The 57,671-nt window shown below is 59.2% G+C and carries 49 protein-coding genes and 7 pseudogenes; 25 read left to right on the top strand and 31 right to left on the bottom strand.

Annotated features, from left to right (window positions below; genetic code table 11):
• Positions 1-270: 270 nt before the first annotated feature.
• From ACVIYL_RS23055 to ACVIYL_RS23000, 12 genes are all read right to left on the bottom strand, one after another.
• Complete coding sequence (locus ACVIYL_RS23055) at positions 271-1,248, bottom strand: LysR substrate-binding domain-containing protein (RefSeq protein WP_456779897.1); 978 nt, start codon at positions 1,246-1,248, stop codon at positions 271-273.
• A gap of 23 nt (positions 1,249-1,271) precedes the next feature.
• Positions 1,272-1,490 carry an EscF/YscF/HrpA family type III secretion system needle major subunit gene (locus ACVIYL_RS23050; protein ID WP_456779896.1) on the bottom strand — a complete coding sequence of 73 codons (219 nt, stop codon included), beginning with the start codon at positions 1,488-1,490 and terminating at the stop codon, positions 1,272-1,274.
• A gap of 1 nt (position 1,491) precedes the next feature.
• Positions 1,492-1,746: a hypothetical protein gene (locus ACVIYL_RS23045; RefSeq protein ID WP_456779895.1), complete on the bottom strand. Its 255-nt coding sequence runs from the start codon at positions 1,744-1,746 to the stop codon at positions 1,492-1,494.
• Between the two features lie 2 nt (positions 1,747-1,748).
• Positions 1,749-3,125 (bottom strand): FHA domain-containing protein, encoded by a 1,377-nt coding sequence (locus ACVIYL_RS23040; RefSeq protein ID WP_456779894.1) that lies wholly within the window; start codon positions 3,123-3,125, stop codon positions 1,749-1,751.
• Positions 3,122-5,215, bottom strand: coding sequence for a type III secretion system export apparatus subunit SctV (gene sctV / locus ACVIYL_RS23035; protein WP_456779893.1), 2,094 nt, complete (start codon positions 5,213-5,215; stop codon positions 3,122-3,124). Before sctV ends, ACVIYL_RS23040 begins: the two co-directional genes overlap by 4 nt.
• A gap of 1,187 nt (positions 5,216-6,402) precedes the next feature.
• Positions 6,403-6,840, bottom strand: a complete 438-nt coding sequence (gene sctO, locus ACVIYL_RS23030) for a type III secretion system stalk subunit SctO (RefSeq protein ID WP_456779892.1) — start codon at positions 6,838-6,840, stop codon at positions 6,403-6,405.
• Positions 6,828-8,093 carry a type III secretion system ATPase SctN gene (sctN, locus tag ACVIYL_RS23025; RefSeq protein WP_456781873.1) on the bottom strand — a complete coding sequence of 422 codons (1,266 nt, stop codon included), beginning with the start codon at positions 8,091-8,093 and terminating at the stop codon, positions 6,828-6,830. Before sctN ends, sctO begins: the two co-directional genes overlap by 13 nt.
• A gap of 110 nt (positions 8,094-8,203) precedes the next feature.
• Entirely contained in the window at positions 8,204-8,830 is a 627-nt protein-coding gene (locus tag ACVIYL_RS23020) for a FliH/SctL family protein (RefSeq protein WP_456779891.1), read from the bottom strand.
• Entirely contained in the window at positions 8,809-9,534 is a 726-nt protein-coding gene (locus tag ACVIYL_RS23015) for a hypothetical protein (RefSeq protein WP_456779890.1), read from the bottom strand. The genes ACVIYL_RS23020 and ACVIYL_RS23015 overlap by 22 nt, the downstream gene beginning before the upstream one ends.
• On the bottom strand, positions 9,531-10,295 hold the full coding sequence (gene sctJ, locus ACVIYL_RS23010; protein ID WP_456779889.1) for a type III secretion system inner membrane ring lipoprotein SctJ: 765 nt from the start codon (positions 10,293-10,295) through the stop codon (positions 9,531-9,533). Before sctJ ends, ACVIYL_RS23015 begins: the two co-directional genes overlap by 4 nt.
• Positions 10,296-10,312: 17 nt before the next feature.
• Positions 10,313-10,690, bottom strand: coding sequence for a type III secretion system inner rod subunit SctI (sctI, locus tag ACVIYL_RS23005; protein ID WP_456779888.1), 378 nt, complete (start codon positions 10,688-10,690; stop codon positions 10,313-10,315).
• 50 nt (positions 10,691-10,740) lie between these two features.
• On the bottom strand, positions 10,741-11,202 hold the full coding sequence (locus ACVIYL_RS23000) for a hypothetical protein (protein ID WP_456779887.1): 462 nt from the start codon (positions 11,200-11,202) through the stop codon (positions 10,741-10,743).
• A gap of 784 nt (positions 11,203-11,986) precedes the next feature.
• Here ACVIYL_RS23000 and ACVIYL_RS22995 point away from each other — a divergent pair.
• The 16 genes from ACVIYL_RS22995 (at position 11,987) to ACVIYL_RS22920 (ending at position 30,811) form a co-directional block, all read left to right on the top strand.
• Positions 11,987-12,259 carry a hypothetical protein gene (locus tag ACVIYL_RS22995; RefSeq protein WP_456779886.1) on the top strand — a complete coding sequence of 91 codons (273 nt, stop codon included), beginning with the start codon at positions 11,987-11,989 and terminating at the stop codon, positions 12,257-12,259.
• The gene (locus ACVIYL_RS22990; RefSeq protein ID WP_456779885.1) at positions 12,222-12,779 is read left to right on the top strand and encodes a SycD/LcrH family type III secretion system chaperone; all 558 of its coding nucleotides are present in this window, start codon (positions 12,222-12,224) and stop codon (positions 12,777-12,779) included. Before ACVIYL_RS22995 ends, ACVIYL_RS22990 begins: the two co-directional genes overlap by 38 nt.
• On the top strand, positions 12,772-13,770 hold the full coding sequence (locus ACVIYL_RS22985; RefSeq protein WP_456779884.1) for a hypothetical protein: 999 nt from the start codon (positions 12,772-12,774) through the stop codon (positions 13,768-13,770). The genes ACVIYL_RS22990 and ACVIYL_RS22985 overlap by 8 nt, the downstream gene beginning before the upstream one ends.
• A gap of 42 nt (positions 13,771-13,812) precedes the next feature.
• A complete protein-coding gene (locus tag ACVIYL_RS22980) occupies positions 13,813-14,916 on the top strand; it encodes a hypothetical protein (protein WP_456779883.1) in 1,104 nt (367 codons plus the stop codon).
• Positions 14,917-14,962: 46 nt separating this feature from the next.
• Positions 14,963-15,583, top strand: coding sequence for a hypothetical protein (locus tag ACVIYL_RS22975; RefSeq protein ID WP_456779882.1), 621 nt, complete (start codon positions 14,963-14,965; stop codon positions 15,581-15,583).
• A gap of 144 nt (positions 15,584-15,727) precedes the next feature.
• On the top strand, positions 15,728-17,797 hold the full coding sequence (locus ACVIYL_RS22970; RefSeq protein WP_456779881.1) for a secretin N-terminal domain-containing protein: 2,070 nt from the start codon (positions 15,728-15,730) through the stop codon (positions 17,795-17,797).
• An 884-nt stretch (positions 17,798-18,681) separates the two neighbouring features.
• Entirely contained in the window at positions 18,682-20,598 is a 1,917-nt protein-coding gene (locus ACVIYL_RS22965) for an F-box protein (RefSeq protein WP_456779880.1), read from the top strand.
• Between the two features lie 1,125 nt (positions 20,599-21,723).
• Positions 21,724-22,269, top strand: coding sequence for a hypothetical protein (locus ACVIYL_RS22960; protein WP_456779879.1), 546 nt, complete (start codon positions 21,724-21,726; stop codon positions 22,267-22,269).
• Entirely contained in the window at positions 22,266-23,252 is a 987-nt protein-coding gene (locus ACVIYL_RS22955; RefSeq protein ID WP_456779878.1) for a FliM/FliN family flagellar motor switch protein, read from the top strand. The genes ACVIYL_RS22960 and ACVIYL_RS22955 overlap by 4 nt, the downstream gene beginning before the upstream one ends.
• Positions 23,249-23,911 carry a type III secretion system export apparatus subunit SctR gene (gene sctR, locus ACVIYL_RS22950; protein ID WP_456779877.1) on the top strand — a complete coding sequence of 221 codons (663 nt, stop codon included), beginning with the start codon at positions 23,249-23,251 and terminating at the stop codon, positions 23,909-23,911. Before ACVIYL_RS22955 ends, sctR begins: the two co-directional genes overlap by 4 nt.
• Positions 23,908-24,168: a type III secretion system export apparatus subunit SctS gene (sctS, locus tag ACVIYL_RS22945; protein ID WP_456779876.1), complete on the top strand. Its 261-nt coding sequence runs from the start codon at positions 23,908-23,910 to the stop codon at positions 24,166-24,168. Before sctR ends, sctS begins: the two co-directional genes overlap by 4 nt.
• A gap of 104 nt (positions 24,169-24,272) precedes the next feature.
• Positions 24,273-25,061 carry a type III secretion system export apparatus subunit SctT gene (gene sctT, locus ACVIYL_RS22940; RefSeq protein WP_456779875.1) on the top strand — a complete coding sequence of 263 codons (789 nt, stop codon included), beginning with the start codon at positions 24,273-24,275 and terminating at the stop codon, positions 25,059-25,061.
• 5 nt (positions 25,062-25,066) lie between these two features.
• The gene (locus ACVIYL_RS22935; protein WP_456779874.1) at positions 25,067-26,134 is read left to right on the top strand and encodes an EscU/YscU/HrcU family type III secretion system export apparatus switch protein; all 1,068 of its coding nucleotides are present in this window, start codon (positions 25,067-25,069) and stop codon (positions 26,132-26,134) included.
• 590 nt (positions 26,135-26,724) lie between these two features.
• A complete protein-coding gene (locus tag ACVIYL_RS22930) occupies positions 26,725-28,845 on the top strand; it encodes a hypothetical protein (protein WP_456779873.1) in 2,121 nt (706 codons plus the stop codon).
• Between the two features lie 533 nt (positions 28,846-29,378).
• A complete protein-coding gene (locus tag ACVIYL_RS22925; RefSeq protein WP_456779872.1) occupies positions 29,379-30,275 on the top strand; it encodes an IS4/Tn5 family transposase DNA-binding protein in 897 nt (298 codons plus the stop codon).
• Positions 30,206-30,811 (top strand): IS4 family transposase, encoded by a 606-nt coding sequence (locus ACVIYL_RS22920; protein ID WP_456781872.1) that lies wholly within the window; start codon positions 30,206-30,208, stop codon positions 30,809-30,811. The genes ACVIYL_RS22925 and ACVIYL_RS22920 overlap by 70 nt, the downstream gene beginning before the upstream one ends.
• Before the next feature lie 104 nt (positions 30,812-30,915).
• Here the strand turns inward: ACVIYL_RS22920 and ACVIYL_RS22915 are convergent.
• A pseudogene (locus tag ACVIYL_RS22915) lies at positions 30,916-31,327 on the bottom strand (IS66 family transposase); the annotation flags it as partial.
• Between the two features lie 84 nt (positions 31,328-31,411).
• Here ACVIYL_RS22915 and tnpA (ACVIYL_RS22910) point away from each other — a divergent pair.
• From tnpA (ACVIYL_RS22910) to tnpC (ACVIYL_RS22900), 3 genes and pseudogenes are all read left to right on the top strand, one after another.
• On the top strand, positions 31,412-31,858 hold the full coding sequence (tnpA, locus tag ACVIYL_RS22910; protein ID WP_456779871.1) for an IS66-like element accessory protein TnpA: 447 nt from the start codon (positions 31,412-31,414) through the stop codon (positions 31,856-31,858).
• Positions 31,855-32,204: pseudogene (tnpB, locus tag ACVIYL_RS22905) on the top strand (IS66 family insertion sequence element accessory protein TnpB). The gene tnpA (ACVIYL_RS22910) and the pseudogene tnpB (ACVIYL_RS22905) overlap by 4 nt, the downstream one beginning before the upstream one ends.
• 100 nt (positions 32,205-32,304) lie before the next feature.
• Positions 32,305-33,888, top strand: coding sequence for an IS66 family transposase (gene tnpC, locus ACVIYL_RS22900; RefSeq protein ID WP_456781871.1), 1,584 nt, complete (start codon positions 32,305-32,307; stop codon positions 33,886-33,888).
• Here tnpC (ACVIYL_RS22900) and ACVIYL_RS22895 read toward each other — a convergent pair whose 3' ends face one another.
• The 8 genes and pseudogenes from ACVIYL_RS22895 to ACVIYL_RS22860 all read right to left on the bottom strand — a co-directional run bounded on the left by ACVIYL_RS22895 (position 33,889) and on the right by ACVIYL_RS22860 (position 41,598).
• Positions 33,889-34,326, bottom strand: coding sequence for a hypothetical protein (locus ACVIYL_RS22895; protein ID WP_456779870.1), 438 nt, complete (start codon positions 34,324-34,326; stop codon positions 33,889-33,891).
• Positions 34,327-34,462: 136 nt separating this feature from the next.
• Positions 34,463-35,659 (bottom strand): annotated as a pseudogene (gene tnpC / locus ACVIYL_RS22890) (IS66 family transposase); the annotation flags it as partial.
• 84 nt (positions 35,660-35,743) lie between these two features.
• The gene (gene tnpB / locus ACVIYL_RS22885) at positions 35,744-36,097 is read right to left on the bottom strand and encodes an IS66 family insertion sequence element accessory protein TnpB (protein ID WP_456779869.1); all 354 of its coding nucleotides are present in this window, start codon (positions 36,095-36,097) and stop codon (positions 35,744-35,746) included.
• A complete protein-coding gene (tnpA, locus tag ACVIYL_RS22880) occupies positions 36,078-36,524 on the bottom strand; it encodes an IS66-like element accessory protein TnpA (protein WP_456779868.1) in 447 nt (148 codons plus the stop codon). The genes tnpB (ACVIYL_RS22885) and tnpA (ACVIYL_RS22880) overlap by 20 nt, the downstream gene beginning before the upstream one ends.
• A gap of 521 nt (positions 36,525-37,045) precedes the next feature.
• Positions 37,046-38,518: a XopAG/AvrGf1 family type III secretion system effector gene (gene xopAG / locus ACVIYL_RS22875; RefSeq protein ID WP_456779867.1), complete on the bottom strand. Its 1,473-nt coding sequence runs from the start codon at positions 38,516-38,518 to the stop codon at positions 37,046-37,048.
• A 742-nt stretch (positions 38,519-39,260) separates the two neighbouring features.
• Complete coding sequence (locus ACVIYL_RS22870; RefSeq protein WP_456779866.1) at positions 39,261-40,229, bottom strand: hypothetical protein; 969 nt, start codon at positions 40,227-40,229, stop codon at positions 39,261-39,263.
• Positions 40,226-40,606: an FHA domain-containing protein gene (locus ACVIYL_RS22865; protein WP_456779865.1), complete on the bottom strand. Its 381-nt coding sequence runs from the start codon at positions 40,604-40,606 to the stop codon at positions 40,226-40,228. The genes ACVIYL_RS22870 and ACVIYL_RS22865 overlap by 4 nt, the downstream gene beginning before the upstream one ends.
• Before the next feature lie 620 nt (positions 40,607-41,226).
• Positions 41,227-41,598, bottom strand: coding sequence for a hypothetical protein (locus ACVIYL_RS22860; protein WP_456779864.1), 372 nt, complete (start codon positions 41,596-41,598; stop codon positions 41,227-41,229).
• 27 nt (positions 41,599-41,625) lie between these two features.
• On the opposite strand from ACVIYL_RS22860, the pseudogene ACVIYL_RS22855 reads away from it, so the two are divergent.
• A pseudogene (locus ACVIYL_RS22855) lies at positions 41,626-42,237 on the top strand (ABC transporter permease subunit); the annotation flags it as partial.
• 20 nt (positions 42,238-42,257) lie between these two features.
• Here ACVIYL_RS22855 and ACVIYL_RS22850 read toward each other — a convergent pair.
• The gene (locus ACVIYL_RS22850; RefSeq protein WP_456779677.1) at positions 42,258-43,691 is read right to left on the bottom strand and encodes an IS4 family transposase; all 1,434 of its coding nucleotides are present in this window, start codon (positions 43,689-43,691) and stop codon (positions 42,258-42,260) included.
• 138 nt (positions 43,692-43,829) lie between these two features.
• Here ACVIYL_RS22850 and ACVIYL_RS22845 point away from each other — a divergent pair.
• Positions 43,830-44,482, top strand: a pseudogene (locus ACVIYL_RS22845) (glycine betaine ABC transporter substrate-binding protein); the annotation flags it as partial.
• 586 nt (positions 44,483-45,068) lie between these two features.
• Here the strand turns inward: ACVIYL_RS22845 and ACVIYL_RS22840 are convergent.
• On the bottom strand, positions 45,069-45,299 hold the full coding sequence (locus tag ACVIYL_RS22840) for a hypothetical protein (protein WP_456779863.1): 231 nt from the start codon (positions 45,297-45,299) through the stop codon (positions 45,069-45,071).
• 228 nt (positions 45,300-45,527) lie between these two features.
• Here ACVIYL_RS22840 and ACVIYL_RS22835 point away from each other — a divergent pair, with 228 nt between their 5' ends.
• The gene (locus ACVIYL_RS22835) at positions 45,528-45,812 is read left to right on the top strand and encodes a helix-turn-helix domain-containing protein (protein ID WP_456779862.1); all 285 of its coding nucleotides are present in this window, start codon (positions 45,528-45,530) and stop codon (positions 45,810-45,812) included.
• Between the two features lie 227 nt (positions 45,813-46,039).
• Positions 46,040-46,428, top strand: a pseudogene (locus ACVIYL_RS22830) (transposase); the annotation flags it as partial.
• A 179-nt stretch (positions 46,429-46,607) separates the two neighbouring features.
• On the opposite strand, the gene ACVIYL_RS22825 reads toward ACVIYL_RS22830, so the two are convergent.
• The 4 genes from ACVIYL_RS22825 to ACVIYL_RS22810 form a co-directional block, all read right to left on the bottom strand.
• Entirely contained in the window at positions 46,608-47,405 is a 798-nt protein-coding gene (locus ACVIYL_RS22825) for a hypothetical protein (RefSeq protein WP_456779861.1), read from the bottom strand.
• Between the two features lie 595 nt (positions 47,406-48,000).
• On the bottom strand, positions 48,001-48,186 hold the full coding sequence (locus ACVIYL_RS22820) for a hypothetical protein (protein ID WP_456779860.1): 186 nt from the start codon (positions 48,184-48,186) through the stop codon (positions 48,001-48,003).
• The gene (locus ACVIYL_RS22815; protein WP_456779859.1) at positions 48,183-48,407 is read right to left on the bottom strand and encodes a hypothetical protein; all 225 of its coding nucleotides are present in this window, start codon (positions 48,405-48,407) and stop codon (positions 48,183-48,185) included. The genes ACVIYL_RS22820 and ACVIYL_RS22815 overlap by 4 nt, the downstream gene beginning before the upstream one ends.
• 1,231 nt (positions 48,408-49,638) lie before the next feature.
• Positions 49,639-49,902, bottom strand: a complete 264-nt coding sequence (locus ACVIYL_RS22810; RefSeq protein WP_456779858.1) for a reverse transcriptase domain-containing protein — start codon at positions 49,900-49,902, stop codon at positions 49,639-49,641.
• Positions 49,903-50,451: 549 nt separating this feature from the next.
• Here ACVIYL_RS22810 and ACVIYL_RS22805 point away from each other — a divergent pair.
• Together ACVIYL_RS22805 and ACVIYL_RS22800 are read left to right on the top strand one after the other, a co-directional pair.
• Positions 50,452-50,619, top strand: a complete 168-nt coding sequence (locus ACVIYL_RS22805) for a hypothetical protein (protein WP_456779857.1) — start codon at positions 50,452-50,454, stop codon at positions 50,617-50,619.
• Positions 50,612-52,819, top strand: a complete 2,208-nt coding sequence (locus ACVIYL_RS22800; protein WP_456779856.1) for a recombinase family protein — start codon at positions 50,612-50,614, stop codon at positions 52,817-52,819. Before ACVIYL_RS22805 ends, ACVIYL_RS22800 begins: the two co-directional genes overlap by 8 nt.
• A gap of 23 nt (positions 52,820-52,842) precedes the next feature.
• Here ACVIYL_RS22800 and ACVIYL_RS22795 read toward each other — a convergent pair.
• From ACVIYL_RS22795 to ACVIYL_RS22780, 4 genes and pseudogenes are all read right to left on the bottom strand, one after another.
• A pseudogene (locus tag ACVIYL_RS22795) lies at positions 52,843-53,288 on the bottom strand (reverse transcriptase domain-containing protein); the annotation flags it as partial.
• Positions 53,289-54,585: 1,297 nt separating this feature from the next.
• Positions 54,586-55,668: an Acg family FMN-binding oxidoreductase gene (locus tag ACVIYL_RS22790; protein ID WP_456779855.1), complete on the bottom strand. Its 1,083-nt coding sequence runs from the start codon at positions 55,666-55,668 to the stop codon at positions 54,586-54,588.
• 852 nt (positions 55,669-56,520) lie between these two features.
• Complete coding sequence (locus ACVIYL_RS22785; RefSeq protein WP_456781870.1) at positions 56,521-56,994, bottom strand: cupin domain-containing protein; 474 nt, start codon at positions 56,992-56,994, stop codon at positions 56,521-56,523.
• Positions 56,995-57,301: 307 nt separating this feature from the next.
• The gene (locus ACVIYL_RS22780) at positions 57,302-57,601 is read right to left on the bottom strand and encodes a hypothetical protein (protein ID WP_456779854.1); all 300 of its coding nucleotides are present in this window, start codon (positions 57,599-57,601) and stop codon (positions 57,302-57,304) included.
• Positions 57,602-57,671 lie beyond the last annotated feature (70 nt).

Below are 57,671 nucleotides of genomic sequence, written 5' to 3'. Positions count from 1 at the left end.
CAAGCCGGGCGAGTTGCCGCTTCCGCGTGCTTGCTGTCCCCCACTGCATTTCGAGCGTTGATTTGACCCGCGAAGACCAGAAGTGACCTCTGGAGTGGCCAGACACTTGGTCGATGGGGTCGGCTTCGACTTGGCCCTGTGCGGCGTAACCATCAAGCTCTGTGATGCGATCCCGGTGCGTTGCGCCGCCTGAATCACCGTTCCCAATTGACTATTTGTGATACGCACTTCCTATCACCTCTAGTAGGTGAACCGCCTGCCACTGAATTGTCACTCGGCCGCCGTAAGGGCCTCGGGTTTTGAAGCGAGATCAGATATCGCAATCAGCTCGCATCCGGCATGAGGTCGTATTTGAAGCACTTTTCTCACCTGCGCAATCAACAAGGCGCTCACGGCTTCGGCGGCTGAGGCGAGGTCGCCAGAGGAGATGAGGCAGGCTGTCATATGGATCGGTGGATCTATCAAGAGCGGCCTCAAGTCTTCGTGCCCTGGAACATCGAGAATATCGCCCTTGGGCAGGATCGCATTCGCGAGACCGGCCCTGACAAAGGAGAGCGCACTGGCGAACGTGTCGACTTCAGCGATGCAGTTCGGCATCACGCCGGCCACTTCAAACGTCCGATCTAATGCGTCGCGAATTGTGTTTGGGCGCGTCGGCAGTACAAGAGGGAGTTCGGCCAATTCCTCAAGCGAAATGGCGGGAGCGACTTCTCCTGTATCGGGAGGACGTACCAGGTGGAGTCGCTGTTGAAAGAGTGGCTGGCGAGTAACACCTGAGGTGGGTTCATCCTCAAGCACAGCGCAGATATCAAGCGCTCGTGATGCGATGAGCGGTTTCATCTGAAGAGAGTCACCCGTAACAAGATGGAGGCGTACTTTTGGGAGCACTGTCCGGCTGGCTTCCATCAAGGCGCAGGCGAACGAAGCGGCGAGCGCTGAGGACATGCCGAGCCTTACAGCACCTTCCGGCTCTCCTGCCGTAGAGCGGATGATGCTGCGCAGTTGGTCAACCTGCTGAAGGATGGACGTGGCCTCACGATAAAAGACCTTGCCCTCGCGAGTCGGGCGAACGCCACGTACGCTACGGTGCAGCAGCACGACGCCAAGCTCGGCTTCCAAGGCAGCCATCTGCTGACTCAGGGCCGGCTGCGCCACGTGGATTGTCGCCGCTGCTTGGCAAAAACTACCAGCATCCACGATGCCCGTGAAATATCGGAGATGACGCAGTTGCATAAAGCTGGAAGACATAGCACCCCAGACTCGTCCGTAGTTCAGGCGATGTTCCGGATAATACCATTGAGCGCTTCGTGAACCGCTTTGATAACGGTCGAACTCAAGCTCAAGAGTGTAGTGTGTGTGTTCATTGAAATCTGAAGCTTGAGCTGATCCATGGTGTCGTCCGGATTCATCGTCGCCATGTGACTTCTCAAGCTGCGCTGCGATGCCTCAACAGATCTGCCAAGCGAGCCACTTATAGTCCTGATATCCACCTCACCTCTCCAAGCCTGAGGATAGTGCGCTGTGGTGGCGCATCCATGTTGCACTGACAACTTCTGTTGCGGCACCTATTGCGTCGATTAATGTGCACAATGCGTCGAAATGACGCCTCGTGACGCCGTGATCCATGTCACGTTTCAACGATTGTCGCCAACTCTCGAACTCTCTCTCCAGGGCAGATAACTCTGCGCCATCGATGTCGTTTACCAGCCGCTTCTGCAGCTCAAGCACGACCAGATGCTCGCTCACAGTTACCCCTCCTCTGCTATCCATTCCGGCTTGCTAGGATAGGGAACGTGCACGTCGGCCTCACCGATATGCACAAGCATTCCGTCGCGTTCGATGACAACGATCTTGCCGAAATGATCGATATTGTCGCCGACTTTTAGGCGCGTTCCGTTCTGAACGACGATAAATGGAGACCGGCCGAGGTGTACACCTCTCGCTAGCGGCAATACCCCGGGCGAACAGTGTGCCTCGAGCCGGATGTGGGGCGCGAACTTCTCCTCAAAGCGGGAAGCAACGGTCTGCCATTCGCTATAGGCGGTTGGGGTAAGCGCCCCCGAAACGAGGACGACGTCTGGCTTCACCACGATACGAATCATGCGACGGAGTTCGGTCGTCGTCGCTGTCTCTAGAAAGGTTCGCGCGCGGTCCGGCGTTGCGACCGTATCATCAATTGTGCGGACCCCGGGAATATCCTGCTGCAGGTGGCGAAGGGCCGCTTTGACGATTGCATCGCTCGGGCCATATCCCGCTACTGATATCCCTCCGGGGCTCCCCACGCGAATGCTCCCCTCGATGCCGAATGCCCGCATGACAGTCGCGGACAGGTCGATGACCTTTGCATCAGACAGAACGGTGGCAGTCGCCGATTTGGGTGTTATCTCTGCTGTTAGCCCGGCGTCACGTAGGGCTGCTTTAATCTTTGTCGCCTCTCCAGGTCCCAAGTCGCCGTCGACGATCAGCTTATCATCGGAGAGCGCGATGCTGAGCCCGCTTCCGACGTTCAAATCGCGAAGGACGTTCCTGGCAATTTTGATCGGATCGGTACCCGGAACGGGGGCCGAGGTGAACGAGGAAACAACACTTGCTATCCCGGCGCAAGTTCCGTAGACGATGATCAGAAGGCCGCAAGCGGCCGCGCCAAGCCGAAATGGCCGAGGTATCGAGTTCACCCCAAGACTAGCTTCTCGACCCCGGGTCGCCTGTTCTCCGGGAGCTGAGGGGGCATGCTCTGCATGCGGCCTTCTGCACTCGACCACGGCGTCGATCTCGGGAAAGCTGCCACCGGTCGGGCCAATACTGAAAATCGTCCGCCCAACCTGAACCGGAGTGAGTGGATCGAGGATCGTCGGGCACTCTGTGAGACAATCACCACCGCCGATGAGCACACCCGGTGCGAGTGCGGTGATCTGGATTTGCCCGGCCTCGATGACAATGCGAAGATGTGAGTCAACCAGTTCCGGATCTGCGAAGGTAAGGTCGTCAGCGTCATGACTACCGACTAGCCACGCTCCATCGCCGAGCGATGTCTCGGCCCCCTTGTTAGGGCCAGATAGCACATGCAAGGACAGCCGGGTCTGATCGACCGTGAGAACATCTTGTTCAATGTTCGCATTTCTCATTGCAGCGATATCCGTCCCAATGGCTGTATGGAGATATCGGGGGGAAGCTCCTGATAGGACAGCACTGGAAGTTCGTAGAGGTCGGTTTCGATGATCTTGCGCACGTATCGACGTATATCCATCGAAATCAGCAGCACCGGCTTGTGCGGCTGCTGGTTGAGGTCGCCGATAGCCTCTCGTATCGCGTCAATGATCTGACCTGTGATTCGAGCGTCGAGGGCGAGATAGCTGCCGGCGGAAGTCTGCCGAATGGCATTGCGCACTGTATCTTCCACGTCTGGCGTGAGAAGGTAGGCTGGCAACAGGTTCATGCCGATACAATACGGGGCGCACAGTTGCCTCTTCAGCGCACAGCGCACATGCTCGGTCAGCAAGACAATGTCTTTTTCGTTCTGTGCCCGTTCGACCAGTGCGGCGAGGATGGTGCGCATGTTACGCAACGAAACCTCTTCCGAGATCAGTCGCTGAAAAACCTCTGAAATCTTCTGCAGAGGTGCCGAGCGCAGTACCTCCTTTACGAGTTCTGGGAGTCGCACCTCAATGTGGTTCAAAAGAGCTTTCGTCTCCTGGATTCCGACAAACTCAGCAGCATGCCTGCGCAGGATTTGAGCCGTGTGGTAGCTAAGAATCTGAATCGATTCCAGGAACGGGATGTCGGCAGCGCGCAACGATTCGCGATGTATGACATTCACCCAGACCGTCTCGATCCGAGGAAGGAAAGATTGATCCAGAACATATGGAATGCCCACGAGATCGAGGTTCTCGGGAGTATCGCGCGCCAAAAGATGTTGCGACCGCAGCCGTCCTTCACCGCACGGTATCTCATTTACCATGATGACATAGGCTCCATCCTTGCAGCTGTCATTGACCCGCACATTGATCGCTGGAAGAGGGACACCGAGTTCAAGGAGGAGGGTTTGCCGTTCTGCATCCAATGCTTTCTTGAGCAGATCGGGAGGGATGACCGCCTGAACGTCGCGACCGACGTCGATCATCAGGGGCACGGTGAACGTGATGCCATTGTCGGCCGCTCCGTCACCGTCGGCCGGCTCATCCGATGCCGTTAAGCGCGCCCCCCCTGTCATCGAGTAGCGACGCATTGGCGGTGCGGCCAGCCGCCGATTACGCTGCAGTTGCCAGCCACCGCCTCCGACCACCAGTGCCAGGATCATGAAGATCCCCATTGGAAAGCCAGGGATGAACGAAAAGAGGAGGAGAATGAATGATCCGACAATAAGCGCACGCGGTTGTGCGCTGATCTCGTCGCCGATCTCATTGCCGAGATCTGCACCGCTATTTTCGTCACTAACCCTCGTGACGATAAACCCCGCAGTAATCGCGTTGAAGAGCGCCGGTATCTGACCGACCAGCCCGTCTCCGATAGTCAGGATCGCATAAACCTCGAGCGCCTCGTACAATTCCATTCCCTTTTGAAGCGAACCAATCGCGATCCCGCCGATGATGTTCACGGCAACGCTGATCAAGCCCGCGATAGCGTCGCCCTTGAGAAACTTCATGGCGCCGTCCAGGGCACCGTAGAGCTGGCTCTCGCGCTCAATCGCAACGCGGCGCCGACTTGCCTCTCGGATATCAATACTGCCGGCACGCAAGTCGCCGTCGACGCTCATCTGCTTGCCTGGCATCGAATCCAGAGAAAATCGTGCGGCAACCTCGGCCACACGCTCAGATCCTTTGGTGATGACGACGAACTGGACAATTGTCATGATCAAAAAGGTGACCGCGCCGACCACGAGATTGCCGGCCACTACGAAGTCCCCGAAGGTCTTGATGATCTGGCCGGCGTCTGCATGAAGCAAGATTGTGCGTGTCGCGGCGATGCCAAGCGACAACCGAAAGAGCGTCGTCACCAGAAGCACCGATGGAAAGGAGACGAATGCAAGGGGGGATCTAATATAGACCGCCACCATCAGAAGGAGTGCCGAGAGTCCCAGGTTGACTGCCTGTAGTACATCCATGAGGACCGGCGGCAGTGGAACGATCATCATGAAGATGATCGTGATCAGCAGCGCCACCAGAACAATATCATTACGACCGGTCGCGACCGTTCGGACTTTGTCGAGAAACGTCACACTAGCCACCCGCGCTGCATCCTGTAGGTGCGTGTCCGGCATGATCGATGCGACGAACCGCAGACAGGTTCTCGCCTCGGCGCTGATCCTTGCAAAAGGCCTTGACTAATACCCGTGATCTTCGAAATTGGCCTTCGCCGTCTCATGACAATGGTGGAAACCTGCCTTGCATGGGCAGCGGCCTTCCCGCAATGTCCAGCGTTCGACGGGGGCGACGCGCCCGGTGGTGTTGAGATCGATTTGTCGGTCGCAGCTGCCAACCTCAGCACGCGTTTAAGCAACGATTCCCGCCGCCGCATTGTTCTTGAGAAATTTTCCGAGCTTACGAAGTATGGTGACGCAACGTATGCAGGTGGGTTGCTTAGGCTTCGTGGCGGTTCCAAGCATCGCTCCGAATCGGCGCTTTCAATCTCCCGACGGTCGTCTTCGAGACTTTGTCGTGGTGAGAAGCGATCAATAGTGTTCGTACCCTCGGAACGATTGGAGGTGCGCGGACGCTGCCGTGGGACAGCCACCGTCGATCCCGTCGCTGCCCCCGAGCAAGTACGGATTCTCCAACTGATATCATCGTTTTGCCGAAACATGCCGCCATCTCCTAGTCTTGATTGATCCCGTCACGGTTCGATAAACCGCAGCGGCGGTTTGGAACCTCGTTCAAGATCAGTTCGACCTCGTCCCTAGGGAGCAACTATCGTGCCGACTCAGTTCTCGAACCAGGAGACCTATCTTCAGCGGGAATGCGAGCGTGGCCGGCGTTTAATGAGCGGAATTTAGGTGCAGTTCGTTGGTCACCGACCTGGGTCACGTTACTATGCCGACGTCGATCAACCATGACCACGCAAAGACAATTTACCACTGTGCGCGTGGTGGATGATTGAGAATGCGCGCAAATGCGACGAAGCGGCCTGCGCAGGGCCCGCGGGTGGCGTGGCCAAGTATGAAGTTGTTGTGACGCGGGCAGTGCCACCCATCCAAACTGCGCAACTTTATCACCTTCATGGGCGCGACCGACCGTTTGCGATCCAGTTCGGCGAGCCTTTTTGCAAGCTCAGCGGACGGCTCTCCCATGGCGTCTGTTCGCTGATCCCTGCTAACTTCTCACAGAGGCGCTGCTACATGGAACTTCTGCCCCTCCCCATAACGGCTGCACCCGCATTGTTAGATGGTCCGCTCATGAGATCCATGATTTAGAGATCCGTCTCCTTCAGCGGGCCGGCGGTCAAGGCACGCACCAAATTGTCGCATTTCTCGAGCTCCCGATATACCTTACGTGCAGCGTTGCAAGCTTCCTGACGCGCCTGACGCGCTTGTTCGGCTTCCGACAGCGCCTCCTCAAGGCGCCGTTCGAGCAGCCGTTCGTGATCGCGCAGTGAGGCCATCTTCGCTTTCGCCTCCTCCAGATCGTTGAGAGCGACGGTTTTGCCAATCAGCAAATCGTATATCTCGCGCTCCAGTCGAGGTCGGTCTTGCCGCCATGTGCGAAGGACTGCCCGTGCCGCTTCAATAGCCGCACCGGATTTGTCGATGGCTGACTGCCGCACTCGTAGAGTCTCGTCGGCCCGGCGACGCCGCAACTCCCTCAACTCAAGCAATTGATGCACGGCCTTGGGAGTTACGCCAGGCACGTGGCAAGCTCCTGAAGCATTGCGTCGAAGCCAATTTGTTCACATCTTGGCTGTCGCAGGAACGTCCGTATGCTCTCAATCTTGGCGATAGCCGTCTCGGCGTGCGGATCGGCTCCTTTCTTGTACTCGCCGACCCGTATCAATAGTTCCACCTCCTGGTATTTAGCTATCAGCGACCGCAACTCACCCGCTAACTTCTCATGCCGCGACGACACGATAGCACTCATAGCACGGCTGACGCTTGCCAGAATATCGATAGCGGGATAGTGGTTCGACATCGCCAAGGTGCGTGAGAGCACAATATGGCCATCCAGGATGGAACGGGTTTCATCGGCCAGAGGTTCGGTGACGTCATCGCCTTCGACAAGCACGGTGTAAAACGCGGTTATCGATCCACGATCGTTGTTGCCGGCACGTTCCACGAGCTGCGGCAAGGCTGCAAAGACCGAGGGCGGGAACCCACGCAGAGTGGCCGGTTCGCCGGCCGCCAGACCAATCTGCCTCTGTGCGCGCGCAAAGCGCGTTACCGAATCCATGAGAAACAACACACGCTGTCCCCGATCTCGATACCATTCTGCGATTGCCGTCGCCACATAGGCCGCCTTCACCCGTTCCATCGCGGAACGATCCGAGGTGGCAACGACAAGAACTGATCTTCGTCGCGCCTCTGAGCCGAGATCACGTTCGATGAACTCCTTCACCTCTCGGCCACGCTCTCCAATCAGCGCTATCACCGTTACGTCAACCGCCGCGCTGCGCACCAACATCGACAGCAGTGTGCTCTTGCCGCCGCCCGCCGCGGCAAAGATTCCCATTCGCTGTCCCTCGCCGCACGTCAAAAGACCGTCGATCGCGCGTATGCCGACTGGAAGAGCGCGATCAATGAAGCGCCTAGTCAAGGGACCGGGTGCCTCGCTTTGGACTGGAACTCGGGCGTCTGGAAGCAGAGGCCCTCGAATGGATGTGTCGAGAGGGCGACCGAGACCGTCAAGCACCCGGCCAAGCAAGTTCCAGCCCGCTGGCACTGTCAGAGGCTCTCCCATCGGGATCACCTCCGTGAGGTTAGAAAGCCCCTGTATTTCGCCAAGCGGCGTTAGAATGGCGATGTCGTGCTGAAATCCGATAACTTCCGCCGACAATTCGCACTTGTTCTCGGGATTGCGGAGCATGCACAGGTCGCCTATGCGGGCGCCCGGCGCCGTTGCACGGATGATTGTCCCGACGATTTGAAGGACTCGGCCGCAGAGACGCATTGTCGACGTCTGCGCCACCACTTGGCGAGCGAGCTGAAACAAGCGATCGATGTCGTCGTGCGAAGAATGAATGGCAGCGACTGCCGTTGGCAACTCGGGTCGCTCGGTAATCACGTTGCAGAGGCCTTTAGGCTGCTGCGCAGGCCGGATTCGATCGCCGCCAATTGGCTTTCGATCGTGGCGTCGACCAGTCCAGCATCGGTCTCAAGGATGCATCCGGCATCTTTGACCCGCGGATCAGAAACTATTTCGACGACGGCGCGCGACGTCGCCGTCGAGAGCAGTTCGTTCAATCGTCTGCGAACCGTTTCAACATGCGCCGGTGCCAGGCGTAAGCGGACGAGGGAGCTATGGCCCGTGAATCTCAGACTGTGCAAAGCGATCTGCACTGCAGCGTCATCCGGCGCGACGGTATCGATTACCCGACGTGCGATCTGCAGACCCATGTCGACAATCCGCTCTTGATTCTCCTCCATGATCCGCAGCGACGCAACGGCGATAGCGGTTAAACGTTGTTCGATGATCGCCTGCGCGGCCGTCAGCGCGGCTTCCTTGGCGGCCGTCTCGATCATTCCTGCAGTTTCGCGCGCCCCATCCACGAGCGCGTCCGCATCGCGTCGCGCTCGAGTGAGCAATTGCTCAGCGTCCACGATCGTCTGTGCGCTGGCGGCCGGCAAAACTCGCCCTGGGCCGAGGATGCTGACCCCGCCCGCCGTCAGTTGAACCAGTGCGACCATGTCGGCATCTCTTTGCGGATCAGGCGTCGCATCGCCCGAAAGGCGTCCTCGCCGACAGTGTCGTCACGGCAGGCGTCCGCCACCACCATCCAGATCGCTGCGGGGCGACGCAATCGTAGTCGGGCGCCCAGTCCATGCGGGATTGCGCCTATCGCAAGGCCGAACATCGCCGCACCGCGGTCGAGAAATGCACGAGGCGCAGTCGGCATCTCGGAAGCGCTGATCGCGGACATCAGCTCGACGGTCGGTCTCGGTAGCAGTGCAGCATGCGATGCGAATGCGAAGGCCTCTTCTCCGAGAACGGCGCGTGCCGCCACAACATCGGCCGTCCGAACGAGACCGATGAGGCTGGACGCGCCGATCCAGGCTCCGGCCAGGCAGATCAGGCGTGTAGCGTCTGGTGCAGGCAGAAATGCGAGCCGAATTCGTGGTGCGTTGCCAGCCAAAATAATCGCGGACGCTTCACTGCTTTGACCGCGAAGCAGCCAGCGTCCAAGCTTGATGCGGATGAATGGGTCGGACTGAGCGAAGTCTATAGGTATCCACTCGGGCCAGCTAGTCGCCAGTGCGTCATCGAGATCAGCCGCAGGATCGGCGATGCAGCGCATCATCGCTCCCGCCCACGGCGTATCAAGCCATTCATCCGGGGTTTTTGCTGAGCTCATTGGCAACATAGCCGGATTGTTCGCTTCGGCGAAGCTCATGACGCTGCAGTACCGTCGCTACGGCCAAAGCGCCACCGCCATAGGAGAACGACGAGCACTGCATTGCCGATCAGCGACGCCGCTATTGCGCCGACGAGACCGATCAAGAGGTGCGACGGGGCACTACGTTCCGACGCACCGGCGGTGAATTCCGTTCGACCAAGCGTCATATTGTCCTGATTTGCCTCTACAAGAACAACTGAGACCCGATCGTAGGATAGGCCCCTTAAGCTATTTGCGACCAGTTCCTTGATCTTAGGCACGATCTGATCGATCGGAGCACCGGGCTTGTAACGGACGAGCACAGCAGCAGTTGACGAGGCGGGTGGATTACGATCGTCACTCGCGGTTTCAGGCAAGACCGCGTGGACCCGGGCATTAAGCACGCCGTCGATACTGGACAAAGTCTGCGAAAGCTCCTGTGTGACCCCATAAATGTAGCGCACACGCTCCTCTGTGTCCGATGAGATCATCCGATCCTTCTTGAAGAGAGTGCCCATATCGGCGAAATGATCGCGAGGCCAGCCGGCGCTGTCTAACACATTCATAGCCTGCGGCACGTCTTCTGTTGGCACCACTAGCGAGGTTGTGCCGCCGGTGTCTGTCGTGCGTTCCGCGCGGATACCTTGTCGCATAAGCAACGCAAGCATTTCGTTCGCCTCGCGCGCTGAGAGGTTGCGATAGAGCTCGATCCTCGATCCGCAGCCCACCAGGGTGGACAGCACCAGAAGTGCCACTGCCCGTTTCAATACAAGCGCCACGCCCACGTCATCGTAGCTTATTGGCTATTCAGGAGAGTGTCGAGCGTGTGGGTCGCCTTCCCAACCACCTTGGTCACAAGGTCGTACTGCAGGCTCATAGCTGATAGCTCGATCTGCGCATCGAGCCACTCAGCTGAGCGGATGTTCCCCACGTTCATGCCCTCGCCAGCCCTGCGAACGCCTTGCATGGATTGTGCAAAGCCTGCGCTCAGCTTTTCCACGCCACTGAGGATATCATCGGACAGGCGAGGAACGAGCGGTCTCCCTGCCTCCTCCGGCAACCCGCCCCCAGCCACGATCAACGGTTCGTCAGCTCGCTGCGCTGGCACCGGCGGCTCCAGCGCGGCTCGAAACGCCTCGACGGATTCAGCCGATACTTTCGATGTGTTTGGCATCTCCATCGCCAAAGAGGCTGGCCGCGGGAGGATACTACCTACGCTGCTCATTAGATGTCCTTTCCTGCAGTATGTGCCGGCACGGTCTGGCCCAAAGCTGTGAGGAACCCATCGAGGCCAGGCTCGCCGCTTGGCAGACGCCTGAGCACAGCATCGCGTTCGCTTAGGCGTCCATTAAGTCCAAGAGCCAGGGCCTGAAATGCCATCCCATATGCATCATTGGCCTTGGCAAGAGGATCGAGGCGTTCCAGCGCTGCTGGAATATCGCCTGCCGTCAGATCTGCGACCGCATAAGCAATGACACACTCCCGGCCGCCCGGCGCAATCACGTCAAGCCCCTTCGCAATCCGCCTCGCCCTCACCACGTCGTTCGTGACACAAGCCAAGAATGCTGCCTCGGTGAGACGTCGCAGCAGTCCGGAGCGGCTCTCGGGTGTCGGACAAATCGACAACAAAGACATACATACCGAATTGTCCCTAACCGAGTCATATGTCGTTTGCCGATCATCCATGTCATATCCCGCCATCGACCTCCGCCGGGAAGACATCGCGCCCGCCCCCCGCCCGAAAGGGCGTACGCTCGCAACACGTCCCGTGACTAGGCACTCATCTCGCCACCACATGGCAAGATCGTCTGCCGAGTGGCGTTGTGCGCTGCAAGCGATCAATTCTCAGAATGATCTAATTCGGCCGCTCGAGCGGCGCCAATACAATACAGGCATGGTGTCATAACGGTAGCCTATGGATAGTGGGCGCCCTCCGTCGACCGCACGGTCCGGAACAAAGTGTGAGCTGCTCGCGGGCGTTTCGTCCAAGGCGACTGCAGAACCCAATCCGCGCCAATACGATCCTTATCGTTACCTGCTTAAGGCAAAAATGCGTGCGGCTTGGCGACGAGCTCTTGCCGAACGACTCGTTTAACGCAACGACACGCATTTCCGGGTTAGCGCCGCCGTCTCAGCGCTCGCGCTGAGACGCACCGATCCATCACGGGCGCCTATGCCTTCATAGCGATCAAGTATTTTGCGCCGTGCGCCGCCTCTAGTAGTGACGTGCGGAGCTGTTGATCCAACCGGGACACGGAGGAACGCCATAAGCCAGCTGCCGGGACGTTCTCGCCGTGAGGAGGAATCGGATTCTGGCACACCTCGTCATCGGCAGACGATGCCTGTCGGTGGCCTTGAGCGGCCGGCCCGAGAGCAGGTCGTTGCGCCTTGAGCGGAGCTGGCGGCGCAAGCGGTTTCGCATCCCGCTGGTGCTACGGTGCGTTGGCAAGGAGGCCGTCTGGGAGGGGCAATGAACCTCGATGACACAGTGGAGGCTGCGCGACAGACCATCGCACAGATGGATAGTCTCTTGACGCGGGCTCGCGAACAACTTGGCCGTTGTGCCGGCCCTTTGGGCGACGGCACTATGAGTGCCGCTTCAATTTCTGCATTTGTCGCCGATCAGGACGAAGTGTTTCAAAGAGCCTATGCGGGCGAGCTGGCGGCCCTCAATCACATCCTGCCAGCGCCTGAAGCGATGTCGCATGTCCCAGACACCAAGCCATCTCCACGAAGAGCGTGATATGATGAGAATGGCGGATGGTGAGCTATTGAATGGTGATGCGACAGACACCGATCGGTTGGCACAGCTCGCCATCGACTTCGTGGCGGGGCGCGCGGACCTGGCTAGCGCCATTGGGATCACGGATGATGAGCTTGAGGCCTTATATATATTTGGCCACCGCTACTATTCTTGCGGCAAGTATGAGGAGGCGCGAGATTTCTTTCGCTTCTTGTGCCTGCACCGGCACATCGATGCACGATTCTGGTTTGGTCTGGCTGCCAGTAGTCAGATGCTTGGGGATCCAGAGAATGCCACGCACGCCTATCGGCTGGCCGGGCTCCTGAATAGCGAGGACCCGCAAATCCCGCTTCGAGCTGCCGAATGCTTCGTCAAACTAAATCATCCCACCGCGGCCATCACCGCACTCGAGAATGCCTTGGCGCTGAGTGTCAGAAGGCCCGAACACAAGGCTTTGGCCGGCCGTGGGCTGATGATGCTTAACCGCCTCAAATCCCAACTAGGCTCCAACCATGGATAGAGTGACCATGTGGGCGTTGACGAGCAAAACACTCCCCGAAGTCGGGACGCTGCCCTTCAGTGCCCCTGCCACCGAGCCTTCGGGCAACGGCCGCAAGACTGACGCCAACCTGTTGCCGCAATCAGTTTCCGGAGAGGCTGTCGCGTCAGGTTCGATTCCAAACTTACCGCCACCACGTGCGTTCGATACGATTGACCTCCTTACCACGTTTCTGGCTCTGAAGAACAAGATGACGGATGGACAGGTTGCAGCCGGAATAGAGGACGCGCGACATTGGGGAGAGCAGCAAAGGCAACTGCACGAGAAAACCTCTAAAAGCATCATTGAAGCGGCAAAAAGATTGGCAGAAGCAAAGAAGAGCTCCGGCATCATGAAGTTCTTCGGATGGCTAGCGGTCGGATTGACGGTCCTGGCTGCCGTTGCCACCGGAGGAACTCTTGCAGTCATGGCGGCGGCAGTGAGCGTCGGAGTAGCGACTCTCGTCGAGACGGGGACCATCGATAAGATGACCGCGTCAATTGTGAAGAGTCTCGAGAAAGACGGAATCGAGGGCGACAAGGCCAACACCTTGGGCGCGGTCATCACGATTGGCATCATACTCGCTGTCTCGGTGCTAACGGTCGGCGCGGGCTTTGCTAGTGGAGCTGCAAGTGGATTGCGTATCACCGCCTTGATACCGTCTAACTCTGTCAAGGCTGTTCAGATAGGCCAGAGAGTTTCGACGGCGGCTCGAGTCGGCGAGGCAGTGGTATCGCTGGGCGGGGCTGGCGCCGGCATCGCCAATGGCATCCAGCAGAAGGAGGCAACGGACGCCCAGGCGGAAACGTTGGACATCAGCAAGTGCATTGCGAGATTGAGAGCACTGCAAATCGATGAAATGGACTTCATCAAGCAGTTGCTTCTCGACAGGACGATGACCACACAGAGGGTTGCCGAGGCGATTGAGAGGCAGAGTGACTCCAACGCCAATCTCGTAAGGCACTTCGCCTGACAGGCTGCGTGGGGCTACTTATCGAACTTAAGGAATGTGGCGATGGCGTTTGCGATCGAACGTGAAACGAGCGTCGGCGGGTACGAACTGTTGAATGCTGCCGTGCATCAACAACTTCCGTGGCTGCCGATCTCTGCTGCGGTCCGCGGCAGAAACCTGCCAGAAGGCGAGATCCCACGCCCTCTTGCGGATCCCGTTGAGGGCGCGCGGGGTCGGGGATCAATTGGCGTACCGCATCTCGCGGACGTTGTGATCGACGAGAAGCTTTCCAACGTCGAGGTCAAGCTGAAGGACTTTGTTACGGGGAACGACATATCAGCAGTCGCCGCGCTCATCGTTCGGCTCAATGCCGAGTTCCGCAAAGCGGCGAGGTCGGACCGGTCGGCCGCGCTCAACGTCGAGATCGCTGCGCAGGAAGCCGCTGCCAAGGCGCTTCGCAATTCAGGACTATGCCAGTTGTTCGGCGCAATAGCCACCTCTGGTGGCGCGATGTTAGGCGCCGGCGTGAACCTCAAGGGCGCGCGCCAGATTCAAGCGCGCTTCGACGAGCTGTACAAGGCCAAGATCCAGACGCCGCTCCCGAAGTCTGGCGTGGAGCCACCAGCCCCGAACAGCCCTTCAGCTCAAACGCCGCGCTTTGACAAACCGGAAGGCGAGCCGGAGCTCTGCGACAAGCCCCAAGGCAACGCGCAATTTACCCAAGCGCCGGAGCGCGAGGCGCGGTGCTCGGAAGACAGCATCGAGATGACGCGTCTGGATGGGAGCACATCATCGAGCAGAGGCAATACACTAGGCGACCCGCCTAGGCCGGACGCGCCCGATAGCACGACGGCCCCCCTTGAGTTTACACGCGTTGTCCAGGCACAGACAGCAGCCCAGCAGGCGGCGATGAGATGGAATGGCTTGGGCACAATCGCGACAGAAGCCTTTAAGCTTCCCGGAGCCGGCCTGAACATGGGCGCGACGCACTACCAGGAGGAGAAGGCGAAGCTGGAGGCGGACAGCACCAAGGCGCGGGCGCAGATGGAGGACGAGAGTGAATTCATGGCAAGCTATCAGGCGACGATTCAGGACTTTCTGGGCAAGCTTGCAGAAATTCGTCGTGCCGATACCGAGGCGAGAAGCAAGATCGTCTATATGGCTTGAGTACATCGTTCGGACGAAAAACGTCTGAGTTTCAGAATGACGTAAGATGATCAATGCAATGTCTGGATACCAGCCCTATGCGTGGGCCAGCAGCGCAGGAAATGTTCTCCCGGGCGGCCTGTCTTTGGGCTCGATAATGACGCTGATTCTGATGGAACGGCATGACATTTACCAGAGTCAAATCCGATCTCAGATCGACGAAATGCAGGCGCGCAACAATTTGCTAAAAGATATGAATAAGGCGTTGGCTGTCCTGCGTACCAATCGGCCTACCGACGAAAAGACGGCTAAAGACTACGGAACCTTCGTCGATTCGCAGGGCAAGACTCAGGATATTTTTGAATGGATGCGGGGAAAAGGCATCCCCATCGAGGCGCAAGAGGGCGACAAGAAAAATGTAACGTGGGGCGTCAACCCTGCTAGCCACAAGTTCGAACTTATGCTCACCGAGACGGAAAATGGCGCCCACAGAAATGTGCAGTCGCAGTTCGATGCTGCCATCAACAATCTTAAGGCAGCGATTGACAGCGCCAACAGCGAAGGGCAGATGGCGTTGATTTATCTGCAAGGGCTGCTTGATAAGCTCAATCAGGTTGCTGAACTGATGTCTAACCTTCTTTCGAAAGATCAAAAGACCAAGGAGGTGATCATTGGCAACTCTCGTTAAGAGACGGCAACAAATGAGTAGTACAGGACGGGGGCAGTCACCCCAGTTCTGCCCACCTGTTCTCACAGTTACAATGAATGCAAGTGCGGCGGCGGATGAAAAGTTGAATGGATGCGCATTCTCCGCGGGAACGCCGCCTCCTCAATGTCTAGCAAGACCTTGCTGACGTTCCTTTGTCTACTGCTTACCGGATGTGCCGGCTCTGACTCGATTGCTGAACGCGGTGTTCTGCTGGCTTCGCCGAGCGTCGGCTCGCATGCGCCGGAGCCCACCTTCTCAGCGGGGACACTGCAAGCACGTAGCTTTGAACTGCTGGCACAGCCGCCGACCCGGCCGACCACCGCCCCCGTGGAGCGGCGGCTGCCGGTCACCTCCGATAGCACTCGCGTGAGCCTCGACTATGCCAATGCCGATATTCGGCAAGTTGTGAATGACATCGTGGGCGACATTCTGAGCATGCCCGTCATCATCGATCCGGGCGTTGGGGGAAAAATGACGCTTCGGACCTCGGGCCAAGTCCCGGCGAGTGACGTGCCGCGATTGCTCGACCAAGCGCTGGCACCGTACGGCTACGGACTGGCCGTGGTTGACCGCGGAGTTCGGGCGGGGCGCTTGGTCGACCTCGCCGGCGGAGCACGAAGCGATGTGCAAGTGATTCCTGTTCGCTATGTCGATCCAGCCGATGTCATCAAGGTGATCCGACCAAACGTCGAGGAGAGCGTGCGTCTGACACCCGCGCCGGGAGAACAAGGTATTGCCGTCAGTGGACCGCCCGGCTCGGTGAGTTCCGTGCGCGAACTCATCGACTTACTTGACACCGATGCCATGGCTCACAAATCGTTTGCGCTGTATACGCTGGCTCAGGCGAGTCCGGCCGCGGTAGAGCGAGAACTCAGTTTCTTGTTCAGCCAGAATGGACAGGACAGAGCGCGCGTTCGGCTTGCGCCACTTGAGCGGCTGAACGGCATTCTTGTGGTCGCGGACGACCCTGAGGTACTTCAGCAAGTTCGTCGGGTTATCGCCAAGCTGGATAAGACGTCGGAGGCAGCGGCAAACATTCACGTGCGTCCACTTCGGTATCGAAGGGCTACGGAAGTGGCGCAGGTGCTAGCACGAGTCTTTGGCGCTCAGCCGCCCAGTGCCGTATCTCGCGCGCAGCCCGCGGGAGAGTTTGGAAAGTTGTCAATCGGAAGCGCATCCGATCGATCGAGTTTGCCCCTAAACGTTCCCGGCCTGTCGGACGAAAAATCAGATGCGGCCGCGTCAGCAACGCAAGCAAAGGACGATGTGGTAGTCTCCGCAGTCAGTCTTGGCCTGTCGGCGCCGGTGCGGATCCAGGCGGATCCCGGCCAAAATGCACTCGTGATCTTCGCAACGCCGCACGACGACAAAATCATCGAAGCCGCAGTTCGTCGGCTTGACGTCAAGCCGCGGCAGGTCCTGATCCAGGTCATTGTCGCGGAGGTGCGGTTGAGCGATCATTTGCGATACGGTGTCGACTATCTTCTCTCCTCGCTGGATTTGGGTGCCGTTCCACAAGGTGGTTTGTCCTATGTGTTCCCAAATAGGGATGTCAACGTTGTGCTACACGCGCTAAGTGGCGTCGGGGACGTCAAGGTCGTATCGGCGCCACGTATTCTCACAGTTGACAATCAAACCGCGACAATTGAAGTGGGCGATCAGGTCCCGATCCTCGCGCGATCCTCACAATCCACGCTAAGCCAAAGTTCAACAATCGTGAACGATGTCGAACTACGCGACACAGGGGTAATTTTGGCTGTAACACCCCGCATCGGCGTCGGAGGTAGCGTGACGCTCGACACCTTTCAGGAGGTCAGTACCGCGAACAAGAACACACTGACCGACGTCCAATCTCCGGTCATTTCGGTACGCCGCCTGCAGAGCACCGTATCGACACGAAACGGTGACACGATCGCGATCGGCGGTTTGATGCAGGATAGCAATAACCGGACGGATTCCGGAGCTCCCGTGCTGAAGGACATTCCGTTGTTGGGACCTCTATTCGGCAGCACGGAGCACGCCAAGGATCGAACCGAGCTCTTGGTGTTACTGAATCCTCGGGTAGTTGAGAGTGGCGCCGATGCGCGGGCTTTGACTGAGGAGCTGCGGGAGAAGTTCGAATCGCTAGCCCCCGATCTCGGCCGCCACCTGACACCCCAACGTAGACGTCGTTCTCAGGCCACGGCTGGCTGAGCTCGATACGATGGATCAATCGTTCGGCGTTATTGTCGTCGAGTTCGATGCGGCCGTCATCTGTGAAAGGCGCCTGCCTCTGCCAACGCGAGAGGGCTCGCTCGAACTTCCGGCTGACGAGGGCCAGCTTGGCGCGCCATACCTCGAAAGCATCGGCCAGCTCTTCTGCTGCCGCCGGCGCTGCTCCACGGCGCGGCCGCGTCTCTCTCGCGCGCAGAATGCTGCAATTTGCTTCAGCGCCTCACTCTCGATTGGCACGGGGACGGCCTCTGCGAGCCTGTAATATGACCCTTGCGATCAGCTGCAGAGGATGAGACTCCGATCCGAGGAGTCTGCATCTCTTCTTACCAGACATAGGCATCACATATTGCTTCATAACGAGCAGCTATTTGTTCTCGTCACAAGGGCTCGGTATCTGTCACATACATGGGTGGGAAAATGGGCCGTCCGCGGTGGTCGCCCCGCTTCGCGTCTTGCTGCTCGAATCCATGTCGACATGAGTGGGCTCCCTCCGAGACAAGCCATACTTGGCGGCTTAAGCCCGAGGCGACCGATATTCCTCTAATCGGGACGGGACAATGCACCTTGAAAAAGTAATGGTCGAACCAACCTCTTCGCATCTCGACTCGGACAGAGCATTGCGATCCAAAAGTGGCTTGCAATGGTTGTGCCCATTTTCTCGGACCTTCGAGGTCATTTTTCCGCCACGGACTGCGACCGGCCCAGCTGAAAATCAGTCAAACTAGAAATCCAGGCCGCGTTTAACGTTATTTTTGCGCCCCCGCTTGCAGCGGTTTGCGGTAGCTGACGCCTCCGCTGCGCGACGACGGTGGTCTATCCAGCTCGGTAGGAGATACATGGTGCGGGGCATTGGCAACTGTTGCATGGCGCCGATCTTGGGATTTATGACCGACGACGCGGATAGCGCGGAAGAGTTTCCTGCCGGGCCGGCTGTTGGCCTTGGAAGAGCCGGCTCGTCATCCTGCGGGATCCTGGAGCAGACGCGCTCAGAACCGCAAGAGGCAACCACCTCTCGCATCAGCCACGGCACCGAGGATCGCCTTCATCGACCCTGGCGCAAGTACCTCGGGAAGCTTGTTAACCGGCTCGGTATGATGATCTCATCCAGTGCGTCGTTCTGTAGAAAATGGATCCTGCGGGATCACGTTCCGCGCCAGAACCTTCATCTGCTGCCGCCGGACTTACTCGGCAAGATCGCCGAGCCGCTCAGCCCGATTGATCTGCTGAAAATGTCGCAGACAAATTGCACACTGCGGAATGCCGCGCAGTTTTATGATCCGGCGCTTCACGCAAAACACCAGAGAGCTATTCGGGTTCAGTCCGTCTGGCACAGGCTGACGGCCCCTCGCCCAGACGTTGCAGATCGCTTTGCCGCGCTGACAGATCCCGACGTGATCCAATCACTAGCGCCCAACTTCGATTGCCTGACCAGAGGACAGCAGGAGCGCCTCGTCAATTTCGCCGGGACGCTCGCTGATTCCGAGCATCGCGTGCGCGTCCTGGGGAGCCTAGGAACGGGCGTGGCAGGGCTTGCGCCCGCGCTGCAGCAGCGCCTGGTCACCTTGGCCAATCGGCTTAACGAGCCCGCGGCTCGCGTTTGGGTCATGGGTAACTTCGGAGAAAGCGTGGCAGGGCTGGCACCCGCGCTTCAGCAGCGCCTGGTCACCTTCGCTGAGCAGCTCAACGAGCCAGAGGATCGCGCGCACGCTGTGCGATACCTGGGAGCAGGCGTGACAGGGCTTCCGCCCGCACTCCAGCGGCGCCTCGTCTGGCTTGCTGAGAATTTCGACCAGCCTGCAGATCGCGTGCGGGCCCTGGAAGGCCTCGCAGCGCATATTGGACGGCTTGCGCCCGCGCTTCAGCAGCGCCTCGTCGCCCTCGCCGAGGGGCTTACCAACTCACCGCTTCTCGCTTTGGCCTTGGGATACCTAGCGACGGGCATGGCAGGGCTTACGCCCGAACTTCAGAAGCGCCTCGTCGACCTCGCCGAGGGGCTCGCCCCGCCGTGGCAAACCGTCTGGGCTCCACAGAACCTCGGACTGGGCGTGGCAACGCTTGAGCCTACGCTCCAGGAGCGCCTCGTCAGTCTCGCTCAGCGGCTTAGCACCCCCAGGGATCGCGCCGCAGCCTTGCGAAGCTTGGGAATGGGCATGGCAGGGCTTTCGCGCGAGCTTCAGGAGCGCCTCGTCACCCTGGCCGAGGAGCTTGACGAGCCCGCCGATCGCGTCCTCGCTCTGGAGGGCCTCGGACTGTGCGTGACGGAGCTTTCGCGCGAGCTCCAACAGCGCCTGGTCACACTGGCCGAGAGGCTTGACAACCCCGCGGATCGCGCCTGGGCCTTGCGAAGCCTGGGAGTGGACGTGGCGGGGCTTTCGCGCGAGCTCCAGCAGCGCCTCGTCGCCCTCGCCGAGAATCTCGGGGATCCCGCGCATCGCGTCGTGGCTCTGGAGGGCCTCGGACTGGGAGTGGTAGGGCTTTCGCACGATCATCAGGAGCGTCTGGTCACCCTCGCCGAGAATCTCGGCGATCCCATGCATCGCGTTTCGGCATTGCGAAGCCTCGGAGTGCACGTGGTAGCGGTTTCACGCGAGCTCCAGGACCGCCTCGTCGCCATCGCCGAGGGACTCGCCGATCCCACAAACCGCGTCTTGGCCTTGCAGAGCGTCGGAGCGGCCGTGGCGGAGCTTCCGCGCGAGCTCCAACGGCGTCTGGCTGCCCTCGCCGAGGGTCTTGCTCAGCCTGCGGATCGGGCTCGAGCCTTGGCAGCGCTGGGATCGTAGGAGGTATGGAACGATTTGTGGGTCTGCCTCAGCGGCCTCTGGAACGGCTAAGCAGGTCCAGCAGACGCATTTGGCCCCACGCACGATTTGGGTGCAGCCACGCCAGTGCTACGTCAAATCGCTCGATGAAATTTTGGCCAATCCGGTCGAGTCCTTACAAGAGCTGGGGGCAGGCATGATCCTGGACGGGAACCACGATCTCCATATTGGAAAGGGCAGCTCCGACACGCAACGATTCACCGCGCCCGGGTTGATTGCGCAATTCACCGAACCGGCGCCTTTTGACTCTGTACGAATCGGACACTTCGCTTCGATTAAGCTCACACACCAAAAAGAAGGACCACGCCTCATCCGGGATCGGAGATACTCCGCACGAGCGGTCGCACTGCAATCCCATCGTGAACTGATCATAGCCATCCGGTATCCGCTTCGCTTGCAATCATCATTGCTTTTCATGCACACGAGACGTCGGGACATTAACCGGCCCATCTGTCAAGCGGTGCGACTGCTTCCAGTCAAGCCCTGCCTCCAAAATCGAGTCCATCCTAGTCGGCCAGCACTCCAAACATAACGTGGCCTGCGTCTCAACTGACAAGCACGCCGCGAAGACCGCTGCCAGTCACGGCGCGTCATGCAGATCAGCCGTATGTGTGAGTGGCCTCCGAAAATCGCACTGGTCTCTGCTCATTCAACCGGCCATCGGACGCTGCGCATGTTGTTTCTGAAGGGCATAACGTCGTCAGCTGACCCCATATCGAAATTGTATTGGCTTCTGGTCGACCGTGAGTAGATGGAGAGGTGGACGTTACTCCGTTGAGCGGCTGCCTGCTCTTCTCCTAGGATGTAGGTTCCGACAAATACGATGTCTTGGAGACGTGGGCCCAGTGAAAACTACTGTTGTGGTTCGGTAAGTCGCCGTGATGGTGAATGGAGTGTCCTGCCGGGCGCTTCAGCGGCTTAGCCAGATAACCCATTCCCATAGCGGTCAAACTCAGTGGAGAGAGTTAGATGCAACTAGCGAGAAGTGCTGCGAGATCCTGCATCACGCCACGTGACCGTTCAATTGCGGTGGCGGCCCCAGTGCCGAAGCGTGTGCGTACCGGGGATATCGCTCGGTTCTCGCAAATGATCGAGGAGGCGAATCTAGACGCCTGCGAGGGATCCGATCGAGCACCCGATTGCAGGCATTTCGACAATGATCCGCATGAACTGGCCGAAAGCGAAAGCACCACGTCTTCTCCCTTGATTGCCGGTTCGATCATCGGTGCCATGCCTGACGCTATACTGCGTCGGCAAGCGCCTGAAGAGCTGTCACGATCGGTTGAACTCGTCGAGCTGAGCAGGAGGATTATCGAGCACACTTTGGTCAGCCGAGATTGTGCCGGCAATACCGAGGTACACGTCATGCTGAACCGCGAATTGTTTGGAAATGCGCGTGTGATCGTCAGTTTCCAGCTTGATACCCTAAGGGTTTGCATCGAGTCCGATCGGCTTTGGCCTATCCTGCAGGTACATGGCCATGCATTTGCGCGCGATTTGTCCGATCGGCTTGACATGCGCATCGTGATGGTCGTCTTCGCATGCAGCTCAATGTTGGACGAACAAGGCAGCAAGGAGCGATTTCGCGGATCTGAGACACTACTCTACTACAAAGTTGAGAAGCGCGTGTGATCGATCTACCCTGCTATGGACGACGTGAGGCTGCCGCCGTTTCGCGTCTTGCTAAACATCTACCAGTCCCCTTCAACATCGCTGGCATCGACGTGGAAGCTGTCATGCCGGGTTCGACACCTCCGCGCTTTCCAGCGGATTACTGCCGGGCCGTGATGCGCCCACGCGGCCACAGGATTCGCGTCACAGTTGACTCGACGCTCCTTCCGGCGGTGGCCGTGCAACATTGGCCAGAGATTACCGCATTGGCGCCAGGTGACGGCCTGCGAGAAATCCTGTTCGACATTGTCTTCCGAGATCTCGCGATCCAGGTGGAACAATGGTGTGGGCATCGGCCGACCTGGTCTTCGGCCGAGAGCACTGACGCGTTTCCGTACGCATTTGAAATTCTTCGCTTGGAGCGTCCAGGCGACATCCTCGGGCTGGTCGAATTCGATGGCGATGGACTGCAATGGATCGCCGAGTGCTGCTCTACGCTTCCCGTCGTGTGCGCCGTGCTAGATGATCTGCCCCTTTATCTCGATCTGCTGGTCGCACGCATCAGCCTTATCTTGACAGATCTGCATCAACTCGCTTCAGGTGATGTCGTCCTGCTGGATACCGCTCCCGTCGATCATCACGGCGTCATGAGTGTTCTTCTATGCCTCTCTGGCGGTGCTTGCTTTCGCGCCTCGATCTCCAATGGCCGCCTTGCCATCCTTTCAGCTGTGGACTGTATGATGGATAGACCGGATCCGCTCCCGCCGGAAACCTTCGACAGCATTGATCTTCCTGTTGATGTGGATGCTGGACGCCTGACCATGCCGCTCAGGCAGCTTCGCGAATTGGCTATCGGCCAAGTGCTGGATCTTGGTTTTGATGCCACGACCAATATCAGCTTGCGCGTCAATGGCCAAGTCGTCGCAACCGGTGAACTGGTGCGCATCGCCGAGCGAACAGGTGTGCGCGTGCTCGACTTGCGATTGGCACGAGCAGAACGATGACGGCGCTGCCCGATCCCGCGACGCTGATCGTCCTAATTGCCTGCATCGCGATCGTCCCCTTCGTTGCGATTACCGTCACCTCTTACGTGAAGCTCGTCGTCGTCTTTGGGCTCATTCGCAATGCTCTCGGCGTTCAGAACATTCCGCCGAACATGGCGCTGAATGCGATCGCCATCCTGCTGTCGGTCTACATCATGCAGCCAGTGGCCAAAGGTGCGTATGAAGCCGTGCGCGACAAACCAATCGCATCCCAAGATATCCGCGAACTAGGGACAACCATAACGCTGGCTGCTGAGCCAGTTCGCAACTTTCTCCTGAGGAACACGTCGCAACTGGAACGGCAATTCTTCGTCAATGCGGCTCGGGGACTGTGGAGCAAGGAGGACGCCGCCGCCATGACTGGCAGCGAACTTATGATTTTGATTCCGGCCTTCATCACATCCGAACTGGAAGACGCGTTCAAGATCGGCTTCTTATTGTTTCTGCCGTTTATCGTCATCGATCTCGTCGTTTCGAACATCCTTCTGGCAATGGGCATGGTGATGGTTTCGCCAATGACCATATCCTTGCCATTCAAGCTGTTCTTGTTCGTTGCCGTGAACGGGTGGCAGCGCCTCATTCATGGCCTCATCTTCTCCTACGCGGGAGCAGCACCATGAATACCGCCACACTCACCAACATTGCCATTGGCGCGCTCAAACTGACACTTGTCCTGTCGATGCCCACAGTCCTCGTCGCTACGGCCGTCGGACTGATCGTCAGTGTTGTGCAAGCCCTGACCCAAGTTCAGGAGCAGACACTCTCTTTCGCCGTGAAGCTGATATGCGTGAGCCTGATACTGGCCGCCACCGCGAATTGGTTTGGTGAACTTAGCCGGTATACGGTGAATATCTTTGACCAGATCGCCGGGATATAATTCTGAGGCCCCAGGGACTTGCCAAATTTGTCTCTTCGCCGAGCGGCACGCAACAACAGCGACCGCCGCCGGCTGGCTGTCCAAGCGCTAGAGTAATCCATTCCATGTCACCACTTGACCCAGCCGACCTGCACACGTTCCTTGTTGTCCTTGCGCTTGCGATGGCACGCGTGTCAGGGATAGTACTGGTCATGCCCTTTCTGGGACGCGGCATGGTGACGGGGCCGGCGCGCAACGGCGTGATCATGGCATTAGCGCTCCCGGTAATGGGATTTGCTTGGGCAACGAGGCCTGCGGATCTCGACATCACACGTCTGGTGCCGATCCTGGGCCTGGGGCTCAAGGAACTCTTGCTCGGGTGCCTCCTAGGCATGCCAGTTGCCGCGACTATGTGGGGTGTGGAAACCGCGGGCTCGTTCATTGACCACCAGAGGGGGGCCACGATGACAAGCCTCTTGGGTCCGGCAAGCGTCAATCTGGACTCGCCGCTTGGGACCTTCCTAGCTCAGCTTTACGCGACATGGCTGTTCGTCAGCGGCGGCTTTTCCAAACTATTAGAAGCGCTCTATCGCTCCCATGACATCTGGCCGCTGTGGAGCTTTCATCCCGCATTCGGTCCGACCTTCGTCACCAGTGTGTTGGATCTTGCAGACCTCGTGATGCTTCTGACGTTGCTTCTCGCTGGTCCAGCCATCGTTGCGATGTTTCTCAGCGAATTGGGCTTGGCACTGATCAGCCAGTTCGCGCCGCAACTGGAGGTCTTCTTTCTCGCTATGTCGGTCAAGAGCGCAGTCGGCCTTCTGCTGCTGCTTCTCTCGCTCACGATCATTTTGGCCAATGCCGACAAGCATATGCCGCCGTCTGTTCTGATCCTCAATCGCATCGCCAGGTGACTGCCGTGACTGGTAGAAAGACCGAAAAGCCGACCCCCACGAGGCTGCGGGACTTGCGGAAGAAAGGACAGGTTCCGCACAGTAAGGAAGTCGTGTCGGCGGCGGTGACCCTTGGGTTCTTCGCGCTGTTCTTCGCCTCTTTGCCTGGCCTGGTAGACCGACTTAAGGCATCGATCCTGTTGCCCGTACCATTTCTTGAAGAGGACTTCCTAATTGTCAGCCGACAGCTACTCGAGTTTTATTTCGGTGAAGTACAAAGTATGGTCGCACCTTTCCTCGGCGTCGTTCTGGTCATCGGCGTTGGCGCTAACCTGCAGAACGGGGCGATTTTCTCTCCCCAGGCTGTCACGCCGTCGCTGAAAAAGCTGAACCCCGGTGAGAACGTCAGAAGGATAGTCTCGCTGCAGAATCTCATCGATCTGGGTAAGGCGATCGTGAAGGTGCTGATACTCGGCCTCGTCATAATGCTTGTGCTGCGCCAAGGTGTGCATGCGCTCGTGTGGACGCCGAGCTGTGGCCTATCGTGCCTAAGTGCCGTGACGGGTAACCTGCTGCTCGGGATCGCTAGTTATGTGGGAGCCAGCTACCTTGTGGTGGCAATTGCGGACTTTGCGTTCCAACGATGGCAGTTCACGAACAATAATTTGATGTCGCGGGACGAAGTGAAACGAGAAGCTAAGGAAAATGAGGGCGACCCTCTGATCAAGAACCGACGCAGGAGCCTCCATTCGCAACTGTTAGCCAAGGACGCGATTGAGCAGTCGCGTAGAGCGACCGTGTTGATCACCAATCCCACACATATTGCAGTGGCGATCTACTACGATCGGCAACGTACCCCCCTGCCCATGATCGATGCCATGGGGACCGATCTCTTGGCGCAGCAAATGATTGATGCCGCGGTCGCTGCGGGGGTGCCGGTGATGCGAAACATTCCGCTGGCGCGCGCGCTCCTGAAGGACGGCCTAGTGGATGAGTATATTCCATCGCACCTGATTGTACCTCTCGCGACGGTTCTGCGGGCGCTCGGAAACCTAGCGGCTGAGAACGATCCATCGCTCCTGACTTCAGGTTGATGGTTGATCGCAGTCTTCAAATGCCCGAAACATGCTGCCGGTGCGACGGATCTGCGGTTCTCGTAGCAGCCATAGGCACGAGATATTGCTTCATAACGAACATCTATTTGTTCTCGAGATGGTGCGCGTCTATCTTCATGTACGCGGGAAAAGAAATGGGTGCCGCCCAACGCGACGGCTCCATCGGCCTCGACGTCTTGCCACCAAGATGCACGTCGACGCGAATGGTCTCTTTTGGAGACCCGTTCATCCCCTGACTGTCAGCTTAAGCCGGAATAATCGATGCTCTTCGCGGTCGCTTGGACATTTATTGGCCATAGCAGTAGCGGTGACGGTGACGGTACCGGGATGCTCGCGGAAGCACTTCGTTGCGGGTTATCGCGCGACGAAACGACTTCCGTTTGCCTACACTTGTATTCGACGAGGTGACGCTGCGCGGAGAGATGTTTGTCGACTGGGTACTTCAGCGGCCAAACAGCGATCGTTGAGAATGGCGGCTTGCGTGCCTTTGTCGGCGGCAGCCCGGATGATGATGGCTGTGGAGCAATAGGAAGAACTCATCCATTTCGCCGCTTTGTAGGAGGTGAATCATGAGGGGTATTGACGAACGCGGCAAGGCGCCAATGGTAGGATATGACAGCGACGAAGCTGATGGTGCGAGCGATTCTCCCGCTGGGCCGGCGATTAACCTCGATGGAAGCGGCCCGTCCCGTTCTGTCGTGGAGCAGACACGCTCGAACCCTCAAGGATCGAATGCTGGTGCACTGCCTATCGAAGGGTACGGCCCTCATCTGACGCTGGATGTACTCGGTATAATTGCTGAACAGCTCAGCCCGATCGATCTGTTGATGACGTCGCAGACAAGTCGCCAACTGCGTGATGCCGCCCAGCTATCTGCGGAGCTTCACGAAACGCGCCAGAGAGCTATCCGGGTTCAGTCCGTCTGGGACAGGGTGACGGCGCCTCGCCCGGGCATCGCGGATCGCTTTGGTGCGCTGATAAATTCCGGTGCGATCCCTACGCTCGCGCCCAACTTCAATTGCCTGACCAGAGGGCAGCAGGAGCACCTCGTTGCGCTCGCCGAAGGGCTTAACGACCCCGAGCAACGCGTCTCCGTCATAGAAGGCCTCGGCGAACGCATGGGAGAGCTTGTGCCGACGCTCCAAGGACGCCTCGTTGCCCTCGCCGAGGGGCTGAACGCCCCCGAGCATCGCGTCTCGGCCGTGTTGGGCCTCGGAGCGCAGGTGGCAAGGCTTTCGCCCGCGTTCCAAACGCGCCTCTTCGTCCTTGCCGAGGGACTTGACAACCCCGAGCATCGCGTCTCCGTCATCGCGGCCCTCGCAGCGCGCGCAGGACAGCTTACGCACGCGCAGCAGGAGCGCCTTGTTACCCTTGCCGAGGGACTTGACGACCCCGAGCATCGCGTCTCCGGCATCGAGGGCCTCGGGGAGCACATCGGAGACTTTGCGCCTACGCTGCACGAGCGCCTCGTTGTCCTCGCCGAGGGGCTTAACGACCCCGAGCATCGCGTGTCGGCCTTATGGGCGATCGGAGGGGGCGCGGCAAGGCTTTCGCCCGCCATCCAAGAGCGCCTCGTTGTCCTCGCCGAGCAGCTTAACGACCCCGATCATCGCGCTCAAGCTATGGAGGGTATCGGAGCGCATGTGGGAGAGTTTGCGCCCGCGCTCCAAGAGCGCCTCGTCGTCCTCACCGAGGGACTTGACGACCCCGAGCATCGCGCCCAAGCTCTGGAGAGCCTCGCGGGCGTCGGAGAGCTGGCGCCCGCGCTCCAGGAACGCCTCATCACTCTCGCCGAAGGACTTCACGACCCCGAGCATCGGGCCTCTGCCGTGGAGGGCCTCGGAGTGCGCGTGGCAGACTTGGCGCCCGCACTCCAAAGGCGCCTCATCGCCCTCGCCGAAGGGCTAAACGAGTCCAGGCATCGCGCTCGAGCCTTGGAGTCTCTTGGCGTGCGCGTAGGAGGAATTGCACCCCCGCTGCAAGGGCGCCTCGTTACCCTCGCCGAGCAGCTCGACGAGCCCGCGCATCGTGTCTTGGCCCTGCGAAGCCTCGGAGTGGGTGTGGAAGGGCTCGCGCCTGCGCTCCAGGGGCGCCTGCTCGCCCTCGCGGAGCGGCTTAACGAGCCCGAGCATCGCGTCTCGGCCATATGGGCTCTTGGAATGCATGTGGGAGGGCTCCCGCCCGCCTTCCAGCTGCGCCTCGTTGCCCTCGCCGAGCGGTTGGCTCAGCCCGTGGATCGCATCTCGGCGCTATGGGCCCTAAGGGCGCGTGTAGGCCGGCTAGCCGTTCCGCTCCAGGAGCGCCTCGTCGGCCTTGCCGAGGTGTTGGACAACCCCGGGCATCGTGTCGCGGCCTTGGAAGGGCTCGGAGAGCGCCTGGCGGAGTTTGCGCCCGAGCTGCAGACGCGCCTCGTCGCCCTCACCGAGGCGCTGGACAACCCTGAGCATCGTGTTTCGGCTTTGCAGAGCCTCGGGGGGAGCCTGGCGGGAGTTGCGCCCGCAGTTCAGGAGCGCCTTGTTGCCCTGGCGGAGGGATTTAACGATCCTGAGCATCGCGTCTTGGCCCTGCGACGTCTCGGCACAGGCATGGGAGGACTCTCACGCGACCTCCAGCGGCGCCTAGCTGCCCTTGCCGAAGGCCTTGCCCAGCCTAGCTACAGGGCTCAAGCGTTGACGGCACTGTGGCCGTAGGAGGCGAGACCATCCGATGCGTAGTCCGCAAACTCCGACTTGACGATGTTGCAGCAGAACGCCAACGTAATGATTTCATCGGGGTGCGGAGCGTTAAAGCGTGAACGAAAGGCAGACTGACCTGTTCTCTTCCATGGCAAGCCTCAAGGCCTTCAGGATGCGCTGTGCTTTTCCGCCTGAGATAAACGCAACCCGTGCGCGCGCCGAGACCAGGAGATCGTCCCCGCGCCTGCACTCCTGCAGCAAGCCAATCGACGCGCCTCTCATCTCCTGCGGGACCATCACAATATCAAGGAGAAGAACGCCGGTGGCCTCGCGATGCCTCCGGGCGGTGGCATAGTTATCTCACTCCTGCGCATCCTGCACACGCCATGGCCGGCGGCAGACGTCCAACTGATGCGTAAGCGCTTATTTTTCCTTTCAATTACCCACATTTGACTCGGACTTGAGCGAGGCGCGGCGGGCGAAATCTTGAATCGGCAGAATCTGTTGTGATTCATTGTTGAGCACCTGATTCGGAAGTGGGGTGCTCGATGGGGTTGGTGAAGGAACGCGCGGAGACGCGTGCTCAGCGATTGACGACCGGTATCGAGACGTGGGTTGATCGAGAAGCTGCGGGATGCGAGTTTAAGGATGAGCGGCTTGGTCGCCGGTTCTGCAAATTGCTCGCACAAGTCGGGAGCGACATGGGTCAAAGCATCCCGTTGGTTTGTCAGGACTGGGCCAACACGAAGGCCGCCTATCGCTTCTTCTCCAACGAGCGGGTCAATGAGGCGGATATTCTTTGCGGTCATTTCGAGGCGACGCGCGGGCGCGTAGCGGCGACGGAGGGACCGATCCTCGTCCTCCATGACACGACGGAGTTTAGCTTCAAGCGCGAGAAGCCGGATCTGATCGGCTTTACGGGCAAGACGGCAGGACGCACACAGTGCGGCATCCTGATGCATTCGAGTCTCGCCGTGACGACCGAGGGGCTTCCGCTCGGACTGTCGGCAATCAAGTTCTGGACCCGCAAGAAGTTCAAGGGGACGACGGCACTGAAGCGAAAGATCAATCCGACACGGGGGCCGATCGAGCAGAAGGAGAGCATCCGCTGGCTCGAGAATTTGCGGCAATCCACCGACCTTCTCGCAGCCCCTGGACGATGCGTTCATATTGGTGATCGCGAGAGCGACATCTATGAACTGTTTTGTCTGGCCGAGGAGGTCGGAACGCATTTCCTGGTGCGAACCTGTGTTGATAGGCTTGCCGGGGACGGCAATCATACAATTGCCGACGAAATGGACGAGGTTACGATCAAGGGTCTACATCGGATCAAGGTCAAGGACGACAGAGGCGATCCCGACGACCCGTTCTTGAGATCAGGTATCGCAAGATACGCGTCCTGCCGCCGATCGGCAAACAGACGAAATATCCCGCACTCACTCTGACCGTGATCCACGCTCAGGAGCGGGGAAGGCGGAAGCGGCGAAAGAAGATCGAGTGGAAGCTCCTCACTGATCTTCCGGTCCAATCGCGCAAGGACGCCATCGAGAAGATCGAATGGTACGCATTGAGGTGGAAGATCGAAGTCTTCCATAAGATCCTCAAATCGGGCTGCAAAGCGGAGGACTCAAAATTGCGAACCGCTGAGCGTCTGGTCAATCTGATCGCGGTCTTCTGCATTGTGAGTTGGCGCGTCTTCTGGATGACGATGCTCAATCGCTCCTCACCGAATGCCCTACCGCAAACCGCGCTGACAGATCCCGAAATCAGGCTTCTTGATCATTTTGTGAAAGACAGGGGTGGCGATTGCTCTCGACGAAGCACGCTCTCGCACTATGTGGTCAAGATCGCGCGGCTCGGAGGATACTTGGCCCGAGCCAACGATCCGCCTCCAGGAAATACCGTGATCTGGCGCGGGCTATCGCGGCTGACCGACATCGAACTGGGAGCCGCAATCGAGGCAACAATTATGGGTAATTGAAAGTTATTTTTCCGCACTGCGCGCGCGGGAGGCCGCGGCGTCGTGTGACGGCGGGCCCCAGCGGGATCATCGGAACGGCTTGATTGATCCTGAGCGTTCGACCGTCAGCCGCTGTTCTCAGCTGGCAGGTGTTTTTGAGCGGTGCAGTTGAACGGCAACAGATCTTCGATATCGGCGTCGGGCGCACGCTGGGGCAATTCAGTGAGCGCGTGACGTTAGCCATGCATAGGGATCGACGCCGCAGGCCCGGCATGTCAGCACCAAACTGTAGATCACGGCGCTTGCCCTGGCGCCGGCAACGGTGTCGCTGAACAGCCAACTTTCTCTTCCGGTGACAAACGGCCTGATGTCGCGCTCGAGAACATTGTTATCGATCGGTGCGAGACCGTCACTGGTGTAGCGGGTCAGATAGTCCCATTGGTTGCGCGCATAGGCGATCGCCTTGCCGGTTAAGCTTTCGGGGAGGACCTTCGGCGCTTGGTCGTCGAGCCACGTTCTGAAGGCGGCCAATACCGGGTGAGCGTCATGCAGGGACCACGCGTTGAGGGCTGATCTGGTCGGCTAGGAAGATATCGCGGAATGGTTTGTCGCGAGGTCACAATGTCGAAGGATAGTCGTAAGGATAGCGATAAGGATAGGCATACGGCTATCCTCGAACACGGCGCCGACACGCTGCAGCGTGTCGAGATCATCACCGGGACGGGCCGGCGTCGGCGCTGGTCGACGGATGCGAAGGCGGCGATTGTCGCGGAGAGTTTTGCGCCGGGTGCAAGCGTGTCCGCGGTGGCGCGGCGACACGACATCAGTCCAAGTCTGTTGTTTCTCTGGCGTCGCCAGGCCACGCGGGCGCAGGTCGCGGAGCGCGGGGACAGAGGCATGCCACCTGGCTTTGTGCCGGTCGCGATCACCGGCTGCGGGGGCCAATTGCCGAGTGAGGAGCAGGCGGCGATCGAGATCGAGGTCGGCGCGGTTCGCATCCATGTCAGGGGAGTCGACCGGCGGGCACTGTGCGAGGTGCTGGCGGCAGTCGGGACGGTTGGTCGATGATCGGGCTTCGAGCTGGGTTGTCGATCTGGATTGCGACGCAGCCGGTCGATTTCCGCCGCGGCATGGACCGCTGGCGATGCTGGTGAGCGAGGCCTTTGGAGCCGATCCGTTCGACGGCGGATTTTATGTCTTCCGCTCCAAGCGCCGAGATCGCGTGAAGATCCTGACCTGGGATGGAAGCGGCCTTGTCCTTTACTACAAAAGAATCGAGGGGCAGTTCACCTGGCCGCCGATCAAGCAAGGTGTCATGTCGCTATCTCATGCTCAGCTCTCGGTGCTGCTCGATGGATCGGACTGGAAGCGTGTGCCGATGCGAGTTGTGGATCAGCCGGTACGAGCTGGTTGATCATTTATCAAGAGTCGTTCGTCACTCATGCGGAGTTGTTGTAGAATTACTCTGCATGAGTGATTTGCCTTCCGATCCAGCATTGCTCCGACAAACCGTGATGGCGCTATCGTCACGGCTTGCGGCGTTGTCGGAGGAACGCAGCACGCTGGCGACCGAGCGTGATGCAGCGATCGCCCAACGCGACGCTGCGATCCAGGAGAACGACAAGCTCCTGATGATCCTGTCCCAGTACAAGCGCACGATCTTCGGTCCGCGCTCCGAGACACTGGATATCGGACAGCTGTCTCTCTTCACCATCAGGGCACAGGCGGCTGGTGCCGCCGCCAACGACGACGTGACCGGAGGCGGGCTGCCTGACGGAGCGGAGGGCCGTGGAAAGCGACCGGCGCGACGCAACCGGGGGAAGCTTCCGGAGCATTTGCCGCGCATCGACGTCGTGATCGATATCGAGAGCCACATCTGCCCCTGCTGGGGCGAGCGGCTGCACAAGATCGGGGAAACCGTCAAGGAGGCCTTCGACGTCATTCCGATGCAGTACCGGGTCAAGCGCATTGTGCGTCCGCGGTACGGCTGCCGGGGATGCCGCCAGGCTGTGCTGCAGGCACCCGCGCCAGCCCAGGCGATCGACGGCGGGATGGTGACGGAAGCCTTGCTGGCCCACATCGCGGTGATGAAATACGGCTACCAGCTGCCGCTGTATCGGCAGGAACAGATGTTCGCTGCGCAAGGCATCACGCTCGACCGGCAGACGCTGGCCTCGTGGATGGGGCGCGCCGCCTGGTGGCTGAAGCCGCTTCACACGCTGTTGCGCGACACAGTGATGTCCTACCCGCGGCTGTTTGCCGACGAGACGCCGCTGCCGGTTCTCGATCCCGGCCGTGGCCGGACCAAAGTCTGCCAGTTCTGGGCGATCGCCACCGATGACCGTCCGTGGGGTGGCCCGGCGCCGCCGGCGGTGGTCTACATGTTTGCCGAGGATCGCAAGGCGATCCGCGCCAAGCAGCTGCTCGGGGACTACCACGGCATCCTGCAGGTCGACGGCTATGCCGTCTACAAGGGCCTGATCAAGAACGGCGGCCGTCTGGTACAACTGGCGTTCTGCTTCGCGCATGCGCGGCGGAAGTTCTGGGACGTTCACGTCGCGACCAAGTCGCCGATTGCCGCGGAAGCGCTACAACGGATCGCGATGTTCTACGCCACCGAGGATCGCATCCGCGGTCTGCCGGCGGCGCGTCGGGCTGCTATGCGGCAAACCGACACCAGGCCGTTGATCGAGGACTTCAAACCCTGGCTTGAGGCGCGGCTGCTGGAAGTCTCGAAGAAGTCCGGTCTGGGCAAAGCCATCCGCTACACCCTCAACCATTGGGACGGCCTGACGCGCTTCATCGACGACGGACGCATTGAAATAGACAACAATACGGTCGAGCGCAGCATCAAGCCGATAGGGCTTGGAAAGAAGAACTATTTGTTCGCTGGCAGCGAAGGCGGCGCCGAGACGTGGGCCATTCTCGCGTCGCTCATCAACTCGGCAAAGCTGCAAGACATCGACCCGCGGCACTATCTGACCGATGTTCTCGAGCGCGTCGTCTCTGGACGTACAAAGATCAATCAGCTGCACATGCTGTTGCCGTGGAATTGGAAAGTCGCGCGCGACAGTTCGCCGGCAAAGCTCGCCGCCTGATCAGTTCGACGGCAGAGCATCTGGCACTTCCTGCGCATCGCTGGTGTCGTCATAGATCTCCTCGCGGATCACGCGCAGCGTCACCTCGTGCAGATAGACTTGCAGCGCCCTCTCAAGCTCGGTGAACTCCGGCAGCAGCACTTTGTCGACGAAGCCCCGTGACGCACGGATCATCACCGTGTTGCGTCGCTGGCGGTGATAACGAAACGGCCGCAGCCCGCAGCGACGGCAAAGCGCCAAGAACAGGTGCCGAGACCACTGGTCGGGAAGTGAGAATTGCTGTTCGATCGGTGGATCGTGGCGAGCGAGTTCCTCGACCCGGGCTCGTACCCGCTGCAGCGCGGCTTCCGCTGCAAGGCGCTCACCAGCAGTTCCGGCACCCACGAACAACGCCTCGATCTTCCGAAGCCTCTCGCGCAGCTGCGACTCGCTGGTCATTCTGATCCCCGTTGCCCGCTCCGAACCGAGATCAACCCATCACCGCGCGCCGGCGGCGTCAATCATCCCGACCGCGCTATCCAGAGCATTCCGCGCAAGTCAAGCCCGGGCACCGGTGATCCTCTCGTGACGCTCACAATACCGGCAGGCTATGCTGCTGGCGCAGCCGCAAGGTATATTCGACGCGCGTTTCGCCTTCGGGCGGAGTCTGGCGCGCCACCCTCTCGACCTCATACAACGCCTCGAAGAACTTGAGCGCCTGCAATGGCGGACCGCCAGGCTTTTTCCTGGCCTTGAGCGCGTCGGTAAATTTCCTGCGCCCATGCGCCATACAGCCGAGATGCGTCGCGCCTGTCAGCGTGCACCAGGCGTCGTAGCCGTCGCTCATCAACAAGCCGCTATAGCCGGCCAGGAAGGCCTGCGGATGTTTTTGGCCGCGACCGGGCTGATAGTCGAACAGCACGACCGGCTGCGCGCAGTCCTGGCCGCTGCGATAGGCCCACATGAAGGATTTGGCCTGTGCGTCCCGGCCGTCCTCCTTCAGAACCTGGACCCAGGTTTCGTCACCGTGGACCAGGGGCTGCGCCCTGAGCTTTTGCTGTAGCGCGTCATAGACCCGCTGCAGCTGCAACTCGCTCGACCGGATCACCCAGTTGCCCAGCGTCCCGCGGCTGATGCTGACGTTGGCGCGCCCCAGTGCGTCCGCCACACGATACAGCGGCGTGCCGTCGACGTATTTGCTGGCGAGCACCAGCGCCAGCGTCGATGGCGTGGCGACGCTGCCCGGCAACGGCTGCGCCGGCATCGGCGCGGTCACAATCGGGGTGTTCAGCGCGGTGCGCTCGCAGTGACGGCAGGCATATTTGAACCGCACATGTTGCAGGACCGACGCCTTCACCTCGATGTGCAACTGCTCGGTGACGGTCTCGCCCATCCGATGCATCATATGGCCGCAGCACGAACAGTCCTTCTGATCCTCACCCAGATCATGTTCGACGCGCTGGCGCGGCAGATCTTCAGGCAGCGGCTTGCGGCCGCGTTTCTTCGGCGCCGGCATTAAAGCCTCCGGCAATCCCGTGTCCGGCACGGCGACCGCCTCTACATCGGCGTCGTCCCGGCTTTCAGCGGCGGCCTGCTCGGCTTCGTTGAAGATGCGCTCCGTGAGCTTTTCGCTCTTCGGTGCATAGCGGTGCAGGCGCTCCAGACGCAACTGCTCCTCAAGATGCAGGACGCGGTGCGCGAGTTTCTCGTTCTCGGCCCTCAGCGCAGCGATCTCGGCCGCGCTCGCCGCGATCAGTGCTTCCAGCTCGTGCGTTGTGGGCTTGCGACTCATCGTAGTCTTGAATCGAAGTCGTGCCGCCGCGTCAATCGGGTTCCATGTAGTTGGCGGCGTCATCCGCCGCCGCATCGAACACTGTCAGCCCACGCTCTGATATTGCCGCACCGGATGGCGACGCACCGCCGCGATGTTGATGCCGTCAAGCAGCCAGTGCAGCTCCTCCGTCGTCAGCGTCAGCACCGCCTCCTGGCTTCCGGGCCAGTGGAATCTGTCCGCCTCCAGCCGCTTCAGCAGCATCCAAAATCCCGACCGATCATAAATCAGCAGCTTGATCCGGTCGCGCCGGCGATTGCAGAACCCGAACACCGCGCGCTGGAACGGATTCAGCCCCATCGACTGCTCGACCGCGATCCCCAGGCTGTTGATGCCCGCCCGGAAGTCAATCGGCTCGCGGTGAAGGTAGACCCGAAGATCAGACGCCAGTCGGAACATCGCAACGCCCCAGCGCTTCAATCACCGCCGACAGCAACTGAGCGTCGCCGCCTTCCAGCGAAAGCGTCACTCCGTTGGGCATCGATGCCGTCAGCCGCCCGGCACAGGATCGCTCCGTCGCGCAAACCGCGATCGCGCCAGCAGATCGAGTTGGCGACGTCGACGGCGCGCTAACCGGAATAAACGCCGGCGCAATCGGCGCCCGCGCCTCCGCCGGGCCATTGCCGCTCTGAAGTTGTCGCTTGGCCACCCACTTGCGCAGCAGGTTCGCGTTCACGCCGTGTTGTAACGCCAGCCCCGCCAGCGACACGCCAGGCCGCAGACAGGCTTCGACCAGCTGTTGTTTGCTGGCCGGGTCATAGCGACGCCGGCCATTCCGCAACACACCGAGCGTCTCAAGCTTAAAAGGTTCCTCTGGAGTGATCATCGATGGTGTCCACCTTGTTCATGGTGGACACCTGATCCCATCTGGACACTCAACTGCACAGGTGCGTCAAAAATAGCGCTTACACTGATGCCGCACCATCGCGAATTGACGCCATTGTTGGGCCCGACAGCTTCGCCGTCCACATCGCCGGAGCACTCCGGCGTTCCCGGCGTGGTGTTCGTACCGCGCGGTTGGTATTGGATCCAGGGCTTTCGGAAAACCACTGTGGTACCCTTCATTCGAGGTCGTCGTGCAGAAACGGTTCGGCTGTTGCTCCGGTGCGATCGACGAAGGCCGGCGCCGCCTCGAGACTCTGCTGCGTACGTGACCGATTGACTGAGCGGCGCGCTCCCACAGCATCGCGGCAAGTCCAAGTCACTGGTTGGTTTAAGCTGCGATTGAGGCTTCCTTCTCCGGACGAGTCTGATCGGCGGAGCACTGCGATAGACAAACGGCTCGACCAGATCGTGCACCAGACTGCCGCAAGATCGTACCTCGTCAATGCACGCCCGCTTACGTCGTCAACTCTGCTTCGAGAGATATCTGCCGCCGTAATACTCTTGCGCGGCCTTTCGACATACTCCCTCGTAGAACTCATCCGCGTCTTCGATGGTGTAACCAGCTCCGGCGAAGCAGCCGCGTGCCACCTCGTGGAGCGTATGTCTTATTGACGTCGTATCGTCGTATACGGCGTTAAGACACGCGACGATAACTATAACCTCTTCTCTTGAGAGGCGTGGCTGCCCACTCATCAAGCGCGCGTGATTGATGCAGGCGACGGCATTGGCGCATGTGAACGAATCGCCCAACCCAGAACAGTCCTCAAACCCATTACCCTGCTCGTTCAATTTGACGTGCGCGATGGGCAGATTTTTCATGCCAGCGATCTCCGGGTGCTTCAACTCCTCGCCCTTCGCGGCATCATGCCCCGATCGCCTCCCCTGAAGCGAGACGTCGAGTTGGTGTAGTTTCGGCCCAACCCAGCTTCTGTTGCGTTTGAGCGGATTCTTATTTGGATCCTCGAACATAAGCGTCGCATCGAGCCTGTCGGTTTCCGACCGTGACAGCCAGCCGTGCTCGGACAAGGTCTGCATCACGACGTTCTCAGCGTGTCCCCAATGCTCGTCCGCGGCGTAGACCTGCCTGAAGTTCAGGATGGCTTGGCCAGCGGCAAACTGGGCCTCCTCTCCGAGACCGCACCCCTTGTCGAGCAGCGCCTCGAGCCTCTCGATGCATTGCCTGAAAGTTAGTCCCTTCTCGCTCCGGAGGGTGGTATCGCGGAAGTGCTGAACGCCCTTGTTCACGAAAGGCTGAGTGATCGACCTCGAGGTATAACCGTAAGCACCAGTTTCCTCGTTGAGCACGCCCGTCAATGCGTATTTGTTCTTTCTGTCGTACAGCGGGCTGTTCGTCAGATCCGGATCCTTCGGCACCTTGGGTGGCCTGTACTTGGCCACGCATTCGGACTTTACGAGATGGCCCTTCATACAGCTCAAGCTCAGCACAAGCGAGCTACGCGCCTCGGTGGAATCTACCTGGCGACCAACGTGTACATACGTCGCCGCCCGGTAGTCGATCATCGTTACAAAGAGGTTGTTACCGCAGATATGGATTGGATTGAGGGGACGCCCATGGAGGCCGCGAGTGTCAGGGTCGGCAGCGTGATACGATGCGTAGTAGTCCCTTGCTTTCGCCTGAGCCAATCTGAGCCGCTCGTTACTGGTGAAGCCCTTCTTCCCGTCGTGCAGTGATGTGGTAGAGAGGAAGAAGTTGTTTGCGACCTCGTTATAGGCGTAGCTCGCGCCCACGAGATACAATCCGTATTTCGCTGCGCGCGCAAAGTTTGGCTCGTCTCCCCTTCCGCCCTTCGCTCCGTCTTCATTGTTCGTTCCCTTCGTGACCTGCCGCAGCGCAGAGTTCCTCCCAGCAGCAGTCTCCACACTCCGAGTGTGGAGCGCAGCAAGTGAATGCCCCTCTCCATCACGCGCAGTCATCGAACTCGGGGCCTCGGGCTTTCCGCCGACGATTTGCCAGATCTGGGAGCGAAGGGCAGCTAGTGAATAGCCTGCTTGGCGAAACCCACTGAGGATGTCTGGGGACTCGGCCTGTCTGCCAACGATCCGCCAAGCCCGGGAACGTAGAGAAGCAAGCGAATGATCAACTTCGTGTAACGCGGTCATCTCATTTAGGCGTCGGCAGTCCATGAACGATCCGCCGGGTTGGTGCCGAACAGCGTGAAGGTTAGTCAATCTCAATTCGCACCTCAAAGTCCGTCAATTAGGTTGGTGATGCAGGACCAACAGTCGATAAGTCGCCGGTTGCGGCAGATCGGCTGTGCTCCAGACTTTATCAGAATATGCAGAGACCGCACGACCAAACGCTCCGCTTTGCGCCCGCATTTCTCCAGCCGCAGAGTTGAGACTTGAAGCGCGGCAACCGGCCGTCACTTGACGCACACATATTAGTGCGCCTGCGGGACGCATCCTTTGTCAAGGGGCCGCCAACATGGCGCTGCCCCGATTGCGCTCGACAGCATCATCCCAAACATGAACTCCGATAAAACCATAGCCATCGCGGAAGCATTGAGAGGGATCGGCAACGGACAGAAGCGATGCCGCCGAGTGTCCCACAGCGCACTTCACGTGACCGGAGACACGCCGACTTGCGCGTGCCGAACTCACGCTCTTAACGCATTGCACACGCAAAGAAGAAATGAGAGAAACTTGATCGTCTACATTAGATTGATCCTCGTGGCTCTGGAATTCTGTGTGGATTCGGTCCGCTGGCGGTCTGATACTCATCGAGATTTCCGCCCAGAAACAGCACCTCGGACTCCCGGGTTGGTGTTCCGCTCAACCACTCTATATCGGCAGCGTCATAGCGAAGATCGTCGCAGTCCCCCTGGACAAGTACGCTGATGATACCTTCGGGCGTCCAGACCATGGCTCTAGGTACCGTATAGGTGCACAATCTCCTCGCGCTTCTTGTGATTTCGCGTGCGGTCGGATCCGGCGACGCGAGCAGCCGAGAGGCATTAGCGCATAGTGACACGAAAGGAGAAACCCTATTGCCTCGCGTGTGCCCCGCAGCCATGCGCGCGAGAAATTGTCGCCGCGTATATTCCGGGCGAAGACGCGAATCACGCACATGCGCGATGCCGGTCTGATCAACGTCCAGCAACGGCCGGCAATGACCCGCATGATCTTGGAAACGCTGGAGTTGTAGGTACGACGATCCGACCACGTCGCTCAGAATGCGGTCGCCATCGACAGTGTCGGGTCGAGGTCCGTTCGGTGTCGTCCACTGTGCTGTTCGCTGCTCGGCCTGCCTGATTTCGCTCATGAGTTCGCCAACGTTCGCGCCGGCCAGCGTTGCGGCGAGCTGGGCGCGCGCTTGAACAAACGATGAAGCGTCGCACCGTTCGTTCGCGCGGACAACTTTCGTCTCTGTCGCGGACGATCCAGCATCTGATGCAGTTGGTGAATGTGCCGGTGACGTGGCTTGTGCGCTCGCATTGCCCGCCTGTTGTCCGGCCCTCTCTGTCGCGGCAGCACTCGACAGTCGCGGGGAAAGATCGCCTGCAAGTGTGGGATCGACATCGCCGGTGTCATTGCGGAGCGTCTCATCTCCAAGCAAATACGGCAGATGAGGTGCCCGCGGCTCCCGTTGTACTGCTGAATAGGAGAACTGGCGCGGGCCAATCACCGGCGCTCCCCTTTCGATTCCATCAGGCCGAGCCGTTGACGTTCCTCGACAGGATCATCCTCGATCATCACTGAGATGATGTAGTTCGCCATGTATAACGTGTCGCCATCGGTTACCGGTGCGGTATTGCCGCGTCCCAGCGGGACGTCTACGGTGTTGATATGGACGCCATTCGTGCTTGTATCGGTGATCGTGAAACCGATGTCATTGAATGCGATCAGTGCGTGGTGTCCCGACAACGTATTGGTTGGGTCCGGTAGCTGCCAGATGCAACCGCTCCCGCGACCGATGGAGCCCCCATCCGGTCCAAACGCCTGTCTTGCGTTGCGGCCCAAGGGTTCGGCGTTCTCTCCTAGGACTCCGAGTTTGAGATGCATTCCACACCTTCAGGCTTGCTCGCCACCACAAGCCGGCATCAGAGCGTCCCATTGGAATTGGCGGTGGCGGCAACGATGCTGCCTGCTCCGCGCCATCGTTGGTGAAGCCGATCGACTGACTCATGCGCTGATTGTGCGAGACGAGGAGGATGATCTCTTCGCGCGCTCAGTTGCAACGGAGAACGCGTGGCCCTTCTCTCTTAGGAACAAGGCGAGCAGCTCAAGCAAGGGAGCGCATCGGTCGTCTCACACATCTAGTGCACTGCGTCAATCAGTGTTGCCGGATTACAGGAGCAACGGCCGTGCCAATGGCATCTCCAATCTAAGCCATTGATTGGACATAAGAAGGTCAAGTCCGGCAACTGATGGCAGGAGCTATCGAGCTGACAGCGGTTCGTGCAGCTGTCCGACACCAGACAAAGGGGCAACTTGGTCGAGCCCTGAGATGAGGCACGTTGGCAGATTGTTCCCGACAGCGCGACAAATTCGAGCCGGGGGTGCTTCTCTTGCCCGGTGATGGGACTGGCCAGGACCGGAGGCCGCGTACGAAGCTTATAGCTCGCTCCTGAAGCTCGGCCTCCAGTTTGGTCGCCCTGATGCGTTCGATAACGAGCTCGCGATCAAATGACCGCGCCTTGTGATAGCTTTCCACGAACTCCTTGTCCTTCTCGGATACTCAGACTGCCGATAATGAAGACCTTGTCTGTTTTGAATAGTCTGGCGATCACCGTGACTGTCTCGACAAGGGCTTCAATAGTTCGAACGAAGGAACCCTGCGTCACGCGGCCGTCCGCGGAAGCTCCGGAGTTCGATGGATCGCAGATTTCATCGGCAATCCGCTTCGCCGCCTTCCAGATACGACGTCGCAGAGTGCCGTCCTCGAAATTGACACCTTCCACCAAAACGAAAGGCGAGGACAGACGCAGACGCGTCATCTCTTCGTCACGAATCGTCAAACGGCGGCGTACCGTGGATGGAGGAAAGCCAAGCACGTCAGACCATTCGCGGATGAAAGTGTAGCCATGCCGGCGCTGGCGCTCTATTCCATGCTGCCGGTGCTGCGCAACACCATCACCGGGCTGAACGGCGTCGATCCCGCGTTGCTTGAGGCGGCGCAAGGGGTCGGTATGACGCCGCGGCAATCGCTGTTCACGGTGGAATTACCGTTGGCTCTGCCGGTGATCATGGCCGGCTTCCGCACCTCGGCCGTGTGGGTGATCGGGACCGCGACATTATCGACACCGATCGGGCAGACCAGCCTCGGCAATTACATCTTCGCCGGATTGCAGACCCAGAATTGGGTGCTCGTGCTGTTCGGCTGCGTCGCCTCAGCGCTGCTGGCGCTCGCGGTCGATCAACTTTTAACGCACATCGAGCGCGGATTGCGCGAGCGCAAGCGCCTCCGTACCATGCTCGGCAGCGGCGGGATCGCCGCACTGGTCGCGGCGACGCTGATCCCTTCGATGGCGCCTGCGCCCTCGACCTACGTCGTCGGCGCCAAAACATTTGCCGAGCAATACGTGCTCTCCGCACTGATCGAGCAGCGGCTGCAGGCGGCGGGATTGCGGGCCTCGACGCGCGAGGGCCTCGGCTCCAGCGTGATTTTCCAGGCGCTCGCAGCCAACAACATCGTAAGCGGCAAGGAGACCTTTCAATTACCCATAATTTTTGCCTCGATCGCAGCTCCCCGTTCGATGTCGGTCAGCCGCGATAGTCCGCGCCAGATCATGGTATTTCCTGGAGGCGGATCGTTGGCTCGGGCCAAATATCCTCCGAGCCGCGCGATCTTGACGACATAGTGCGAGAGCGTGCTTCGTCGAGAGCAGTCGCCACCCCTGTCTTTCACCAAATGATCAAGAAGCCTGATTTCGGGATCTGTCAGCGCGGTTTGCGGTAGGGTATTGGGCGAGGAGCGATTGAGCATCGTCATCCAGAAGACGCGCCAACTCACAATGCAGAAGACCGCGATCAGATTGACCAGACGCTCAGCAGTTCGCAATTTTGAGTCCTCTGCTTTGCAGCCAGATTTGAGGATCTTATGGAAGACTTCGATCTTCCACCTCAAGGCATACCATTCGATCTTATTGATGGCGTCCTTGCGCGATTGGACCGGGAGATCGGTGAGGAGCTTCCACTCGATTTTCTTTCGCCGCTTCGGCCTTCCCCGCTCCTGAGCGTGGATCACGGTCAGAGTGAGTGCGGGATATTTCGTCTGTTTGCCGATCGGCGGCAGGACGCGTATCTTGCGGTACCTGATCTCAAGAACGGCGTCGTCGGGATCGCCTTTGTCGTCCTTGACCTTGATCCGATGTAGACCCTTGATCGTCACCTCGTCCATTTCGTCGGCAATTGTATGATTGCCGTCCCCGGCAAGCCGATCAACACAGGTTCGCACCAGGAAATGCGTTCCGACCTCCTCGGCCAGGCAAAACAGCTCATAGATGTCGCTCTCGCGATCACCAATATGAACGCATCGTCCAGGAGCAGCGAGAAGGTCGGTCGATTGCCGTAAATTCTCGAGCCAGCGGATGCTCTCCTTCTGCTCGATCGGCACCCGTGTCGGATTGATCTTTCGCTTCAGCGCCGTCGTCCCCTTGAACTTCTTGCGGGTCCAGAACTTGATTGCCGACAGTCCGAGCGGAAGCCCCTCGGTCGTCACGGCGAGACTCGAATGCATCAGGATGCCGCACTGTGTGCGTCCTGCCGTCTTGCCCGTAAAGCCGATCAGATCCGGCTTCTCGCGCTTGAAGCTGAATTCCGTCGTGTCATGGAGGACGAGGATCGGTCCCTCCGTCGCCGCTACGCGCCCGCGCGTCGCCTCGAAATGACCGCAAAGAATATCCGCCTCATTGACCCGCTCGTTGGAGAAGAAGCGATAGGCGGCCTTTGTGTTGGCCCAGTCCTGACAAACCAACGGGATGCTTTGACCCATGTCGCTCCCGACTTGTGCGAGCAATTTGCAGAACCGGCGACCAAGCCGCTCATCTTTAAACTCGCATCCCGCAGCTTCTCGATCAACCCACGTCGCGATACCGGTCGTCAATCGCTGAGCACGCGTCTCCGCGCGTTCCTTCACCAACCCCATCGAGCACCCCACTTCCGAATCAGGTGCTCAACAATGAATCACAACAGATTCTGCCGATTCAAGATTTCGCCCGCCGCGCCTCGCTCAAATCCGAGTCAAATGTGGGTAATTGAAAGCTCAGCTTGCCGCTTACACAACATCGACGTCTATGTGGATTACTCCGGCACGCTGTGGGTCAACCAGTTTCCCCGCACCGATATGCCGCCGCGCGAAACATTGCTCGCCGAGTTGAAGGAGATCCTGGCAAAGCAGGACATCACCCTGCTCGGCGCGCTCGGTTTCGAGAACGCCTATGCGCTGGTGATGCCCCGGCAGCGCCGCCGATGCACTCGGTATTCAATCGATCGCCGACCTGGCTGCGCACGCGCCGCCGCTGTCGATCGCGGGCGACTACGAGTTCTTCTCGCGCCCCGAGTGGACCGCCCTACACAAGGCCTACGGACTGTCATTCCGCACGCAACGACAGATGCAGCCCGATTTCATGTATGCGGCAGTGGCGAACGGCAACGTCGACGTCATCGCGGGCTATACCAGCGAGGGAAGGATCAAGGAGTACGATCTGGTGACGCTGGCCGATCCCGAACATGCGATTCCGCCCTATGATGCGGTCCTGCTGCTGGCACCGCGGCGCGCGTATGATGCGGCGTTGCAGGAGGCGCTGAAGCCGCTGCTTGGCCGGATCGACATCCCGACGATGCGCGAAGCCAATTTGCGCGCCAGTGGCAGCAATGCGAGCTTTTTCGCCCGCCGCGGTGGCGCGTTGGCTGTGGCAGAGGATCGGTGGGCACTAGACGCAGGCACAGAGTGTCAAATAACTGGGAGCACGGTGTACACGGAACGGTTAACCTTCGCACCGGTCGATCGGCTTCAGCGCCGGAGCTTGGCGCGCTCGGGGCGGTGGAGGCGTCCGGCTCGGCGGCGCTAGCCATTGCGGCCTCATTTTTCTGCGGCCGCCCAACGTGCAACGCGCGTGTCAACGCGATCAGCGTCGCCAAGCCGTGCCGTACTTTGCCTGGCCGGCCGGGCACTACGACGGCCGAATGATCCAATTGGCAAGAGAAGCCGGTTATATGGCTCTGTTCACCATCGACAATGGCCTCAATCAGCCCGGAGACAACCCACTTACGATTCACCGAACGATGATCCACGGCTGATGTGACGAAACGACCTTCGCACAGATGCTCCGCGATGGCATCTACCGAAACTGCAAACTGAAAGCGATGAGTGAGCATTGAACGACATACGCGGGTGAATTGCTCCAGGTTTGCCGGAGGCTCTAACTCCTGAGAGGATGGAGCAACGACGAGCAAGACGACGAGCAGATTTTCACCCGAGCCACCCGGCCAGCCATCTCTGAATTTCATCCCATCCGGCGTCTCACCGATAGGCCGCGAACTGCATCGCGCGACCTTCGGGGACTACTGCATTGGAAATATGTGTGATCGGCGGCCAGTCGGGCTCCGCGAAATCAAAATCGATCTCGATCGGTTCCCCATTGCTTTGGATCACACGCGCCAACGCATCGGTTACGGCGGCGGTCGCCAAAACGGCGTGCTCGCGGTCAGACGGGGTCAGGGTCGGATCGCTCGGCGCGGCGTCGAATGGCATAGCAGTCTCCCGGCTCAAGCTGGCAGGGATCACCGGAGATTGTGGGCTTTTTATAGCGTTCCTACAGGTTCCCCATAGAGAGTCTAACCTCTTTTAGGGCACTTGCTCGATCGCGTTGCCAGCGTTCCGATATCTCGACCATGCGGTGTGCTGATGGATCGTGTGTCGACCCAAATAGTTGGATTATAGCCAGTGGTTTAAATATCCGGGCGCAGACATGATCGGCGCATGAAAGCTCGTGCTCTTGTGGCCCTAAATGTGCGTCGGATCCGCGTGGATCGCGGTATTTCGCAACAGAAGCTGGCTCATGAGGCTGGGATTGACTGCTCCTATTTGGCTCGCCTCGAGCGGCAATCGGAAAATCCAACAATTGATATCCTTGATCGCATCGCCGAAGCACTGGGTGTTCATCCATTCGAATTGGTTGTTCAGCATTCCAAACGCGCCAAAGCTTCAAAGACGTTGCATGAAGGTCGTAAGCGCGCGCCTCTCACACCGCCGAGGAGAGGATAGTTGATCGACACTTGGTCGCGCTCAGTGCCGGCGAATGGCGCCTTGCGCGGTGCGATGGAGAATGCCGAAGGTCTCTCGTCTGGAAGTTGTCTCGACGGTTCCGCAGGCTTGCTCACGAACGCCGTCGCGGCGTCGTTCGTGAGCGACGACGTGGTCAAACTCTTTCTCGAATGGATCAGAGACTATTCCGAACTGCACTTCGCGGTCAATCGGCGCGGGGTGAAGGCCTTCCGCGCCCGTCGATCGAGGGCGACTGGCCGTATCTGTGGATCGACGCCACTTACGAGAAGGTACGCCAGCAGGGCTGCGCATCGTGTCGGTCGCGGTCGGCGTCAACAGCGATGGCCGACGCGAAATTCTCGACGGCGTTCCTACGCAAGCTCGTCGGCCGGGGCTTGCGCGGCGAGGGTATCAAACGCATGCACTTCATGCGCAACGTACTGGCCCATGTCGGCAAGCGCGGGCGGCGCGTTGTCTCTGCCTTCATCGCCACCGCGTTTCCCAAGGATGATGGCGAGGCTGCACAAGCGCAGTGGCGGAAGATAGCCGACCAGCTCCGGCCCCAAGCTACCAGCTCGCCGACTTCCTCGAAGAGGCTGAGACGGATGTGCTCGCTACATGACGTCCCCCCCCCCCCCCCGCGGCACCGGTCCAAGCGTAAGACCGTCGTATAATCGCGGGATTTGCAAGCGCCTTTTTGGTGCGGAGGTCGTTTGCCGGGAGCATGGTCGTCTACGCGGTCGACATTGGTCGCCGCATCATGGGGCTTCGCGGGACGAGCCTTTTCACGGCATCCTATTGCCGGGAGGCGCGGTCAGCGACATACCGCAACTTAGATGTTAGCCATTCCGTCCAGGAAATGGCATCCGCTTTTTCAAGAGGTTGTTCTTTTGCATATTGAAAAAATGTGTCCATTAGTTCTCCTCTTTCGTTCCGCAACACCTTCTTTACCGCCTTGCTCGTTGTAGATTCGTCCTGCCTTCTTAATCTTATTTGGCGTTCTATGATATGTGCACATTGCACTTTGTCGGAATTCTGCAACATGTCTGCCAGAGTCATCAGCAGCGTTGTACGCCCCATGCCGCCCCGGCAATGAAAATGCAAATGAACATCACCCGTATGAGCGACGCTTCGTAACTCCGATACAAGTTTATCTATTTCGACATCCGCGGGGCGCGCATGATCTGGTGTCGGAATGCGCAGATACGACGCACCCTTTCTTTTAACTAATTCCTCTTCCGTTTCTATTTTCGCTTCACCGAAGTCGAGAACCTTTGGAGGCGCCGAAGAAGCCTTCCCTTTTGCGACACTCCCGGATTCTATGGTCAGACCAAAAGGAAATTTAGTCAGTAGTTTTGCGAGCTTCTTTGTCTCCTTCGCGGGAATAATGTCAGCAGCCTTTTCCACGTTACCCCAATTATAATTATCTGCAGCAAACCAGGATATTGGTTCTCCATTTACGAATCCATGGAACTCTTGCCTAGTATCTATAATGACGAGCCGTTTTGGATGTGTCAGTGTAATTAGTTCTTCCAGCTGCCGCTCAGAAAATTGTTCACTTCCAGACAAGCTTAAACCGTGAAACCCGGTCAAGTCGCATCCCTCCAACCCAGATGCATCGGATGTGGCGCGAAATCTAGAGGGTTCAATCTTGTCATATACAAGTGTTGGCGGATTTTGGTCAGGTATTTTCTTCGGTATTGTTGTCGGTGGAATTCTAAATGGCTTGCGTGACTCAACGCTCGATGAGGCTGGAGCGCGAGAGCTGAGGTCGGCATCTGGCGGCATTTGATATGAAAGACCGACAGGCTTGCTGGGACCACACCGCATTAGTCTCTCCTTTGAACAGCAAAAAGATACACGATAGCAGGAGTAGAACTTCCTATACAAATTACGCGCCAGTTCTCCCTTGATGCATGTCAACGTCGTCAGCGGTCGTCAAGTGCCGACCTCGTCATCGCGCTTCTGCCACCGTCGCGTAACACTCGATTCCCAAAACCGGGGATTAACCCCGCTGAGATCGAGATTTAAGGCTATCTCGCCGCCCTGCTCGAGATCTCCGAGCGGGCGGCGAACCTCTGACCAACGAAATGCGCCCTGTAGGGCGCCTGTTTAGTCACCGATGCCGGCGGTCAGTACAAACGAGATCCATCGCTCTTCCGAACCGTAACGTCGAAGCCCTTCCCAGTCATGCATTCCTTGTAAATGCCGCCTTGGGTGTAAGTCCCTTGCGGGCCGAAAAAATTGCTTCCATCGTTCCAGCTTGCGCCAGACAAGCAGCACGGGCAGCAGCGTAATTTTTCTTGGCGGCCGCAGCGGGTGACTGATTCAGCGTGAGGGCGACGAATGCCGCTACGACGATTGGTGCTCTCATATCTCCCCTCTTTTCCTTTTCTTTTCCGCCGCTACCTTGGCCAGACACGCGCGTGTCTTCACCGCCGGCCCCTCCGGCACGCGACGGACCTGCCAATCTTCCTTCTGGTAGCCCTGCGCGTTCACGCACGCGACGCCTGCTGCTGTCCACTCAGCTAAAGCCGGCCCTATGCTGAGCATAATAAATGCCGCTGAAGCGGCCCTTGAAATCATGAATTTCATAGCACTCCCTCGAAAACCAGGAAGTTAGCCGCGCAACTCAAGCGGGTAAAGGGAGCTTGCATAAAAGTTCAGTTCGACGGCCATTCCGAAGCCAGACGATCTCCACGTCTTCATTCTCTTCGACCTGTCTACCAACTCCGGGCTAACGCCGACCGCTTAATTGCAGTGGTCGCTCGCTGATATATACGCTGGCTGTTGTCCATGAGCCTCAGTCCGCCAAGACATCATCGTCCGGCAAATCGATGGCGTAGCCGCGCCGCGGCGAACTTGCGCTAACGCTTTGGTTGCACTACCATTGGTTCGACAATTGCATCACCAGAAGGGGTAATGGAAGGTGTGGTCGCGCCCTTCCGCATCAGACTGCGCACCCGACGCGGGCCTGAGAGAGCTCATCTGACAGTTTAGGCAGGTAAAAGCCTCCACTGATATCTGCCGCGTTTCTCAGGATATCTGATCATCGGCGCCGGTGTCTGTCCGTCATACGGGCGCGGATTCAGCGGTGTAGTCACCCGTGCGGCCGAACCGGGCCGTTCGACCGAGTCGCACGTTGGCGTGTGTTCGCAGCGATCGAATTGATCGATGGAACCATCTTTTTTATTGATGATGCCCTGCCGCTGGAGCTCCATTCGAAGGCCTTCTCGTGCTCGTGCTCGCCAAGCTCCCCGTTGCTCATGGATCAGGGGTGCATCAATCGGTCCAAACAGTGCGCGATGACGCACGCAGAGCTGCGCAGGAAAGTCCCAATGCGTGAGATCCCATCTAATCCGTCACTGACACGGCGCCGGCGATGATGTCCTGATGTGCCTTATGACCACGAACAGGCGGTCACGTCGGTCGCGGTAGAGACACGGATTTCTTCGTGCCCCCGCCCAGATCCGTACGTGCGGAACTACCGCATACGGCTCCTGCCTTGGGTCATGACGTATACCTTGGGTTGGGATGCGGATGACATGCGCGGACTTTCGGGATGTATCGCCCAATGAATCGTCGGAACCTTTCCCAGGTCATGCGAGAGCGCTGGCTGCGTCGACGAAGCGAGCGCGGCCAGGCCGGCAGACCTCGGCGCGGAACATGCCGAGCCGCTTCAGGTTCCCCGGGATCGCGTGGTAGTTCAGGTATCCTTGCATCACGCGACGAAGCCAAACGCCGGTCTCACCGATAGGCGCATGGCGGCGTTTCATCAGGTCGTGTCGTATCGCACTCAGCGTCGCCCGCAAGCGAGAGGTGATGGTCACGCGCCGCGGGTCACCGCACAGATGTGCGTGAACCCGAGGAAATCGAACGTTTCCGGGCGTCGTTGCCCCCGGCGTGCGCGGCGCTCGGCCGCGTACCGTCCAAATTCCAATACCCGCGTCTTCTCCTCATTCAGAGACGGACCGAACTTCGCCATCCGCTCACGCAGTGCGTCGAGAAAGTGCAGGGCCTCGGACTTTGTTTCGAAGCCCATGACACTGTCGTCCGCATAGCGGACGACGATGACATCCCCTTTTGCCACCTACTTCGCCACTGATGAGTCCAGAGGTCGAAGACGTAGTGCAAGTAAATGTTAGCAAGAAGCGTGCGGAGTACCTGCTCGCGCTACGGACTTCAATCCACCTTCGACAACGCCAGCGGTTAACCACTTGCGTATCAGTCGTAAGAGTCGGCGATCTGCGATCCTGTGCTCGAGGAACTGCATCATCCACTCGTGATCGATCGTATCGAAGGAAGCGGCCACAGACTGCCCATCGCCATGATATTCCGGCTTCGGTGACGATCACGCGCACGCGACACGCTTTCGAGGGTCGCGTGCTGGCCGTGATCGGCACCATTAGGCGACGCGGCATCCGCTATCTCCTCACAGTTCTGCCGGACGGCAGCCGATCGTTGCTCCCGGCGAGCTGGACCGATTGGAAGGCGGAGCCGCTTGGAGGCACGCCGCCCATCGAGGCCGATGACGCTGTCCACGAGCTCGGCAGGCTCGGTGATTTGCTCCACTTGCGCAAGCTGGTCGACGCTCTCTGCATCCGGGGTGCCGAGTCGGCGCCGTGCAGGGAGAGCTGCCATGCAATTGAACCTGGAGTTTTTCGATCAGCCCGATGTTCCACCAACCGCGCCAGTCGCGTGGGAACAAATCGACGAAGCCGCCCGCATGGCGGCAATCGAGGTTCTGGCGCGCCTCATCTCACGCCTGCTTCAGAACCGCCCGTCGACGGAGGCAAGCGATGAATGAGCGCGTCAAGATTACGTCAGGTCATCTCGCTCGACAGGCCGTCGTCTATCTGCGCCAATCCAGCGCCGCACAGGTCGAGCACAACCGCGAATCGACCGAGCGGCAATATGCGCTTGTTGGCAAAGCGCGCGACCTCGGCTGGCCCGATGACCGCATCATCGTGATCGATGAGGATCTTGGCCTCTCCGGCTCGGGCGCGGTGGCGCGTTCGGGCTTTGCCCGCCTGACCGCCGAAGTGGCGCTCGCGCACGTCGGTCTGGTGCTTGGTCTCGAAGTCTCGCGGCTCGCGCGCAACAATGCCGAATGGTACCGCCTGATTGATCTGGCCGGATTTACCGACACGCTGATCGGCGATGCCGACGGCATTTATCATCCGGCCGTGTTTAATGATCGCCTCTTGCTGGGGCTCAAAGGCACGATGAGCGAAGCCGAACTGCACGTGCTGCGGGCTCGCCTGAACGGTGGAATCCGCAACAAGGCTGCGCGCGGCGAACTGCGCCGCGGTCTGCCGGTTGGCTTCGTCTGGGGCGAGGCTGATGGCGAGGTCCGCTTCCATCCCGATGAGGCTGTCGTTACCGCCATTCGCCATGTTTTTGCGCGCTTTGCCGAGGTGGGATCGGCGCGTCGCGTTTGGCTCTGGTTTCGTTCTGAGGGGCTCACGTTCCCGCTGCAGCTGCACGCCCGCGCCGAGATCCGCTGGGTCGAGGCAAGCTACACCGCCATCCACCAGGTCTTGACGAATCCCGTCTATGCCGGCGCCTACGTCTATGGCAAAACGCGCCAAGAGACGATTCTCGACAGCACCGGCGCGCGCAAGAAGCGGATTCGGTTCTTGCCGCGTTCCCAATGGCAGGTTCTCATCCCCGAGCATCATCCAGGCTTCATCGATTGGCAGACCTATGAAGCAAATCAGCAGCGTCTCGCCGCGAACACGCGACCTCAGCCCCACAAGGGTGGCGGCGCCGTGAGAGAGGGTAGCGCCCTCCTGCAAGGTCTTGCCAGTTGCGGCCATTGCGGCCGCCGCCTGCATACCCACTATCGCGGACGCAATGCTTCGCCAGGCTATCACTGTGCTGGCAAAGTGCTGGTCGAGAACCGAGGCGTCTATTGCCTCAATATCGGTGGCGTTCAAATCGATGACGCCATAACCCAGGCGTTCATCGCCGCCTTAGAGCCCGCAAAACTGACCGCAACACTCACCGCCGCGGAACGGCTGGAAGCGGATCGCGAGGCGGCGCTCAAACAATGGCGACTTGCCGTTGAACGCGCCAGCTACGAAGCCCAGCGCGCTGAACGGCGCTATCGCGCCGTCGATCCCGACAACCGTCTCGTCGCGCGCGGTCTCGAGCGCGAGTGGGAAGCCTGCCTGCAGGCGCTGGAGGCCGCAAAGGCCGATCTTGCGCGTCGTGAGGCCGCTCGTCCCCATACGATCAGCCAACAGGAGCGTGACCGCCTGCTCGCGCTCGGACCTGATCTCGTCTCCGTCTGGAATGCAAGCACGACGACGCCGCGCGACCAGAAAGAGTTGCTCCGGACACTCCTCGACGAGGTCATCGTCAAAGTCGATCGCGATGCCTTTGCCGCCCATTTGGCGCTGCGCTGGAAGGGCGGCGCGCTGACCGAGATCGATCTCGCTTTGTCCCGGTCGCGGCCAGCGACGATCCGTACCAATGAGGATACAGTTGCGCTCCTGCGCCGACTGGCAATGCATTATCCCGATGCCGTGGTCGCCGGCATCCTCAACCGGCAAGGCCGCACGACCGCCTATGGCCACCGCTTCGACCGTAATCGCGTCGGTAATTTACGCCGGCACTGGAAGATCCCGAGTTTCCAAGACAAACCGCAAGCCGCCGGCGATCTTTTGACCATCAAGCAGGCTGCCGCCGCGCTTGGTGTCGCGCCCTCGACGATCCATCGTTTGCTCAACGACGGCATTATCGCCGGCGAGCAGCTCACGCCAGGCGCTCCCTGGCGCATTCGGCTGACCGATGAACTCAAGGCGCGCTTCAACGGCGAAACGGCCGACGACTTTCTGCCGATGCGCGAGGCGATGCGGGCGCTCGGGGTGTCGCGCCAAACCGTCTTGCAGCGAGTCAAGCGCGGCGAACTCGAAGCCGTGCACGTTGTACGCGGGAAGCAAAAAGGACTCCGCATCAAGGTCTTAGCCCCGCAATCCAGCCTTTTTGACCAACCTGCATGAACCAGGGGGTATTATGAAGCCACGTCCAATAGTCCTTTGATGTCGAATTCAAGAACCCAATCATACTTCCAGCACCGCTCGCGCGTAACACCCACGGCATCCAGGGCCGATTTCTTCGGTCTGTAACCATAGGAGTCTGGAAGAAAAATTGGATCAAGAATCGGTTCAAGGTACTGCGCAACAACCATCTGCGCGATGCGATCGCTGACGGTCGGAACATCCAGAATCCTTTCGCCATCTCCCCCTTTTTCGGAATGGAGACTGCACGCACTGACGGAGGAAAGTAGCTGCCCGAGCTCATCCGATTCCAGATCTTATAAAGGTTGCCCTTCAGATCTTTATCAAACTCCCCGAGCGTCTGCCCGTCCACGCCAGCCGCACCACGTTTGGATTTAACCGCTTTATAAGCCCGAACCACACTTCTCTTATCGATGCTAAACGGCTTGCTTGTCGTGATCGTCGTATTCATCGTGTCTCCAGTTGGTCCATGATCACAACCGTCCTGATCCGACCCCTTTGCTCCGGCCCCATTACAGAGCCTTCAACGCTCTTACGAGTCGGTCCGCCCCAGACCTTGGCATCGGTACTCTCGCCTCGCGATTTTGGTCGCTTCAGCTTCTCCCTTGGCATCCAGAGTCTGGTTCCTGCAGTTCCACGCGAAAGCCTGCATCCGCTTCACGCCCCCTCTACGCCGGTTGCTGCCTACCCAGTAGTCAGGTTGCCGATAGGCTTATCCCAGAAGATTGAGCCGCCTCTGGTTTTAGCAACGTCCGCCAGCTTTCGACGCGTCATCGAGGGTTCATTTTCATTCGTCTCGCGAACGCTCACCTGCCCGAATTTCTCTTCGGACTTTTGATCCAACGCTCACGACCACACCTTTTGAGCGCAGCCGCTTGGACTGGTTTGGCGCCCGCGCCTGAACGCCGATCCCGGAGGGCCCACCCCCATCTTTTCGCGCAGCTTACGCACATGGCTAGGCGTTCATCTCGAACTCTCCTTTTCTATGCTGCTGCAGCACACGCTCAATGGCTGGCCTGCGGTTTCCCCTGTCAACGCTTCGAAGTCGCCCTCACGGACGCCTCCGCATGACTCGAGGTCAGGGTGGGTCGCTACTCCTTTCCTGTATCGAACTTTCATCGACTATCCTTCGCCAGTTTCACTGGCGTGCGCACTACGCATACGACGGAAGACCGCCTGATTGATGCATGCGCGCGGGCACAGCGAGGTCTATGATCGTTGGGTGAAGGCCAAGCGGCCTGCTGACCGGCGGGCTTGTCGGTTTGGCGCAGGAGCTTCCATTCCCAGGGCAGCAGCTACGGATACACATTTGCGACATCGTCTATCGGTTCGCCGGCATACTAATAGCGCGATCGATACGTCCGAACTGACCCGACGTGACACGCGGAGGCCAGTTAAGGCCGAGCGCGGGCCATCCTGAAGCTGCTCGGTCGCACGCATCGGTTGATTTGCCCAACGGCGGGGACATGAGTCTGATAGCGACCGATTTCCAGCCGAGAGTTTACGGTCAAACAGCCACGACCTAAGCGTAGGAGCGGTGAATGCTGAGCTGGCCTTCGACTATTTGCGACGCTTGAAGCGACTGTCGGCGCGAAGGAACTTTGCGACGCGAAGGAAACGTTGGAGTGGATGCGGAAGACGGTGCGCGGAACATTGTTTTCGGTAACGGCAAGGAGAATGGTGCAGCATACCAGGCCTTCTGGGAGATAAATGATAACCAAATTGCACTGCTGTAGCGAATATTGTGATCACGGCCTAACGATCACTTTTTGTGGCGGCCGGCGTAGTGACTTTGGCAGATCGGGGCCCGCGCCAAACCGCATGACGACGTCTGGGCGGCGCTGCCCGATGCCGAGATATGAGGCAAATTGCGTTCTCAACGCCGCCACCTCGACGGGTTGATTGATGAACGCATACTTGAGACCAAGAGCTGTCACCTGCAGCCCGAAGCGTTGGCATGAACGACCCACCGCGACCCAATGAGCTCTGTCAGCGGCATCGGCGGTCAGGATGACAATGCCGGCCGAGCTTTCGATATGCTCGCGATATTTCTGGTTCTCTCCGCTCTCGGTGAAGAATAACCGAAGAAGCGGCCGCGCGATCCAACCCGGCAATGCGAGGTTGCCGGTGGCGCGGGAGAACAAGCCGTCCATCGCCGTAACCGCATCGGCCTCGCTGAAACGCATCCAACTCACCAGTTCATCCATGAAGGCCTTGTCGCGCATTTGCACCGAATTGCCCTGAAGCACGTAGTCGATGACGTTCACGATCCTCGTTTTGTCGGTTATGAAGATTGCCGACACGCCGGGTTCTGCGCAAGCCTTCTCGAGTAGCGCCAAGCCGCCTTCCGGTCGGCCGTGATACCTGGCGCGCGTGCATTGGCGCACAGGTATGGCTTCAAATTGCGTCGACCTGACAACCGGTCCTGGCTCAAGCCCCACGGTAATGGCGTCACCGTCGAGGCTGGGGCTGGCCCTGAGTCCAATGGCGGACGCCGCCAGCACGAGGTTCTCCGTCGCGCATCCCAGGCTGACGAATAGGTGATGATCGTCCGGATCCACCGCCGGGCACCTGCGCGCATAGTCAGGAGTAATGGTGATCCGTGTATCGCTCGCGTTGAAACGCCAAGGCTGCGTGTTGTGGCTGTTTGCGGCAAGGCTGGCAAACCGCACGAGTTCCTGATCTCTCGGTGCGCTTAGCAACGGGGCTCGAATCTCGCGTGCAACATCCTCATAAGTCATGGATGCTGCCGCCGCAGGCGACGCGTAGTTCGTCGAGCTAGCTTCGAATCCAAGCAGGGCGCGCAGAACGTCTCGACGGTCGAACGGCATGGTTGGCGCCTTTAGAAATCCATGTGAGTGTAACCAACGGATGCAAGGCGGGCCTTGATCGAAATCAATCGAAATGTCCACTGCTGGCCGCAGCTCCGTCGTTGCCGGCGACGTCCCCCGGGTAATTCACCCCGACGCAACGATAGAAATCACCTTCCTGTCTGATATCGAGCATGGCATTTGGCCATCGTTCCACGTCGACTGATCCAATCATGCGGGTCTGTAGCGCGCGCTAGCTTGGACGAAACTAAGCGGTACCTCACACCATTTACCATCTCAGCAATGGACACATAGAAGCGAGCTTCCAGCACCGTGTGGCCATCAATCTTGTGGCGGGTGTCGCAGATGATCCGGCCAAGCCGTGTCCGCGGGAATTTGCGCTGGGAGTCGACGAGGACGTTCAAACTTTGAGTGGTAAAAGTGCCGAGTGGGCACAAAATCCTCCGCGATTTGCAAACCGAAGAAGGCTGGCGCATCGCGCACAATATCAAGGTTCTCCGGGACCGCTTTGAGCCGGAGGTGGTGGCGAAGGAGCACGCGGCCCTTCAGGCTTCTCGATCTCGCCGGGCAAGGGGTGCGAGAGGAACCTGTAGAGCGTCGGGAGCCGATACGTTATCTCCGATGCTTCCGCAGTGGTGATCTCCTCCCCCGAAGCTTCCTTGTATATGCGTCGAAACTCTTCGAGCCGCTCGGGCGCTACCTCGTGACCGGTGATGTGTGATCGGATCCTACGAAACGCGCTTGCGAACCATAGACCCGGGATTGTGCCTCTGATGGTTCGTTTGTGACGCAGTAAGACTAGGGCGCACCGCATAAATCGAGATTGATCGGTGCGGCTTACTCGATGTGCGCTTATGCTCCCGACGCCGACCAAGTATCGCAGCGCGTCGAAATGACGCGATGGGCCAATTCCGGAATCAGCGCCCTTGGTCCTTTTAAGTGTTTGAGCCTGCCTACCTGAATTCTTGTCCATATTTGAGAGCGATCGAGTTGATTTGCCCCCGCGTCAATTCCTTTCGCGGTTCGCCGGGTCGGCTGCAGGTTTCGCGAAGGAAGCCGTCGAGGCCTTGGGGGCACCATGACCCACAGCAGAACTAGTTCCTGATCTGGACTACTGAAGCCATGCCACGTGTTCTTGGGTATGAAAATCGTTCCACCTCTTTCGCAAGAGTAACACACATCGTTGAGCGTAACCGTGCCACTGCCTTCCAGAACGTAGAAGGCTTCGTCTCTGTCGAGGTGTCGGTGAACTGGAATGCCTGACCCCTTGGGTAACTGCTGCGTGCCAAGGCCGAGATTGTTGGATCCTGTTACGGGGTCGACCATGATGAAGACGTTGCCGCCATCACGAAGATGGATCAGGTGTTCACCCTCGCTGGCACCAAGCACATAACCCTGCGGCAACGGCACCTACGCAAGCGAGTAGGTGCGGGACTTGGAATTGCCGTGTCAGGCTGCGGGACGCTGCGTGTCGGCCTGTGCTGGTTTGCGCATCTATTGGAGCTGTGGTAGTGCGCGGCGATCTCCTGTACACAGCTTGGGTCATTTTTGATGGGACTGACCTCGCTCGCGATCGTAGCGGTCGCAATATTCATGAAATGAGGTGAGCGACCTAGCGTTCAGCTGCGTTCGGTCATATGCCCAATGGCCCCGGAATTGCAGAGGCTTGGTTGATGCTTCCCGAGGCGGCAACAACATGGATGGCTGGATAATAACGGTCGCTGTTTTCAATGAACGCGGCGACGACGAAGAGTTCAGGCACATAACCTACGTGGTTGCCGTCGCTGACCCGGGGGAAGCGGTGAGGATGACCATCGCTGAGTCCGGCGCAAAGGCCGCAATGCTCAATTGCCCGATCGAAGAGGAGCAGTTGCAAAGGATCGGCGTGAAGCCCGGCGACCTTAAGGTCGTACACGATACCGGATTGATCCAATCGTCGCACGCCATCGGCGTCATTAGTTCGCGTCTGATTTCATTCAACCGCGTCGGGTCGACGACCATGT

It is taken from the genome of Bradyrhizobium sp. USDA 3315 (assembly GCF_054056795.1).
The sequence above is the reverse complement of the archived record's forward strand: the minus strand, read 5'-3'. Positions and strand labels throughout refer to the sequence as shown.

Bases quoted from the DNA above. Each gene is read 5' to 3' on its own strand.
- ACVIYL_RS23015 (WP_456779890.1), bottom strand. From the start codon at position 9,534: ATGAGCTTCGCCGAAGCGAACAATCCGGCTATGTTGCCAATGAGCTCA.
- ACVIYL_RS22985 (WP_456779884.1), top strand. From the start codon at position 12,772: ATGGATAGAGTGACCATGTGGGCGTTGACGAGCAAAACACTCCCCGAA.
- sctR (WP_456779877.1), top strand. From the start codon at position 23,249: ATGACGGCGCTGCCCGATCCCGCGACGCTGATCGTCCTAATTGCCTGC.
- ACVIYL_RS23040 (WP_456779894.1), bottom strand. From the start codon at position 3,125: ATGAGAAATGCGAACATTGAACAAGATGTTCTCACGGTCGATCAGACC.
- ACVIYL_RS22815 (WP_456779859.1), bottom strand. From the start codon at position 48,407: ATGAAATTCATGATTTCAAGGGCCGCTTCAGCGGCATTTATTATGCTC.
- xopAG (WP_456779867.1), bottom strand. From the start codon at position 38,518: ATGACTGCGCGTGATGGAGAGGGGCATTCACTTGCTGCGCTCCACACT.
- ACVIYL_RS22785 (WP_456781870.1), bottom strand. From the start codon at position 56,994: ATGGTCGACCCCGTAACAGGATCCAACAATCTCGGCCTTGGCACGCAG.
- tnpC (WP_456781871.1), top strand. From the start codon at position 32,305: ATGGCGCTATCGTCACGGCTTGCGGCGTTGTCGGAGGAACGCAGCACG.
- sctT (WP_456779875.1), top strand. From the start codon at position 24,273: ATGTCACCACTTGACCCAGCCGACCTGCACACGTTCCTTGTTGTCCTT.
- ACVIYL_RS22970 (WP_456779881.1), top strand. From the start codon at position 15,728: ATGTCTAGCAAGACCTTGCTGACGTTCCTTTGTCTACTGCTTACCGGA.
- ACVIYL_RS22850 (WP_456779677.1), bottom strand. From the start codon at position 43,691: ATGGGGTTGGTGAAGGAACGCGCGGAGACGCGTGCTCAGCGATTGACG.
- ACVIYL_RS22975 (WP_456779882.1), top strand. From the start codon at position 14,963: ATGATCAATGCAATGTCTGGATACCAGCCCTATGCGTGGGCCAGCAGC.
- ACVIYL_RS22800 (WP_456779856.1), top strand. From the start codon at position 50,612: ATGAATGAGCGCGTCAAGATTACGTCAGGTCATCTCGCTCGACAGGCC.
- ACVIYL_RS22790 (WP_456779855.1), bottom strand. From the start codon at position 55,668: ATGCCGTTCGACCGTCGAGACGTTCTGCGCGCCCTGCTTGGATTCGAA.
- ACVIYL_RS22960 (WP_456779879.1), top strand. From the start codon at position 21,724: ATGATCGAGGAGGCGAATCTAGACGCCTGCGAGGGATCCGATCGAGCA.
- ACVIYL_RS22990 (WP_456779885.1), top strand. From the start codon at position 12,222: ATGTCCCAGACACCAAGCCATCTCCACGAAGAGCGTGATATGATGAGA.
- tnpA (WP_456779871.1), top strand. From the start codon at position 31,412: ATGTCGAAGGATAGTCGTAAGGATAGCGATAAGGATAGGCATACGGCT.
- tnpA (WP_456779868.1), bottom strand. From the start codon at position 36,524: ATGATCACTCCAGAGGAACCTTTTAAGCTTGAGACGCTCGGTGTGTTG.
- ACVIYL_RS23055 (WP_456779897.1), bottom strand. From the start codon at position 1,248: ATGTCTTCCAGCTTTATGCAACTGCGTCATCTCCGATATTTCACGGGC.
- ACVIYL_RS22840 (WP_456779863.1), bottom strand. From the start codon at position 45,299: ATGCCATTCGACGCCGCGCCGAGCGATCCGACCCTGACCCCGTCTGAC.
- ACVIYL_RS22965 (WP_456779880.1), top strand. From the start codon at position 18,682: ATGGCGCCGATCTTGGGATTTATGACCGACGACGCGGATAGCGCGGAA.
- ACVIYL_RS22995 (WP_456779886.1), top strand. From the start codon at position 11,987: ATGAACCTCGATGACACAGTGGAGGCTGCGCGACAGACCATCGCACAG.
- ACVIYL_RS22895 (WP_456779870.1), bottom strand. From the start codon at position 34,326: ATGACCAGCGAGTCGCAGCTGCGCGAGAGGCTTCGGAAGATCGAGGCG.
- ACVIYL_RS22930 (WP_456779873.1), top strand. From the start codon at position 26,725: ATGAGGGGTATTGACGAACGCGGCAAGGCGCCAATGGTAGGATATGAC.
- ACVIYL_RS23000 (WP_456779887.1), bottom strand. From the start codon at position 11,202: ATGGATGATCGGCAAACGACATATGACTCGGTTAGGGACAATTCGGTA.
- ACVIYL_RS23020 (WP_456779891.1), bottom strand. From the start codon at position 8,830: ATGGTCGCACTGGTTCAACTGACGGCGGGCGGGGTCAGCATCCTCGGC.
- tnpB (WP_456779869.1), bottom strand. From the start codon at position 36,097: ATGTTCCGACTGGCGTCTGATCTTCGGGTCTACCTTCACCGCGAGCCG.
- ACVIYL_RS22805 (WP_456779857.1), top strand. From the start codon at position 50,452: ATGCAATTGAACCTGGAGTTTTTCGATCAGCCCGATGTTCCACCAACC.
- ACVIYL_RS22865 (WP_456779865.1), bottom strand. From the start codon at position 40,606: ATGCATCTCAAACTCGGAGTCCTAGGAGAGAACGCCGAACCCTTGGGC.
- ACVIYL_RS22835 (WP_456779862.1), top strand. From the start codon at position 45,528: ATGAAAGCTCGTGCTCTTGTGGCCCTAAATGTGCGTCGGATCCGCGTG.
- sctI (WP_456779888.1), bottom strand. From the start codon at position 10,690: ATGCCAAACACATCGAAAGTATCGGCTGAATCCGTCGAGGCGTTTCGA.
- ACVIYL_RS22980 (WP_456779883.1), top strand. From the start codon at position 13,813: ATGGCGTTTGCGATCGAACGTGAAACGAGCGTCGGCGGGTACGAACTG.
- sctN (WP_456781873.1), bottom strand. From the start codon at position 8,093: ATGCGTCTCTGCGGCCGAGTCCTTCAAATCGTCGGGACAATCATCCGT.
- ACVIYL_RS22820 (WP_456779860.1), bottom strand. From the start codon at position 48,186: ATGAGAGCACCAATCGTCGTAGCGGCATTCGTCGCCCTCACGCTGAAT.
- ACVIYL_RS22925 (WP_456779872.1), top strand. From the start codon at position 29,379: ATGGGGTTGGTGAAGGAACGCGCGGAGACGCGTGCTCAGCGATTGACG.
- sctS (WP_456779876.1), top strand. From the start codon at position 23,908: ATGAATACCGCCACACTCACCAACATTGCCATTGGCGCGCTCAAACTG.